This window comes from Paraburkholderia sp. SARCC-3016 (assembly GCF_031119615.1).
Lineage (GTDB): Bacteria > Pseudomonadota > Gammaproteobacteria > Burkholderiales > Burkholderiaceae > Paraburkholderia.
Window position 1 is genome coordinate 115,344 of sequence record NZ_JAVHZD010000009.1, and the last position, 57,401, is coordinate 172,744.

Annotated in this window: 48 protein-coding genes, 1 pseudogene and 1 riboswitch (2 of these 50 cut by a window edge); of the genes and pseudogenes, 25 read left to right on the plus strand and 24 right to left on the minus strand. The window is 64.3% G+C overall.

The window, feature by feature from the left end:
• The 7 genes from QYH69_RS11365 to QYH69_RS11395 form a co-directional block, all read left to right on the plus strand.
• A protein-coding gene (locus QYH69_RS11365) for an aspartate aminotransferase family protein (RefSeq protein ID WP_308831955.1) crosses the window boundary here: on the plus strand, positions 1–1,117 show its 3' portion. Its footprint begins 119 nt before the window's first position; only the last 1,117 of its 1,236 coding nucleotides appear in the window; its start codon lies beyond the left edge, outside the window; it ends in the stop codon at positions 1,115–1,117.
• Positions 1,118–1,134: 17 nt separating this feature from the next.
• Positions 1,135–2,202, plus strand: a complete 1,068-nt coding sequence (gene aruF, locus QYH69_RS11370) for an arginine/ornithine succinyltransferase subunit alpha (protein WP_308831956.1) — start codon at positions 1,135–1,137, stop codon at positions 2,200–2,202.
• Positions 2,199–3,287, plus strand: a complete 1,089-nt coding sequence (gene astA / locus QYH69_RS11375) for an arginine N-succinyltransferase (RefSeq protein ID WP_308831957.1) — start codon at positions 2,199–2,201, stop codon at positions 3,285–3,287. Before aruF ends, astA begins: the two co-directional genes overlap by 4 nt.
• Positions 3,284–4,753: a succinylglutamate-semialdehyde dehydrogenase gene (astD, locus tag QYH69_RS11380; RefSeq protein WP_308831958.1), complete on the plus strand. Its 1,470-nt coding sequence runs from the start codon at positions 3,284–3,286 to the stop codon at positions 4,751–4,753. Before astA ends, astD begins: the two co-directional genes overlap by 4 nt.
• Positions 4,754–4,757: 4 nt before the next feature.
• Positions 4,758–6,098 (plus strand): N-succinylarginine dihydrolase, encoded by a 1,341-nt coding sequence (gene astB / locus QYH69_RS11385; protein ID WP_308831959.1) that lies wholly within the window; start codon positions 4,758–4,760, stop codon positions 6,096–6,098.
• Positions 6,099–6,185: 87 nt separating this feature from the next.
• Positions 6,186–7,277: a succinylglutamate desuccinylase gene (gene astE, locus QYH69_RS11390; RefSeq protein ID WP_308831960.1), complete on the plus strand. Its 1,092-nt coding sequence runs from the start codon at positions 6,186–6,188 to the stop codon at positions 7,275–7,277.
• 336 nt (positions 7,278–7,613) lie between these two features.
• The gene (locus tag QYH69_RS11395) at positions 7,614–9,053 is read left to right on the plus strand and encodes an EAL domain-containing protein (RefSeq protein ID WP_308831961.1); all 1,440 of its coding nucleotides are present in this window, start codon (positions 7,614–7,616) and stop codon (positions 9,051–9,053) included.
• 228 nt (positions 9,054–9,281) lie between these two features.
• On the opposite strand, the gene QYH69_RS11400 is transcribed toward QYH69_RS11395, so the two are convergent.
• Both QYH69_RS11400 and QYH69_RS11405 read right to left on the minus strand, forming a co-directional pair.
• Positions 9,282–10,742 (minus strand): HDOD domain-containing protein, encoded by a 1,461-nt coding sequence (locus tag QYH69_RS11400; RefSeq protein ID WP_308831962.1) that lies wholly within the window; start codon positions 10,740–10,742, stop codon positions 9,282–9,284.
• A gap of 88 nt (positions 10,743–10,830) precedes the next feature.
• Entirely contained in the window at positions 10,831–12,669 is a 1,839-nt protein-coding gene (locus tag QYH69_RS11405) for a putative bifunctional diguanylate cyclase/phosphodiesterase (protein ID WP_374992389.1), read from the minus strand.
• Positions 12,670–13,034: 365 nt separating this feature from the next.
• Between QYH69_RS11405 and QYH69_RS11410 the strand changes: the two genes are divergently transcribed.
• The 3 genes from QYH69_RS11410 to QYH69_RS11420 all read left to right on the plus strand — a co-directional run bounded on the left by QYH69_RS11410 (position 13,035) and on the right by QYH69_RS11420 (position 15,732).
• Positions 13,035–14,381, plus strand: a complete 1,347-nt coding sequence (locus QYH69_RS11410; RefSeq protein WP_308831963.1) for an EAL domain-containing protein — start codon at positions 13,035–13,037, stop codon at positions 14,379–14,381.
• Positions 14,382–14,609: 228 nt separating this feature from the next.
• Complete coding sequence (locus QYH69_RS11415) at positions 14,610–15,164, plus strand: peroxiredoxin (protein ID WP_374992392.1); 555 nt, start codon at positions 14,610–14,612, stop codon at positions 15,162–15,164.
• Between the two features lie 103 nt (positions 15,165–15,267).
• Positions 15,268–15,732, plus strand: a complete 465-nt coding sequence (locus QYH69_RS11420; RefSeq protein ID WP_308831965.1) for a hypothetical protein — start codon at positions 15,268–15,270, stop codon at positions 15,730–15,732.
• A gap of 84 nt (positions 15,733–15,816) precedes the next feature.
• Here the strand turns inward: QYH69_RS11420 and QYH69_RS11425 are convergent, their stop codons facing one another.
• The 6 genes and pseudogenes from QYH69_RS11425 to QYH69_RS11450 form a co-directional block, all read right to left on the minus strand.
• Positions 15,817–16,752, minus strand: a complete 936-nt coding sequence (locus QYH69_RS11425) for a hypothetical protein (RefSeq protein WP_308831966.1) — start codon at positions 16,750–16,752, stop codon at positions 15,817–15,819.
• Positions 16,753–16,880: 128 nt separating this feature from the next.
• On the minus strand, positions 16,881–20,219 hold the full coding sequence (locus QYH69_RS11430) for an efflux RND transporter permease subunit (RefSeq protein ID WP_308831967.1): 3,339 nt from the start codon (positions 20,217–20,219) through the stop codon (positions 16,881–16,883).
• 3 nt (positions 20,220–20,222) lie between these two features.
• A complete protein-coding gene (locus QYH69_RS11435; protein WP_308831968.1) occupies positions 20,223–23,390 on the minus strand; it encodes an MdtB/MuxB family multidrug efflux RND transporter permease subunit in 3,168 nt (1,055 codons plus the stop codon).
• A gap of 80 nt (positions 23,391–23,470) precedes the next feature.
• Positions 23,471–24,874, minus strand: coding sequence for an MdtA/MuxA family multidrug efflux RND transporter periplasmic adaptor subunit (locus QYH69_RS11440; protein ID WP_308831969.1), 1,404 nt, complete (start codon positions 24,872–24,874; stop codon positions 23,471–23,473).
• A 1,128-nt stretch (positions 24,875–26,002) separates the two neighbouring features.
• Positions 26,003–26,287 (minus strand): transposase, encoded by a 285-nt coding sequence (locus QYH69_RS11445; RefSeq protein ID WP_308832037.1) that lies wholly within the window; start codon positions 26,285–26,287, stop codon positions 26,003–26,005.
• Positions 26,288–26,296: 9 nt separating this feature from the next.
• Positions 26,297–26,350, minus strand: a pseudogene (locus tag QYH69_RS11450) (hypothetical protein); the annotation flags it as partial.
• Between QYH69_RS11450 and QYH69_RS11455 the strand changes: the two are divergent.
• The gene (locus tag QYH69_RS11455) at positions 26,328–26,612 is read left to right on the plus strand and encodes a hypothetical protein (RefSeq protein WP_308831970.1); all 285 of its coding nucleotides are present in this window, start codon (positions 26,328–26,330) and stop codon (positions 26,610–26,612) included. The pseudogene QYH69_RS11450 and the gene QYH69_RS11455 sit on opposite strands and share 23 nt — an antisense overlap.
• A 511-nt stretch (positions 26,613–27,123) precedes the next feature.
• On the opposite strand, the gene QYH69_RS11460 is transcribed toward QYH69_RS11455, so the two are convergent.
• From QYH69_RS11460 to QYH69_RS11470, 3 genes are all read right to left on the minus strand, one after another.
• Entirely contained in the window at positions 27,124–28,704 is a 1,581-nt protein-coding gene (locus QYH69_RS11460) for an efflux transporter outer membrane subunit (protein ID WP_308831971.1), read from the minus strand.
• Between the two features lie 13 nt (positions 28,705–28,717).
• Positions 28,718–31,903 carry a multidrug efflux RND transporter permease subunit gene (locus QYH69_RS11465; protein ID WP_308831973.1) on the minus strand — a complete coding sequence of 1,062 codons (3,186 nt, stop codon included), beginning with the start codon at positions 31,901–31,903 and terminating at the stop codon, positions 28,718–28,720.
• 92 nt (positions 31,904–31,995) lie between these two features.
• Positions 31,996–33,180: an efflux RND transporter periplasmic adaptor subunit gene (locus QYH69_RS11470; protein ID WP_308831974.1), complete on the minus strand. Its 1,185-nt coding sequence runs from the start codon at positions 33,178–33,180 to the stop codon at positions 31,996–31,998.
• Positions 33,181–33,394: 214 nt separating this feature from the next.
• On the opposite strand from QYH69_RS11470, the gene QYH69_RS11475 reads away from it, so the two are divergent.
• Entirely contained in the window at positions 33,395–33,640 is a 246-nt protein-coding gene (locus QYH69_RS11475) for a hypothetical protein (protein WP_308831975.1), read from the plus strand.
• Here QYH69_RS11475 and QYH69_RS11480 read toward each other — a convergent pair.
• The gene (locus QYH69_RS11480) at positions 33,633–34,187 is read right to left on the minus strand and encodes an RNA polymerase sigma factor (protein WP_308831976.1); all 555 of its coding nucleotides are present in this window, start codon (positions 34,185–34,187) and stop codon (positions 33,633–33,635) included. The genes QYH69_RS11475 and QYH69_RS11480 overlap by 8 nt on opposite strands.
• Positions 34,188–34,419: 232 nt before the next feature.
• Here QYH69_RS11480 and QYH69_RS11485 point away from each other — a divergent pair, with 232 nt between their 5' ends.
• On the plus strand, positions 34,420–35,649 hold the full coding sequence (locus QYH69_RS11485) for a diguanylate cyclase domain-containing protein (protein WP_308831977.1): 1,230 nt from the start codon (positions 34,420–34,422) through the stop codon (positions 35,647–35,649).
• Between the two features lie 145 nt (positions 35,650–35,794).
• Here the strand turns inward: QYH69_RS11485 and crcB are convergent, their stop codons facing one another.
• On the minus strand, positions 35,795–36,175 hold the full coding sequence (gene crcB / locus QYH69_RS11490) for a fluoride efflux transporter CrcB (protein ID WP_308831978.1): 381 nt from the start codon (positions 36,173–36,175) through the stop codon (positions 35,795–35,797).
• A 154-nt stretch (positions 36,176–36,329) separates the two neighbouring features.
• Positions 36,330–36,391: riboswitch (Fluoride riboswitch) on the minus strand.
• A 59-nt stretch (positions 36,392–36,450) separates the two neighbouring features.
• Positions 36,451–37,653, minus strand: coding sequence for an ammonium transporter (locus tag QYH69_RS11495; RefSeq protein ID WP_308831979.1), 1,203 nt, complete (start codon positions 37,651–37,653; stop codon positions 36,451–36,453).
• Positions 37,654–38,013: 360 nt separating this feature from the next.
• On the opposite strand from QYH69_RS11495, the gene QYH69_RS11500 reads away from it, so the two are divergent.
• Positions 38,014–39,687, plus strand: coding sequence for an ATP-binding protein (locus QYH69_RS11500; RefSeq protein ID WP_308831980.1), 1,674 nt, complete (start codon positions 38,014–38,016; stop codon positions 39,685–39,687).
• Here QYH69_RS11500 and QYH69_RS11505 read toward each other — a convergent pair.
• Both QYH69_RS11505 and QYH69_RS11510 read right to left on the minus strand, forming a co-directional pair.
• Positions 39,674–40,000: a hypothetical protein gene (locus QYH69_RS11505; protein WP_308832033.1), complete on the minus strand. Its 327-nt coding sequence runs from the start codon at positions 39,998–40,000 to the stop codon at positions 39,674–39,676. The genes QYH69_RS11500 and QYH69_RS11505 overlap by 14 nt on opposite strands.
• Before the next feature lie 174 nt (positions 40,001–40,174).
• Positions 40,175–40,756: a DJ-1/PfpI family protein gene (locus tag QYH69_RS11510; protein ID WP_308831981.1), complete on the minus strand. Its 582-nt coding sequence runs from the start codon at positions 40,754–40,756 to the stop codon at positions 40,175–40,177.
• 95 nt (positions 40,757–40,851) lie between these two features.
• Here QYH69_RS11510 and QYH69_RS11515 point away from each other — a divergent pair, with 95 nt between their 5' ends.
• The 3 genes from QYH69_RS11515 (at position 40,852) to QYH69_RS11525 (ending at position 44,735) form a co-directional block, all read left to right on the plus strand.
• Positions 40,852–41,349: a GNAT family N-acetyltransferase gene (locus QYH69_RS11515; protein ID WP_308831982.1), complete on the plus strand. Its 498-nt coding sequence runs from the start codon at positions 40,852–40,854 to the stop codon at positions 41,347–41,349.
• Between the two features lie 47 nt (positions 41,350–41,396).
• On the plus strand, positions 41,397–41,831 hold the full coding sequence (locus tag QYH69_RS11520) for a hypothetical protein (protein ID WP_308831983.1): 435 nt from the start codon (positions 41,397–41,399) through the stop codon (positions 41,829–41,831).
• A gap of 267 nt (positions 41,832–42,098) precedes the next feature.
• The gene (locus tag QYH69_RS11525) at positions 42,099–44,735 is read left to right on the plus strand and encodes a mechanosensitive ion channel family protein (protein ID WP_308831984.1); all 2,637 of its coding nucleotides are present in this window, start codon (positions 42,099–42,101) and stop codon (positions 44,733–44,735) included.
• A gap of 6 nt (positions 44,736–44,741) precedes the next feature.
• Here QYH69_RS11525 and QYH69_RS11530 read toward each other — a convergent pair whose 3' ends face one another.
• Complete coding sequence (locus QYH69_RS11530; protein ID WP_308831985.1) at positions 44,742–45,422, minus strand: cysteine dioxygenase family protein; 681 nt, start codon at positions 45,420–45,422, stop codon at positions 44,742–44,744.
• Positions 45,423–45,575: 153 nt separating this feature from the next.
• On the opposite strand from QYH69_RS11530, the gene QYH69_RS11535 reads away from it, so the two are divergent.
• The 3 genes from QYH69_RS11535 to QYH69_RS11545 are packed head-to-tail and all read left to right on the plus strand — an operon-like array spanning position 45,576 to position 46,433.
• Complete coding sequence (locus tag QYH69_RS11535; protein ID WP_308831986.1) at positions 45,576–46,052, plus strand: Lrp/AsnC family transcriptional regulator; 477 nt, start codon at positions 45,576–45,578, stop codon at positions 46,050–46,052.
• A complete protein-coding gene (locus QYH69_RS11540; RefSeq protein WP_308831987.1) occupies positions 46,045–46,218 on the plus strand; it encodes a hypothetical protein in 174 nt (57 codons plus the stop codon). Before QYH69_RS11535 ends, QYH69_RS11540 begins: the two co-directional genes overlap by 8 nt.
• Positions 46,215–46,433, plus strand: coding sequence for a hypothetical protein (locus QYH69_RS11545; protein WP_308831988.1), 219 nt, complete (start codon positions 46,215–46,217; stop codon positions 46,431–46,433). The genes QYH69_RS11540 and QYH69_RS11545 overlap by 4 nt, the downstream gene beginning before the upstream one ends.
• Positions 46,434–46,477: 44 nt before the next feature.
• On the opposite strand, the gene QYH69_RS11550 is transcribed toward QYH69_RS11545, so the two are convergent.
• Positions 46,478–49,039, minus strand: a complete 2,562-nt coding sequence (locus tag QYH69_RS11550; RefSeq protein WP_308831989.1) for an FUSC family protein — start codon at positions 49,037–49,039, stop codon at positions 46,478–46,480.
• 149 nt (positions 49,040–49,188) lie between these two features.
• On the opposite strand from QYH69_RS11550, the gene arfB reads away from it, so the two are divergent.
• Positions 49,189–49,596, plus strand: a complete 408-nt coding sequence (gene arfB, locus QYH69_RS11555) for an alternative ribosome rescue aminoacyl-tRNA hydrolase ArfB (RefSeq protein WP_308831990.1) — start codon at positions 49,189–49,191, stop codon at positions 49,594–49,596.
• A gap of 117 nt (positions 49,597–49,713) precedes the next feature.
• Here the strand turns inward: arfB and QYH69_RS11560 are convergent, their stop codons facing one another.
• Positions 49,714–50,967 (minus strand): EAL domain-containing protein, encoded by a 1,254-nt coding sequence (locus QYH69_RS11560; protein ID WP_308831991.1) that lies wholly within the window; start codon positions 50,965–50,967, stop codon positions 49,714–49,716.
• A gap of 360 nt (positions 50,968–51,327) precedes the next feature.
• On the opposite strand from QYH69_RS11560, the gene QYH69_RS11565 reads away from it, so the two are divergent.
• A complete protein-coding gene (locus QYH69_RS11565; protein ID WP_308831992.1) occupies positions 51,328–51,618 on the plus strand; it encodes a putative quinol monooxygenase in 291 nt (96 codons plus the stop codon).
• 54 nt (positions 51,619–51,672) lie between these two features.
• On the opposite strand, the gene QYH69_RS11570 is transcribed toward QYH69_RS11565, so the two are convergent.
• The 3 genes from QYH69_RS11570 to QYH69_RS11580 all read right to left on the minus strand — a co-directional run bounded on the left by QYH69_RS11570 (position 51,673) and on the right by QYH69_RS11580 (position 53,659).
• A complete protein-coding gene (locus QYH69_RS11570; RefSeq protein ID WP_308831993.1) occupies positions 51,673–51,930 on the minus strand; it encodes a DNA-binding protein in 258 nt (85 codons plus the stop codon).
• A gap of 318 nt (positions 51,931–52,248) precedes the next feature.
• Entirely contained in the window at positions 52,249–52,482 is a 234-nt protein-coding gene (locus QYH69_RS11575) for a hypothetical protein (RefSeq protein ID WP_075157445.1), read from the minus strand.
• 490 nt (positions 52,483–52,972) lie between these two features.
• On the minus strand, positions 52,973–53,659 hold the full coding sequence (locus QYH69_RS11580; protein WP_308832034.1) for a YdcF family protein: 687 nt from the start codon (positions 53,657–53,659) through the stop codon (positions 52,973–52,975).
• Between the two features lie 314 nt (positions 53,660–53,973).
• Between QYH69_RS11580 and QYH69_RS11585 the strand changes: the two genes are divergently transcribed.
• Complete coding sequence (locus tag QYH69_RS11585) at positions 53,974–54,276, plus strand: hypothetical protein (RefSeq protein ID WP_075157444.1); 303 nt, start codon at positions 53,974–53,976, stop codon at positions 54,274–54,276.
• A 384-nt stretch (positions 54,277–54,660) separates the two neighbouring features.
• On the opposite strand, the gene QYH69_RS11590 is transcribed toward QYH69_RS11585, so the two are convergent.
• Positions 54,661–54,948 carry a hypothetical protein gene (locus QYH69_RS11590; RefSeq protein ID WP_308831994.1) on the minus strand — a complete coding sequence of 96 codons (288 nt, stop codon included), beginning with the start codon at positions 54,946–54,948 and terminating at the stop codon, positions 54,661–54,663.
• 314 nt (positions 54,949–55,262) lie between these two features.
• On the minus strand, positions 55,263–55,664 hold the full coding sequence (locus QYH69_RS11595; protein WP_075157442.1) for an IS5/IS1182 family transposase: 402 nt from the start codon (positions 55,662–55,664) through the stop codon (positions 55,263–55,265).
• A 462-nt stretch (positions 55,665–56,126) separates the two neighbouring features.
• Between QYH69_RS11595 and QYH69_RS11600 the strand changes: the two genes are divergently transcribed.
• Positions 56,127–57,029, plus strand: coding sequence for a LysR substrate-binding domain-containing protein (locus QYH69_RS11600; protein ID WP_308831995.1), 903 nt, complete (start codon positions 56,127–56,129; stop codon positions 57,027–57,029).
• A 277-nt stretch (positions 57,030–57,306) separates the two neighbouring features.
• Positions 57,307–57,401, plus strand: the start of a protein-coding gene (locus QYH69_RS11605) for a pyridoxal phosphate-dependent aminotransferase (RefSeq protein ID WP_308832035.1). Its footprint extends 1,171 nt past the window's final position; only the first 95 of its 1,266 coding nucleotides appear in the window; the start codon lies at positions 57,307–57,309; its stop codon lies beyond the right edge, outside the window.

Consider the following 57,401-nt stretch of genomic DNA (forward strand, 5'->3'; position numbering starts at 1 on the left):
CGAATATATCGACTTCGCCGGCGGCATCGCCGTCACCGCGCTCGGTCACGCGCATCCCGAATTGCTCGAGGTGTTGAACGGGCAGGGCGCGAAGCTCTGGCATATCGGCAACGGCTATACGAACGAGCCCGTGCTGCGCCTCGCAAAACGGCTCGAAGAGCTGACGTTTGCCGACCGCGCGTTTTTCGCGAATTCCGGCGCCGAAGCGAACGAGGCGGCCTTCAAGCTCGCGCGTCGCGTCGCGTTCGAGCGGCATGGCGCGGACAAGATCGAGATTGTTTCCTTCACGCAGTCGTTTCATGGCCGCACGTTCTTTACCGTCAGCGTCGGCGGGCAGCCGAAATACTCGGAGGGCTTCGGGCCCGTGCCGGCCGGCATCGTCCATCTGCCATACAACGATATCGAAGCGGCGCGCAAGGCGATCGGCCCGAAAACATGCGCGGTCGTCGTCGAGCCGATTCAGGGCGAAGGCGGCGTGATTCCCGCCGATCCCGCGTTTCTGCGCGCCCTGCGCGAAGCATGCGACCGGCACGGCGCGCTGCTGATTTTCGATGAAGTGCAAACGGGCGTCGGCCGTACCGGCTTTTTCTACGCCTATCAGGATACCGATGTGACGCCCGACATCCTGACCACGGCGAAGTCGCTCGGCAACGGCTTTCCGATCGGCGCGATGCTGACCACCAAAGAACTGGCCGCGCACTTCAAGGTGGGCGTGCACGGCACCACGTATGGCGGCAATCCGCTCGCATCGGCGATCGCGCTGAAGGTGGTGGAACTGATCAGCGATCCGCAACTGCTTGCCGGCGTCCGCTCGCGCAGCACGGTTCTGCAGGAGACGCTCGCGAAGCTCAACGAGCGTTTCGGCATCTTCAGGCAGGTGCGCGGCAAGGGGTTGCTGATCGGCGCCGAACTCGACGGTGCATTCAAGGGGCGCGCGAAAGACTTTGTCACGGCGGCAGGCCGGCACGGGCTCATCATGCTGATGGCGGGGCCCGACGTGCTGCGCTTCGCGCCGTCGCTGATCATTCCGCTCGACGATCTGCACGAGGGTCTGGCAAGACTCGCGAAGGCGATCGAGGAAGTGGCCGGTGCGACGGCCGCGTCGCACGCAAAGTAGTCTACTGAGGAACGACGATGCTCTTCGTACGCCCCGGCCGCCTCGCCGACCTCGATGCGCTCGAACGCATGGCGCGCGCCGCGCAGCCCGTGCTGCATTCGCTGCCGCATGACCGCCGCGCGCTCGAGGCGCGCGTCGCGCTATCGGAAGACTCGTTTCGCGCAGAAGCCGATTTTCCGGGCGAGGAGTTCTATCTGTTCGTGCTCGAAGACAGCGAAACCGGCAAGCTGCTCGGCACCGCGAGCATCGTCGCGGCAGCCGGTTATGCGGAGCCGTTCTACGCGTTTCGCAACGATGCGCTGATTCATGCGTCGCGCGAGCTGCATGTGAACCGCAAGATCCACGCGCTGACGATGTCGCACGAACTGACCGGCAAGAGCCGGCTCGGCGGCTTCTATATCGAGCCCGAGCTGCGGGGCGCCGCGGCCGCGCATCTGCTGTCGCGCGCGCGCATGATGTATATCGCCGCGAACCGCAAGCGCTTCACGCCCGAGGTGTTTTCGCTGCTGCTCGGCGTGACCGACGACGCGGGCGTGTCGCCGTTCTGGGAGGCGGTGGGCCGCAAGTTTTTCGGCCGCAACTTCGCCGATATCGAAGTGCAGTCGGGCGGCCGCAGCAGCACGTTTATCGCCGAAGTGATGCCGAGCTATCCGATCTATGTGCCGCTGCTGCCGGAAGCGGCGCAGCGCGTGCTCGGCGAGCCCGACGAAAAAGCGCTGCTCGCGTACGAGATTCATCTCGAAGAAGGCTTCGAGACCGACCGCTATGTCGATATCTTCGACGCGGGCCCGGTGCTGACCGCGCAGGTCGATCGCAGCGCGTGCGTGAAGCGCAACGAGATGCGCACGGTGCTCGCCGCAAACGACATGCCGCCCGATCGCGCGCACAGCGCCACTTATATGGCCGCGAGCAACCGCCCCGGCGAATTCCGCTGCGTGCTCGTCGATTTGCCGCGCGAGCGCGACGCGGGTGCGCCGTTGCCGGCCGCGGCGCGTGCCGCGCTCGGCGTCGACGCCGGCGATGCCGTGCGCTGCGTGATCCTGCATCAGGAAGAGAACCACGCATCTTCGGAGGATGCCCCATGATCGTCGTGCGTGTCGTGCAGACGGGCGATCTCGACGCGCTCGTCGCCCTTGCGGGCGAAACCGGCCCCGGCCTCACCACGTTCAAGCCCGATCGCGCCGCGCTCGAGGCGCGCATCGCGCGCTCGCGCCGCACGCTCGACAATCGCGCGGCGCCGCACGAGCAGGGCTATCTGTTCGTGATGGAAGACAGCACGACGGGCGACATCGCGGGCGTATGCGGCATCGAAACGGCGGTCGGCCTCGATCAGCCGTTCTACAACTATCGTGTGAGCACGGTCGTGCACGCGAGCCAGGATCTCGGCATCTGGACGCTGATGCGCGCGCTCAATATTTCGCACGATCTGACCGGCTATGCGGAAGTGTGCTCGCTGTTTCTAAGCCCGCGCTATCGCGCAAGCGGCGTCGGCGGCTTGCTGTCGCGTTCGCGCTTCATGTTCATCGCGCAGTTCCGCGAGCGCTTTCCGCAGCGCATATGCGCGGAACTGCGCGGCCATTTCGATGCGGAGGGCACGTCGCCGTTCTGGCGCGCGGTCGGCTCGCATTTCTATCAGATCGATTTCAATGCGGCCGACTATCTGAGCTCGCACGGCCGCAAGTCGTTTCTCGCCGAACTGATGCCGCGTTTTCCCGTGTATGTCGATCTGCTGCCCGAAGAAGCGCAGGAATGCGTCGGCCTCACGCATAGCGATACGCTGCCCGCGCGCAAGATGCTCGAAGCGGAGGGGCTCCGTTACGAGAACCATGTCGATATCTTCGATGCGGGCCCGGTGCTCGAATGCCATATCGCCGATTTGCGCACCGTGCGCGAGAGCGTGGTCGTGCCGGTCGAGATCGTCGACGCCGCGCCGGAATCGGCCGGGGCCGCGCGCGAACGCGAGGCCGGCAATGAACGCGAAGCGCCGCGCTCGCTCGTCTCGAATACGTCGCTCGACGATTTTCGCGTCGGCGTCGCGCCTGGCGTTGTCGAAGCGGGCGTGTTCCGTCTGTCCGCCGACGAAGCCGCGGCGCTCTGCGTGCATGCCGGCGACCCCGTGCGCGTGCTTGCGGCGACGCACACACCGAAACAGAAACAGGGATCCGCATGAGCGAACTATTCATCGACGGCAGCTGGACTGCCGGCACCGGCGCGGCGTTCGCGTCGCGCAACCCCGGCACGAACGAGCTCGTCTGGGAAGGCAACAGTGCATCGGCCGAGGATGTCGAGCGCGCGGTCAGAAGCGCGCGCCGCGCATTCGCGCATTGGTCGGCCACGGCGTTCGAAGCGCGCTGCGCGATCGCGCGCCGCTTCGCCGTGCTGCTGAGCGAACGCAAGGAAGCGCTTGCCGCGACGATCGGCCGCGAGACCGGCAAGCCGCTATGGGAGGCGCGCACCGAAGTCGCATCGATGGCGGCGAAAGTCGATATCTCGATTCAGGCATATCACGAGCGCACCGGCGAAAAGCGTTCGGTCATCGCCGACGGCACCGCGGTGCTGCGGCATCGCCCGCATGGCGTGGTCGCGGTGTTCGGCCCGTATAACTTCCCAGGGCATCTGCCGAACGGGCATATCGTGCCGGCGCTGATCGCGGGCAACGCCGTGGTGTTCAAGCCGTCCGAACTCGCGCCGGCCGTTGCGCGCGCAACGGTCGAGGTGTGGCACGAAGCCGGGCTGCCCGCGGGCGTGCTCAATCTCGTACAGGGCGAAAAAGACACAGGCGTTGCGCTTGCGAATCATCGGCAGATCGACGGGCTTTTCTTTACCGGCAGCTCCGGCACGGGCACGCTGCTGCACAAGCAGTTCGGCGGACGCCCGGAGATCGTGCTTGCGCTCGAAATGGGCGGCAACAATCCGCTCGTCGTCGCGCAAGTGGCCGATCTCGATGCGGCCGTCCATCACACGATCCAGTCGGCGTTCCTGTCGGCGGGGCAGCGCTGTACGTGCGCGCGCCGCATTCTCGTGCCCGACGATGCGTTCGGCGAGCGCTTTGTCGCGCGACTCGTGGACGTGACATCGCGCATTCGGGTCGGCACGTACGATGCGGACCCGCAGCCGTATATGGGCGCGGTCATCACCGCGCATGCGGCCGCCCGGCTTGTCGAAGCCGAGGCACGCCTCGTGGAACGCGGCGCGCGCCCGCTGCTCGGCATGCGGCAGCGCGATCCCGCGCTTGGCTTCGTGAGCCCGGCGCTTCTCGACGTCACCGCTGTGCCGGATCTGCCCGACGAGGAGCACTTCGGACCGCTCGCGCAGATTATTCGCTACGACACCTTTGAAGCCGCGATCGAGCGTGCGAACGACACCGCGTATGGACTCTCCGCGGGCCTGCTCGCCGACGACGAAACGCAATGGACGCATTTTCAGCGAGCTATTCGTGCCGGCATCGTCAACTGGAACCGGCCGACCAACGGTGCGTCGTCGGCCGCGCCGTTCGGCGGCATCGGGCGCTCGGGCAACCAGCGTCCCAGCGCGTACTACGCGGCCGACTATTGCTCGTACCCGATGGCGTCGGTCGAAAGCGCGCAGTTGCAGATGCCCGCGAACGTGTCGCCGGGACTTCATTTCGAGGGATAGGACCATGCGAGCGATCGAAGCGAATTTCGACGGGCTGGTGGGCCCGACTCATAACTATGCAGGCCTCTCGTTCGGCAATGTCGCGTCGCTGTCGAACGACAAGTCCGTCGCCAATCCGAAGGCCGCGGCGAAGCAGGGACTGCGCAAGATGAAGCAGCTTGCCGACCTCGGTTTCCGGCAGGGCGTGTTGCCGCCGCAGGAGCGGCCGTCGCTGCGTCTGTTGCGCGAACTCGGTTTCTCGGGCGCCGACGCGAACGTGATTGCGAAGGTCGCGAAGGAGGCGCCCGAACTGCTCGCCGCGGCAAGTTCCGCGTCCGCGATGTGGACCGCGAACGCGGCCACCGTGAGCCCCTCGGCCGACACCGCGGACGGCCGTGTGCATTTCACGCCGGCGAATCTGTGCAGCAAATTGCATCGCGCGATCGAACACGAATCGACGCGCCGCACGCTGCGCGCGATCTTCGCCGACGAGAACCGCTTTGCGGTGCACGAAGCGTTGCCGGGCACGCCCGCGCTCGGCGACGAAGGCGCGGCCAACCATACGCGCTTTTGCGCGGCGTATGGCGAGCGCGGCGTCGAATTCTTCGTGTACGGCCGCAGCGAATACCGGCGCGGTCCGGAACCGAAGCGCTACCCGGCGCGGCAGACCTTCGAGGCAAGCCGGGCCGTCGCGCAGCGGCATGGGCTCACCGAAGAAACGACCGTCTACGCGCAGCAGAATCCCGGCGTGATCGACGCGGGCGTGTTTCATAACGACGTGATCGCGGTCGGCAACGGGCACACGCTCTTTTGCCATGAACTCGCGTTTGTCGACTCGAGCGCGGTGTATGACGAACTGCGCGCGAAGCTTGCCGCGCAGCATGCGCCATTCGACGTGATCGAAGTGCCGGATGCGCTCGTGAGCGTCGACGATGCGGTCACGTCGTATCTGTTCAACAGCCAGTTGCTGATGCGCGAGGACGGCAGGCAGATGCTCGTCGTGCCGCAGGAATGCCGTGAAAACGAGCGCGTCGCGCGCTATCTCGACACGCTCGTGGCGGGGTCGGGACCGATCGACGAGGTCAAGGTATTCGATCTTCGCGAAAGCATGAAGAACGGCGGCGGTCCCGCCTGCCTGCGGTTGCGTGTCGTGCTGACCGACGCGGAGCGCGAAGCGGTGCTGCCGGGCGTATGGATCGACGGGCGGCTGTTCGCTTTGCTCGATGCCTGGATCGACCGGCACTATCGCGACCGGCTCGCGCCGGGCGATCTCGCGGACGCGCAACTGCTCGACGAATCACGCACGGCACTCGATGAACTGACGCAGATTCTGCGTGTCGGATCCTTGTACGATTTCCAGCGTTGAATGTTCAGCGCTGAATGTTCAGCGTTGATCGTTGCTGCTGAATCTCCGAGGCAGCGCTTCGCAGGAACCATTACGGGGCAGGGCAAGATGCTCGACGACTTTCTCGCCTACACGCTAGCCGGCAACGCGCCGCATGCCGATGCGCAACGCGAAGGCGTGTGCGCCGATGGCGTGCGCTGGACCTGGCTCGACGATGGCGTGCTGCAGTTCGAGCCCGTAGTGGCTCGGAGCGAGGCACGCGATGCATGCGAGGCGGCCGGCGTGCACAGCGTGCTCGCGTCGGCCGGCATTCATGGCGACGAGACCGCGCCGATCGAGTTGCTGTCGACTCTCGTGCGCGATATTGCGCAGGGTCGGGCACCGCTCGCGTGCCGGCTGCTCGTCGTGCTCGGCAATGTCGCGGCCATGCGCGCAGCGTGCCGTTATATCGACGACGATCTGAACCGCCTTTTCAGCGGCCGTCATGCGCAATTGCCGCAGAGCCAGGAAGCGCCGCGCGCCGCGGCGCTCGAACGCGCGGCCGCGCGATTCTTCGCGAATGCACCGCAACGGCGCAGCGCGCGCTGGCATATCGATATGCACACGGCGATCCGCGCATCGGTGTTCGAGCGCTTTGCGCTGCTGCCGCATACGGGCGAGCCGATGTCGCACGCAATGTTCGAATGGCTGCGCGATGCGCAGATCGCGGCCGTGCTCGTGCATGCGGCGAAGAGCACCACGTATTCGCATTTCACCTCCGAAGCGTGCGGCGCCGATGCATGCACGCTCGAACTCGGCAAGGTGCGTCCGTTTGGACAGAACGAGCTCGCGCGTTTTGCGGGCGCCGATCGCGCGTTGCGTAGCCTGCTTGCGGGTCAGCGTGATGGCGGACATGAGCGTGCCGCTCGCGTCGGTTCCGGCGATGCAACGGCGGGCGACCTGCGGCTCCCGCGCGTCTTCACGGTGATCGACCAGATCACAAAGCACAGCGACGCATTCGAACTGTTCGTCGAAGCCGATGTGCCGAATTTCACCGCCTATCCGCAACACACGCTGCTCGCGCGCGACGGCGGTTATCGCTATACGGTGAGCCATCCGGAAGAGCGCATCGTGTTTCCGAATCCGTCTGTAAAACCCGGGCTGCGCGCGGGCTTGATGGTTGTCGAAACGACGGAGCACGCGCTCGCGTCACTGCAATAAGCGAAGTTTCGTTCCCCGCACACGATTTCGCTGTCCGCGGCATGCGTGCGTGCGCTAAAATCGCCGGGCATCTGAACCCGGTGTATCGCGCATGGGCTCCGTCCGAGTCGCGTCTGATCCACGCATGAGCGCCGTATGGCCTGATATGGGCCCGCATGGGGCTGATATCGGTACCGGCCGCACGGCACGACGGCCCGATAATATCGCGGCCATGCATTCGATCGGGCCGCCGGAGAACATTGCCTCCATGCAATGCGGATCGCGAAGTTCATTGCACCGCCAGGTAAAACGAAGAGAGCGCAAAGCGCCACCCGCGCCTTGCCATAGGGGAGCCGCATGACCACCACCGCAGTCCAGCAGGAAGGCCGGCCAGATGGCCTTTCGGGTTCCACTGACGGCGACCGGCGAAGCGACGCCGGCAGTACCGCCGAAGGCGCGCCGCGCGACGTCTATTTCGCCCGCCAGCCGCTATTGAACCGGGACGGCATGCTGTGCGGTTTCGAGCTGAAAATCCAGCAACCGTTCGTGTCCGCCGAGGCCGCCGCGCCTGCCGATGCCGGCGAGAATACTGAACCGCAAAGCGGCGCCGACGGCGACGGCGAATTTTTCGCGAACGAAGACTCCACCCAGGCGCGCGTCGGCAAGCTGATTCGCGCGCTGGTGCGGCCCGAGGTGCGGCTCGCGCTGACCGGGCATCCCGCCTATATCGATGCGACCCGCGAACTGCTGTTCGACGAGGCGGTCAAGGCGCTGCCGCCCGAGCGGTTCATTTTCGAGTTGCCGCCTGAAATCCTCGTGGATGAAGAACTGATCGCGCGCATCGTCACGCTGCACGGCCGGCGCTTTCGCTTCGTAATCGATCACGTGACGCAGGTCGATGACCGCTTCGCGCGCCTTTTGCCGTATGCGGAGACCGTCAAGATCGATCTGCAGCGCACGCCGGCCGCGCTGCTGCCGAAGCTCGCCCGCGTACTGAAGTCGGCAGGCAAGATGCTGATCGCGCTCAACACGCATACGCACGACGATTTCCAGACCGCCTTCAATCTCGGTTTCGACCGCTTCCAGGGTTATTTCTTCGCGCGTGCGCAAAGCGTTTCGTCGACGCGCCGCGTGAGCGCGCCGCGCCATGCGCTGCTGAATCTCCTGCAGCTTCTGGCCGGCGAACCGACGGTCGCGCAGCTCGAGGCGGAGCTGAAGCTCAATCCGGTGCTCGTCATGCACCTGATGCGTCTCGCGAATGCAAGCGGGCTAGCGTTGGGCTTGCGCGTCACGACGCTGCGCGATGCGATCAACGCAACGGGCACCGACAAGATCGCGCGCTGGACGCAATTGCTGCTGTACGCGGACGGCCGCAAGGTCGCGCTCGAAGACGACCCGCTGCTGCAGCTTGCCGCATCGCGCGCGCGTTTCATGGAACTCGCGGTTGCACGGTTGCCCGAGGCGGGGCGCGACGAAACCGACGCGGCATTCCTGACCGGCGTCTTTTCGTTCGTCGATGCAGTGTTCGGCGGTTCGCTCGAAACCACGCTCAACGTGCTGATGCTGTCGCGGCCGATTCGCGCGGCAATCGAACATCACGAAGGCTCGCTCGGCATGCTGCTGACGCTGACCGAAGCGCTCGAACGCGGCGCGTGGGACGAAGTCGGGATGGCCTGCGAGTCGCTCGCGCCGTTGACCGTGCCGGAAGCGGCCGAACTCGCGCTGACCGCGGCCGCGTGGGCCGGCATTGCCGATCGCAGCGCCGAAGCCGAAGGGCTCGAGCGGATCGAAGATTAAATCTCTGTCAATGTGCGAAGCCTGTACGAATGTGCAGGTCAAGCACACAGCGGCACACAGCGGCACACAGCGGCACACAGCGGCACACAGCGGCACACAGCGGCACACAGCGGCACACAGCGGCGCATAGCGGCGCATACCGCGCACATACGCGAGGGCAGGCCGCGCCGGCAGATTTGTCAGCTCAGTGAGATGCGATTCTGATCAATCCCATTGGCGGGGATCGAGTCACAGCGTCTCCAGCTCACCCACCACCGGCGCTTGGACGAAAAAACGCCGCAGTTCCCGCGATAGCTCGTTCAATGCCGCCATTTCCTGCTGGCTGATGCGGCGCGGCTCGGTATTGTGCGTCCAGTCGCCATACATCAGCGCGACGGTCGACTGATTTTCGAGCATGACCGGCAGCAGCACGAATGACCGCGCGTCGCTGAACGAACGCTTGTACCAGTCCGGCAGCCGCGCGACCATCTTCGGGTCGCGCGCGTTCTCGATGAAGATGCCAACCGAGTTCGCGATGGCGAGGTGGAAGACGTCCGGCTGGAATGCGCTGGCGAACGACAGCTGCGGCATCACTGCGTCGACTTTCGGACCGAAGCCCATGCTCGCCTTGAACGTGCCGCTGCCCTGGCGCACGAACACCACCGTGCGGTCGAAGCCGAGGCCCGCCAGCACGGTTTCGGACGCCAGCGTCAGCGCCGGTGCGAGCGCGTTGTCCGCGGGCAGCGCGCGCAGGTCTTCGACGCCCGCGCGAATGCGATCCTCGGGTTCGAGCGGCTCGCGCGCGATCGCGTCGGCGCTCGCGCGCAGCTCGTTGATTTCGCGCATCACGCCGTCGCCCGCTTCTTCACGCGCGAGCGCGATGCTCATTTCGATGAGCACGTCCGCATCGGTATTGAGCGGCCGGCTGTAGCGCTGCGCGAGTTCCGCGATACGCGCGTCGCGCACGGCGATGGGCATGTCGGGCGCGGTCAGCAGGTTCGCGACTTCGGTCGAGAAGGTCGTGACGGCGCGCATCCATTGCGTCTGACGCGGCTCGTCGTCGCGGGACGGATCGAATGCGGTCATGCCGGTGCGGATGATTTCCGGCAGGCGCCAGCGCGCCGCGGCCTCGATGCCGATCTCCTCGTACGAGACGCCGAGTATGCTTGCGCACGCATCCTTTTCGGAGACGCCTGCATCGAGCTGGCGGCGAATCTGGTCCCATTCGGTGTCGAGATAGAACACAACGAGCAGCTTGCCGACCTGGCGCATCAGCGTGCACACCACCGCTTCTTCGCCCGCGCGCAGGTCGCCGCGTTCGGTCAGCTTGCGCGCGACGCAGCCCGAGAGCATCGTGCGGTTCAGTTCGAGCTTCGCGTCGATGCGGCGCGGCGCGCTATGGTGAAAGTGATCGACGATCTGCAGGCCGACGACGAGATGGCCGACCGCATCCATGCCGAGCACCATCAGCGCGCGCGAGACCGTGGTGATGTTGCCGCCGAACGCCATGTACATCGCCGAATTCGCAAGACGCAGCACCTTGTGCGTCAATGCGAAGTCGGAGAGCACAACCTGAACGAGCGACGTGAAGTCGAGTTCGTCGTTCTTGACGGCGGCCATCGTGGTGCGGAGCGACTGCGACAGCATCGGAAAATCGCCGCGTTCGCTCATCTTGCCCCAGAGCCTGTCGAGCAACGCCGCCTTTAACATGTGAGTCCCGCAAAAGCCATACGTGTTCCAGTGAGTAGCGGACCGCGCCTTGCGCACGGACCGCCGGTGCGTGGTTGCGCCGCGTGAGTCACGCTGCGTCGTCCAGGTAAAGCGCGCGCGATTCGAAGCGCTGCGCCAGTTCTTCCGACGGCAGCGCCTTGCAGACGAGCCACCCCTGAATGTGATCGCATCCCATCTGGGTCAGCAACGCACGCTGCGCTTCCGTTTCGACGCCTTCGGCGACCAGTTCGAGATCGAGTGTCTGCGCAAGCCCGACCACTGCGCTGACAATTGCCTGATCGTTGCGCGAGGTTAGCAGATTCTCGACAAAGCTCCTGTCGATTTTCAGCTTGGCGAGCGGGAAACGTTGCAGATACGCGAGACTCGAATAACCGGTGCCGAAGTCGTCTACTGCAAAACGAATACCGATGGCAGTTAATTCCGCGAGCAGTGCGGTTGCATGCGCGGGATCGTGCATGAGCAGCGTCTCGGTGATTTCGAACACGAGCCGGCGCGGGTCGATGCCGGTCAGCGCGATCGCTTCGCGCACGTTGTCGGTGAAGCGCGGGTCGCGGAACTGCTGCGGCGACACGTTGACCGCGACATATTGCAGCTTGATGCCCTTTGCGTCCCACTGGATGAGCTGCATGCAGGCGGCCTTCAGCACCCAGTTGCCGAGGTAGTTGATGAGGCCGACCGACTCCGCAAGCGGAATGAACATCGACGGCGGCACGAGCCCGTGCAACGGATGGTGCCAGCGGATCAGCGCCTCGACGCCGACCACGCCGCGCGAGTGGCTGCTCGTGATCGGCTGGAAGTGCAGCGAGAACTCGCCGTTGCGCACGCCGTCGTAGAGATCCGATTCGAGCTTCAGGCGCTCGGCGTCGGCGGGGCTGTCGTCGGGCACGTAGAACGCGAGCGTGTTGCCGCCCGCGGCCTTGGCGCGCAGCAGCGCGTGGTCGGCCCAGCGCAGCAGCTGGCTGTCGCGCGACGTCGTGTCGTTCAGGTGCTGCACGTCCGGGTACAGGGCGATGCCGATGCTGGCCGACAGATGCACGGGCTGCCGGTTATACGAGTAGGGCTGCTGGATCGCGGTCAGCAGGCGCCGTGCGAGCGCTTCGGCGGCGATGGCGGCATCGGTGCGCGTCGCGGCCGGCGGCAGAAGGATGGCGAATTCGTCGCTCGCGACGCGCGCAATGATTTCGCCTTGCGTCGTCATGTGCGTGAGGCGTTTCGCGGTGTCGCGCAGCATCTCGTCGCCGGCGTCGTAGCCGAGCGCGCGGTTCACGCGCTGGTAGTCGTCGAGGTCGAGCAGCAGCAGCGCGGCCGGCGTGCCGTTCGCGTCGGCCTGCTGCTGCGCGTCGCGCAGCGCGTCGACGAGCGCCGGCACGTTGGCGATGCCGGTCAGATGATCGGTATGCAGCGCGCGTTTGAGGCTCGCTTCGTTGGCGCGCCACGCGGAGACGTCGAAGCCCGCGATGGCATAGCCTTCGATGCCGTCGTGGTTGTTGCGCACGACCCGCAGTTCGACGGCGATCGGATAAGTCAGCGACTTGACCAGATCGAGCGTGACCTTTTCGACCGCTCCGCTCGCCTCGGCGCGCGTCAGCACGGCTTCGAGGCGCGCGCTGTCGGCAGGGGCGACGATGTCGTGCAACGAGATGGTTTGCAGATACTCGCGGTGGTAGCCGATGAAGCGCAGGCTCGCGTCGGTCACGTAGAGGAAGCGCAAATCCCGGTCGACGTGGGCAAGGAAGTCGACTGCGCCGACGGTCTGCTCGAGACCGAGGGCGGCGGCGCCCGCACCGGCCGCGTGCGCCTCGCCGCCGCGCGGGCTCAGTACCGTGCGCCAACGTTCGATCGCGTTGCGCAGCCAGCCCCGTCGAGGTGCGGTAATCCTGTTCGCTTCCATGTAAGTCGCTGACAATCCTGTTTCGTCGCAGGCGGGCGAGTCCGCCCGCCGGTTACCGCATCCAGCCGGAAGATGGGAAGACGTCCATCAGAGCACCATAACGGCCGGCGCGGCAAAATCTTTAGCGCAATGTCGAAAAAAGCATCGCGAATACCCGTTTCCCGTGCGGCGGGCGAGCCGATTTCGCCGGATCGGGGGTCTGTTTCGCGGTGCTCGCGACGCTGCATCGAGCGCCGCGCTAAAGTACTGCCCCCCTTGTTCCGTTAATGCGATTGTTCGTGATGCGGTTCGGTTTTGGTACGATGCGCGGCGGTCGGTGGGACCGTTTCCATCCCAGGCCTGCACGATTGATGTTTTTTGAATCCACGCCGCCATCCATCATGTCAGAACCGTTCGACGATAGAGACGACCGCAGGGCCGATAAAGGAGCCGGCGGCACGCAGAGCGGCACACCCGGTGTGTCGCTGGACGCCCCGCGTTCCGCTTCGGAGTTCGTTTATCTGGGCCGCCAGCCGATTCTCGACCGCAGCGGCGCGCTCAATGCCTACGAGTTGCTGTTCCGCGACAGCGCGCACAACCACGCGCGCGTGTCCGACGACGCGCAGGCGACCGCCCAGGTCGTGGCGCGCACCATCGGCTCCATCGGTGTGCCCGCCGTGCTCGGCCAGCACCGCGGCTATATCAACATCGGCCGGCGCCTGCTGTTCGACGACACCGTGCATCTGATGTCGCCGCAGCGCTTCGTGCTCGAAATCCTCGAAAACGTGACCGTCGATGCACGGCTGCTCGCGCGTCTGGCCGAATTGCGCCGGGCCGGCTTCCGGATCGCGCTCGACGACGTCTGGGAGCTGTCCGAGAGCCTTTACGCGATGCTGCCGTACGCGGATATCGTCAAGGTCGATTTCCTGCTGGCCGAGCGCAGTACGCTGAAAACGCTCGCGGCGACGCTGCGCGGGCATGGCAAAACGCTGATCGCCGAGAAGGTCGAAACGCGCGAGGATTTTCTGCAGGCGCGCGACCTTGGCTTCGATCTGTTCCAGGGCTACTTCTTTGCGCGGCCGCAAGTGCTGGCCGCGCAACGCAGCCGTTCGTCGAGCGCGGCGCTGTTGCGGTTGCTCGCGCTGCTGTCGCGAGACGCCGGTCTCTTCGAGCTCGAAGCGGAACTGAAACGCCATCCGAACGTCGTCGTGCAACTGCTGCGCCTTGTCAATTCGAGCGCCTTCGGCCTTGGCCGTCATATCGCTTCGCTGCGCGAGGCCATCATCGCGACCGGCACGCGGCAGATCGCGCGCTGGGCGCAACTGCTGCTGTACGCGGGCGGCGGCGAGCTCCCATGGAGCTCCGATCCGCTCGTGCAGCTGGCCGGCACGCGCTCGCGCTTCATGGAGCTGGCCGCGCGCCTGTTGCGGCCCGGCGACGAAGATTTCGCCGACGCGGCATTCATGACCGGCATCTTTTCGCTCGTCCACGTGGTCGTCGATTCGTCGCCCGCGAAGGCGCTCGACAAGCTCGGACTGTCGCCGCTGATCCGCAATGCGATCGTCGAGCGCGACGGCGAGATGGGCGCGCTGCTGCGTGTCGCCGAAGCGGCGGGGCAGGGCGCCGAGACGACGGCGATCGTCCAGGCGGAAACGCTCGAGCGCTTCGCGGTGTTCACGCCCGCGGTGCTGGCGGAGCTGAACCTGTCGGCGGCCGCGTGGTTCGGTGCGCATGCGGGTGGAAACTGAGACGGCTAATGTGGCGGCAAACCGGGACGGCATACCGGGCGACGAACAGGACGGCAAAGGGGACGGCATAAAGCTGAACCGGCAACGCGCTCGTCGGGCTGACGGCAGGATGCACGGGCGCCGCGCAAACTGTGATCCAATAGCGAATCGATGTGCGTGGCGGCGAAGGCGGTTTCGCAGCAGCGCCGTCCGCCCACTGCACGAACCGGAGGCCCGCAGATGAAACGTATGCTGAAGCAAGCCGTCGCGACGGCCGGCCTCGCCGCCGCGCTGTCGTTCTATGCGCTCGGCGCATCGGCCACCTTGAAGCCCGGCGACACCGCGCCCGATTTCACCGCGCAGGCGTCGCTCGGGGGCAAGACCTACACGTACTCGCTCGCCGATGCGCTGAAGAAGGGCCCGGTCGTGCTGTACTTCTATCCGGCCGCCTTCACGAAAGGCTGCACGATCGAGGCGCATGAGTTCGCCGACGCCGTCGACGAATACAGGAAATACGGCGCGACCGTGATCGGCGTGTCGCACGACAATATCGACACGCTGACGAAGTTCTCGGTCAGCGAATGCCGCAGCAAATTCCCCGTTGCCGCCGATTCCGACGCCAAGGTAATCGGCGCCTACGACGCCGGGCTGCCGATGCACGATTCGATGGCGAATCGCGTCTCGTATGTGATCGCGCCGGACGGCAAGATCATCTACGAATACACGAGCATGTCGCCGGACAAGCACGTCGAGAATACGATGCAGGCGGTCAAGCAATGGGCGGCGACGCACAAGTCGCAATAAGTCTCGATGCAGGCGGCCGGTGCTGGGCGCGCGTGAACCTGTCGTGCTGGATTACCATCGGGTAGCCTGACCCACGCTTGCCCCACGTCCATACGGAGGCGCGATGCCGATCTTTGTCGCTCTATTCGTGCTGATTGCGTTGATCTACGGTGCAGTGCGCGCGTACCACGTGCTCGCCGCGCATTTCGGCGCCGGCGTCGCGATTGGCGCCGCGGTCGTGGCGGCCCTGATCGTGATTGCAGCGGTCGCTTACTGGTGGCGGCGTCACCGCGAGATCGCGCCGAACATCGACGACGGCGACTGGACCCATGAGCTCAAGGAACCATGGGGCGGCGTGCGGCTTGCCGCGGGTAAAGGCCTATGTTCGATCCAGCTCGGCGGCGCAAAGGGCGACTATATTTTCGGCGACCTGCAAGGCGCGCAGGCCGAACGCGACGGCAGCGGCTGGCGCGTCGGGCTGCGGGTCAAGGATGCGGCCCGCCCGGTCTGGCAACTGCCGATGAAAACCGAGCGGCAGGCACGCCAGTGGCAGCGCATTCTGACGCGCGCGATGGCGCAGAAGCTTTAGTTGGCCGGTTTTAGTTAGCCTGTTTTAGCTAACCGGTTTCAGGTGACGTCTTTCAGCTCGCATTCGCGCGGCAAGCGGCGCCGGTCAAACGGTGGAGCGATGGACCAGCGAACCGTCCGGCAGCTTCGTCAGCAGGCCGTCGGCGTCGTCGGCCGCAGTGAACAGCGCAAACGTAATGCCTTGCAGCTGCGTGACGCGCCGCAGTTCGAGCGGCACGCCCGGTTCGACCGCGACCATCCCGAGTCCGTTGCCGTACGAGAGATTTTTTTGCCGCACGCTCGCATCGAAAATCAGAATCGCCGGCTTCAGATCCGGCTGGGTGCGCGGCAGATTGCGTAACCAGATTTGCGCGTGAGGCAGCGCGACGGACGCAGTCTGGATGCCGTCGTCGAAAAAGCGCGTACGCGCGCGGTGTAATAGCGCATCGAGCGCCGCGGGCTTCAGCCAGGCCGCACGATACGATTCGCCGCGATAGTCGCGCAATTGCGCGAAGTCGGCAAGAAACCGCTGCAAGGTCTGAGTTCGGTGCCGATGCGTGCGCAATGCACGGTTGATCTGCGGCTCGCCGTCTTCGATGAACGGCTGCAGGCGTGCGAACTGGCCGGCGTTCGACTGCTGCGTGAGCGCGTCGATTGCTTCTGCGTCTTTCGCCGATGTCGCCTGATTCCACGCGGTGACGGTACGGAACATCAAGGCGGCATCGCGAGCGCGCAAGGGCGGCGTCACGTTCCCCGGCGCCGCGCACGCGAGGCGGTCGGATGCGGCGGACACAACCGGCAAGACCGGCAAGACCGGCAAGACCGGCAACGCTGCCGGTTGCCGGCCATGACGGGCCGGCAGCGTGGGCGTCCCGACACCGGGCCGCGCATCGTCCGCAATGGCAGTGGGGGCCGGCAGCCGCGCGCCTCGCGCCATGGCGCGGTCGTGCGCCGTGGTGTCGGGCGGCGCCGGTTCGTGCGCGGGCCGCAATGGGGCGTGCGGCCGCTCCGCGATGCGCGTTGGTCGGAAGACAGGAATCACTTGCACCTCCGCATGATCCGGTTGCCTCGCCACCTGCGATAGTGCGATAGGCGGGCCCGGCACCCCGTCATGCTAGCGATGCAGGCAGGCGCGCGGGCAATGAACGGCTAGTGCGCGCCGCCGCGCACTCACTCGGCCGCCGCAGCCGGCTGGCCGGTACCGCCATGGCGCTTTTCCCATCGGACGCGCAGGCGGTCCATATACAGATAAACGATCGGCGTCGTATAAAGCGTGAGCATCTGGCTCACGATCAGCCCGCCGACGATCGCGAGACCGAGCGGCGCGCGCAGCTCCGCGCCCTCGCCGCGCCCGAACGCAAGCGGCAGCGCGCCGAGCAGCGCGGCGCAGGTCGTCATCATGATCGGGCGGAAGCGCAGCAGGCACGCTTCCTCGATCGCCTCGCGCGACGCGAGCCCGCGCGTGCGCGATGCGTCGATCGCGAAGTCGACCATCATGATCGCGTTCTTCTTCACGATGCCGATCAGCAGAATCACCGCGATCAGCGCGATGATGCTGAACTCGGTATTGAAGAGCAGCAGCGCGAGCAGCGCGCCGACCCCGGCGGACGGCAGCGTCGACAGAATCGTGAGCGGGTGGATATAGCTTTCGTACAGAATGCCGAGCACGATATAGACGGCGGCCAGCGCGGCAAGAATCAGGATCGGCTGGTCGTTCAGCGACTGCTGGAACGCCTGTGCGGTGCCCTGGAAGCTGCCGTGTATCGTCGCGGGCACGCCAAGCCGTGCCATCGTGTCGTCGATGGCGGCCGTCGCGTCGGATAGCGAGCGGCCAGGCGGCAGGTTGAACGAGATCGTCGAGGCGACGAACTGCCCCTGGTGATTGACCGCGAGCGGCGTGTTGCCGGGCCCGAACGTCGCGATTGCCGAGAGCGGAATCATGGTTTCCTGCGACGTCGAGACGGCCGCGCCCGTCGAGGCGCCCGATTTGCCGCTCGCCGCAATCGAATTGTTCGCGAGATTGCGCGCGGCATCGGCGGCGATAGCCGCCGCATTCGACGAACCGGCGGCGCCCGCCGAGGTGCCGCCGCCCGCCGCGCCCGACGTGCTCGCGGCATTGCCCGATGCGTTCGTCGTCGTCACGGTGCCGGCCGTCGCGTTCGTCGATTGCGAGCCGCTCGCGGTGCCGCCCGTCGTGCTGATCCACACCTGCTTGAGCATCTCCGGGCTCTGCCAGTACTTCGGCGCGACTTCCATCACGACGTGGTACTGGTTTAACGGGTTGTAGATCGTCGATACCTGGCGCTGGCCGAACGCGTCGTAGAGCGTGTTGTCGATCTGCGAAGGCGTGATCTTGAGGCGCGCGGCGGTCGCGCGATCGATCGTCACGAACGCCTCGAGCCCGCTTTCCTGCTGGTCGGAATTGACGTCGGCGAGTTCGGGGCGCGCCTGCAGCGCCGTCGTGATCAGCGGCGTCCACTTGTACAGATCGGGCGTCGAATCGGCGAGCAGCGTGTATTGATACTGCGCGTTCGATTGCCGGCCGCCGACGCGGATGTCCTGCACGGCCTGCAGGAACGTGCGGCCGCCCGCGACGTGCGACAGCGGCCCGCGCAGCTGCTGGATCACCTGGTCCGCCGTGGCCTTGCGGCCGGGCTTCGGCTTCAGCGACACGTACATGAAGCCGGCGTTCGTCTGCCGGCCGCCCGTGAAGCCGACCACGTTGTCGACGTTCGGATTCGCCTGCACGATGCTCATCATCTCGGCGAACTTGCCCTTCATCGCCTGGAACGACGTGCTCTGGTCGGCCTGAATGCCGCCGACGAGGCGCCCCGTGTCCTGCTGCGGGAAGAAGCCCTTCGGGATGATGATGTACATCCAGATGTTGAGACCGATCGTTGCGAACAGCACGAGCAGAATGATCGGCGGATGACGCAGCGACCAGCCGAGCGTGCGCCGGTAGCCTTCCTGCATGCGCTCGAAGCCGCTTTCGAGCCAGCGCGAGATCCGGCCTTCCTTCTTTTTCTCACGCGGCTCGTGAAGCAGGCGCGAGCACATCATCGGCGTCAGCGTCAGCGACACGACGAGCGAGACGCCGATCGCCAGCGACAGCGTCAGCGCGAACTCGCGGAACAGGCGCCCGACGATGCCGCCCATCAGCAGGATCGGCAGGAATACCGCGACCAGCGAAATGCTGATCGACATCACCGTGAAGCCGACCTCGCGCGCGCCCATGATCGCCGCTCTCATGCGCGGCACGCCGTTCTCGATATGCCGCTCGATGTTTTCGAGCACGACGATCGCGTCGTCGACGACGAAGCCGGTGGCGATCGTCAATGCCATCAGCGACAGGTTGTCGATCGAAAAGCCCATCAGATACATCGCCGCGAACGTGCCGATGATCGAAATCGGCACCGCGACGCTCGGAATCAGCGTCGCGCGCCAGTTGCGCAGAAACAGGAACACGACCATCACGACGAGCGCGACCGCGATGATCAGCGTGTGCTCGGTGTCGGTCAGCGAGGCGCGAATCGTCGTCGAACGGTCGGCGGCGGGCACCACCTGCACGTCGCGCGGCAGCGACGCGACGAGTTGCGGCAGTTCCTCCTTGATGCGATCGACGGTCTCGATGATGTTCGCGCCCGGCTGCCGGTAGATGATCACGAGCACGGCGCGCGAGCCGTTCGAGAGGCCGAGGTTGCGCAGGTCCTCGACCGAATCGACGACTTCGCCGACGTCGGACAGATGGACGGCCGCGCCGTTGCGGTACGCGATGACGAGATCCTTGTATTGCGACGCTTTGTTCGCCTGGTCGTTCGTGTACAGCTGCACGTGGTTGTCGCCGAACTCGATCGAGCCTTTCGGGCTATTCGCGTTCGCGGAGGCGAGCGCGGCGCGCACGTCTTCGAGGCCGATGCCGTAGTGGAACAGCGCGTGCGGTTCGAGCTCGACGCGCACGGCCGGATTCGCCGAACCGCTGACGTCGACTTCGCCGACGCCGTCGACCTGCGACAGCGATTGCTGCAGCACGGTCGCGGCCGAATCGTAGAGCTGACCGGCCTGCAGCGTTTTCGACGAGACCGACAGGATCAGGATCGGCGCATCGGACGGGTTGACCTTGTGATACGTGGGGTTCTGCCGAAGACTGGCCGGCAGGTCGGCGCGCGCCGCGTTGATGGCGGCCTGCACGTCGCGCGCCGCGCCGTCGATATCGCGGTTCAGTCCGAACTGCATCGTGATGCGCGTCGTGCCGACGGAACTCGTCGACGTCATTTCGGTGACGTCCGCGATCGCGCCCAGGTGCCGCTCGAGCGGGCTCGCGACGCTCGTCGCAACGGTTTCCGGGCTCGCGCCCGGCAGCGAGGCCTGCACCGAGATGGTCGGGTAGTCGACCTGCGGCAGCGGCGCGACCGGCAGCTTCGAAAATGCGAAGAGGCCGGCGAGCGCGATGCCGATCGACAGCAGCGTCGTGGCAACGGGGCGCGCAATGAACGGACGCGACAGGTTCATCGGTCAGCTCCCGGCATCGGTGGCGGGCGGCGTCGCGCGGTTGCCGGGGCCATCGCCACGGTCGCCGCCGGGGTCGCCGCCCGTGTGGCGATGAAAGCGCGCACGCAGACGGCGCGCGAGCGAATCGAAGCCGAGGTAGATGACGGGCGTCGTAAACAGCGTGAGCAGCTGGCTCACGATGAGGCCGCCCGCGATCGCGATACCGAGCGGCCGGCGCAACTCCGAGCCTGCGCCGCTGCCGAGGATCAGCGGCAGCGCGCCGAGCAGGGCCGCCATCGTGGTCATGAGGATCGGCCGGAAGCGCAGCAGGCAGGCCTGATAGATCGCTTCGCGCGGCGGCTTGCCGTGTTCGCGCTCGGCTTCGAGCGCGAAGTCGATCATCATGATCGCGTTCTTTTTCACGATGCCGATCAGCAGCACGATGCCAATGATGCCGATGATGTCGAGATCGTGGCCCGTCAACCACAGCGCGAGCAGCGCGCCGACACCGGCCGACGGCAGCGTCGAGAGAATCGTGACCGGATGCACGAAGCTTTCGTACAGCACGCCGAGCACGATATACATCGTGACGATCGCCGCGAGAATCAGGAACAGCTCGTTCGACAGCGACGCCTGGAAGGCGAGCGCCGCGCCCTGGAAGCGCGTCTGGAACGACGCGGGCAAGCCGATGTCTTTTTCCGCCTGCTGGATGGCCTTCACGGCCGCGCCGAGCGACGCGCCCGGCGCGAGGTTGAACGACACCGTGGTGGCCGGGAACTGGCTCAGATGCGTGACGAGCAGCGGCGCCGGCCGCTCGTGGAACTTCGCGATGGCCGACAGCGGCACCTGGCCGCCGGCCGCGGTGGAAGAGGGCAGGTAAATCGAATTGAGCGAATCCGTGTAGTGCTGCAGCGTGGGCGTCGCTTCGAGAATCACGCGGTACTGGTTCGATTGCGTGAAGATGGTCGAGACGATGCGCTGGCCGTACGCGTCGTAGAGCGCGTTGTCGACGGTCGCGGGCGTGATGCCGTAGCGCGCGGCGGTCGGGCGGTCGATTTCCACGTACACGGACTGGCCGTTGCTCTGCAGATCGGTCGCGACGTCGGCGAGATCGGGCAACTGCTGCAGCCGTTCGACGAGCTTCGGCACCCAGGTCTGGAACTCGGCGATGTTCGGGTCCGTGAGCATGAACTGGTATTGCGTCGGGCTGACGGTCGAATCGATCGTCAGGTCCTGCACGGGCTGCATGTAAAGCGTCGCGCCGGGAATATGCGCGGTCGCGCGCTGCAGCTCGCGGATCACTTCGCTCGCGGTGGCATCGCGGTCGTCGCGCGGCTTCAGGTTGATCAGCATGCGGCCGCTGTTCAGCGTGATGTTGGTGCCGTCGACGCCGATAAACGACGTGAGGCTGTCGACGTTCGGGTTTTTCAGCACTTCGGCCGCGAGCGCCTGCTGGCGTTCGGCCATCGACTGATACGAGACCGACTGCGGCGCCTGCGTGATCGCCTGGATCACGCCGGTATCCTGGACCGGAAAGAATCCTTTCGGGATGAACACGTAAAGCAGCGCGGTCACGACGAGCGTGAGGACCGCGACGACGAGCGTGGCCGGCTGGCGGTCGAGCACCCAGCGCAGCGCGACGGCGTAGCGGTCGATTACGTCATCGATAAACGCATGCGCGCGCGCCTCGAAGCGGTGGCTTTCCTTCGGCGGCGTGTGGCGCAACAGCTTCGCGCACATCATCGGCACGAGCGTGAGCGACACGACCGCCGAGATGACGATGGTCACCGCGAGCGTGATCGCGAACTCGTGGAACAGGCGTCCGACCACGTCGCCCATGAACAGCAGCGGGATCAGCACCGCGATCAGCGACACCGTGAGCGAGATGATCGTAAAGCCGATCTGCTTCGAGCCCTTTAGCGCGGCCTGAAGCGGGGAGTCGCCTTCCTCGACGTAGCGCGCGATATTTTCGATCATCACGATCGCATCGTCGACGACGAAGCCGGTCGCAATGGTCAGCGCCATCAGCGAGAGGTTGTCGAGCGAGAAGCCACACAGGTACATCACCGCGAGCGTGCCGATCAGCGACAGCGGCACCGACAGGCTCGGAATGATCGTGGCGTAGATGTTCGCGAGGAACAGATACATCACGAGCACGACGAGCACGACCGACATCAGCAGCTCGAATTGCACGTCGCGCACCGAGGCCCGGATCGTCGTCGTGCGGTCCGTGACGACCTGCACGTCGAGCGCGGCCGGCAGCGATTGCTGCAGCGACGGCAGCAGTTTCTTGATGCTGTCGACGACCTGGATCACATTTGCGCCCGGCTGGCGCTGCACGTTCAGGATGATCGCGGGCGTGGCGTCGACCCACGCGCCGAGCTTGGTGTTTTCCGCGCCGGGAATGATCTTCGCGACGTCGGTCAGCATGACCGGCCGGCCGTTCTTGTAGGCGACGACCGCGCTCTGATACGCATCGGCGTCGGTCAGCTGATCGTTCGCGTTGATCGTAAACGCATGCGTGGGGCCGTCGAAGCTGCCCTTCGGCGTGTTGACGTTGAGGTTCGAGATCGTGGTGCGCAGGTCGTCGAGGTTCAGGCCGTACGACGCCAGCGCGAGCGGGTTCGCCTGGATGCGCACGGCCGGGCGCTGGCCGCCCGACAGGCTCACGAGACCGACGCCGCCGACCTGCGAAATCTTTTGTGCGAGACGCGTGTCGGCAATGTCCTGCACCTGCGTGAGCGGCAGCGTGGTCGACGTGATGGCGAGCGTGAGGATCGGTGCGTCGGCCGGGTTGACCTTGGCGTAGATCGGCGGCGCGGGCAGATCGGACGGCAGCAGATTGCCGGCCGCGTTAATGGCGGCCTGGACTTCCTGTTCGGCGATATCGAGCGGCAGATCGAGGTTGAACTGCAGCGTGATGACCGATGAACCGGCCGAGCTTTGCGACGACATCTGGTTCAGCGAAGGCATCTGCCCGAACTGCCGTTCGAGCGGCGCGGTGACCGACGATGTCATCACGTCGGGGCTCGCGCCCGGATAGAAGGTCTGCACCTGGATGGTCGGGTAATCGACTTCGGGCAGCGCGGAAAGCGGCAGAAAACGCAACGCGACGAGGCCGACCAGCATGATCGCAGCCATCAGCAACGCAGTGCCGACGGGGCGCAGGATAAAGGCGCGGGATGGATTCATGCGATATCAGTGGTCCTTGAAGCGTGTCCTTGAAGCGTGTCCTTGAAGCGGGCGCCTGAAGCGGTTATCTGAAGCGAGCCTCATTGCGACGACGCTTGCGACGCGTGCCGATGACGGTGCGCATGCGCGCCCGATGCAGCCGACGCGCCGGCGGCCCAGGACGCGCCTGCCGTCGCCGACGCGCCCGACGCGCCTGCCGGATGCTCGGCCGGAATCGTGATCTTTGCGCCTTCCTTCAGGCGGTCCGAGCCGTCGGTCACGACGCGTTCGCCAACCTGCAGGCCCGACGCGATGCTCGTGCGCTCGCCGTCGACCGGGCCCACCGTGACCTTGCGTACCGTGACCGTGTTATCGGGCTTCACGACGTAGACGAACTGACCGATCGAGCCGTTCAGCACCGCCGACGTCGGCACGATCGTCGCGTTGTGGATGACGTCGACAAGCAGACGGGCGTTCACGAACTGGTTTGGGAACAGCATGTTGCCGGTGTTCGCGAAGTTCGCGCGCAGCTTGACGGTGCCGGTGGTCGTATCGATCTGGTTGTCGATCGTTTCGAGGTAGCCCGCTTCGAGCGACGTCGAATTCGTGCGGTCGTATGCGGTGACGGACATCTTCGTCCTGCCGTTCAGTTGCTTGAGAATGGCCGGCAGATTGTCTTCGGACGTCGTGAAAATCACGCTGATCGGCTGCAGCTGCGTAATCACGACGATGCCGTTCGCGTCGCCGGGCGTCACGTAGTTGCCGGGGTCGACCTGGCGCAGGCCGACACGGCCCGCGACCGGCGCGGTGATACGCGCGTAGGTCAGATCGAGCTTGAAGGTGTCGATATTCGCCTTGTCCGATTGCACCTGCCCTTCATATTGCTTGACGAGCGAGGCCTGCGTATCGACCTGCTGGCTCGCGATCGAATCCTGCGCAAGAAGTGTCTGATAGCGCTTCAGATCGAGACGGGCCGTCTGCAGCAGCGCCATGTCTTTCGCGAGCGTGCCTTGCGCGTTCGCAAGCGAGATCTGATAGGGGCGCGGGTCGATCTGCGCGAGCAGTTCGTCCTTCTTCACCATCTGGCCTTCCTGGAACGCGACGGTCTGCAGCGTGCCCGAGAGCTGCGTGCGCACGGTGACGTTCGCAAGCGGCGTCACGGTGCCGAGCGCGGTGATGACGATCGGCATGTCGCCTTGCGTGACCGAGGCAACCTTGACCGGCTGCGGCTGGTTCGCGAATGCGCCGCGCCGGCCGCCGCCCGTGCGGCCGGCGTGCGCGCCGCTTGCACCGGCCGCGGCGCCGGCGTGCGCGCCTGCGTCGGCCTTGCGCCACGGATGCCAGCGCACGAGCACGATCGCCGCGACGACGGCGATGGCCAGCGCCAGCCATATCGCCCGGCGGCTGCGCCGCGGTCCGCCGCCCGGTGCGGGAGGCCGGTTTGCAGGGGCAGGTGCGGGAGGCGGGTTGCGGTTGGTGTCCGACTGCTTTTGTATTTCGTCCATCGGTTCGATCAGCTGGCTAGCGAGGTATGGGCAACACTACGGAGTATCGCGAGGCTGCACGACGGTCCACATATCGATACGGCGCGTGGTGCGTGCGGCGCGCCGATCGGCTGGCGCGGCCGAAAAGCGAACGCGATGCGGCGTTTTAAAAAAGCAAGAGGCAAGGCACTGACTCAAGCGGGACAAAGAGCGAGGCAAAGAGCGTAATTCCAGCAGGCGCAAAGCGCGCGGAGCCTGCGGACGCCGGCCGCGCGCATCGGTCGGTGACACCATGGACCGTCCGTGCGCAGCCGCAGCCATACGATAAAGCTTGAGCGTGTAGGCGACGTGTAACACGCGACACACCGGTAACGCCGCGGGTATCGCTGCGGCGCTTCGCATGTCCACCCGGCAGATGTCAATGCAACGATGCGCCGGCGGCGCCTTGCCGCGGGCATGTCCGCGCTTGCAGCAAGCTTGCGCGGACCGGCATGAGCCGCAAGAAGCATGATGCTACGTCCCACCCTGGTAACAGTCCAGCCTGTGTATTTTTCGCAAGGTTACGTAGGTTACAGATTGAAAACGTCAGGCTGGCAGCGAGGGATGGCGGTTCCCGATTGCCCGCGGGCGCGGGCAGCCGCGTGTCTGAAACGCTGTTCCGGATTTTCAACCGGCTGCGGGGTCCGCGCTGCGCTCCGTCAGTTATAGCGTCGGTTAGACGCCGTTTAAGCGTCCGTTTCATTATATCCGGATGACTTTTCCGGGCCCATATTCAGGAGATTTTGCTTGACTTGGTCAGCATAACCATAAAAAATTGGGACTTTATTCCGAAAGCATGATCTCCGGTCATTCCAGCGGCAGCGGGTCTTTCTTGATTTTGTGGCTGTGCCAGCATATGGATGACTTACGGCACGACTAACATTCGGGGCGTGGTCGGCAACATTAATGGACACAGCCAGGGCGTTTCGGATTCCGTCTCTCAGGTTCTAGCACGGCCCTCGGAATGGCTAGAACTTTTTAAGGCGCCACGGTTACGTGGCGCCTTTTTTTTGGCGCATATTGCAACGTCCTTGTTCAGACTCGCGCCTAAAGATGAATTGATCGCAATAAATATTTGCTTGCGTAAATCATATCCGGGAGTTAAAAATTTCAACGTCGTGATTTCGACAACCGGTGGCCCAATCCGAGATCGGTCGCAATCTGCCAGGTATAGACGCGCGAATAGTGCACGCCGAAACGCGAGCCGATCAGTTCGCGCAATCTTCCATTGGTCCACGCATCGCTTGGAAAGCCGTGCTCTCTCGCGGAGCCGCGCAATGCGTTGGCAATCCATTCGCGCGCCATATCGTCGAGTACTGACGTACGGCCGCCGATACTGATCCGGCGCAATGCGTCGAGACCACCATCGTTGAGAATCGTTTTATAGCGACGCACAGTATAAGTCGATATATGCAGTGCGTCGGCGACGGCATCGATGGTCGCGCCGTCCGTCAACATTTTGCCCGCCAGCATCCTGCGGGCGACGCTCGGAAGATTATCTGTGGTGGAGCGCATTTTTGTCTCGTCCATAGGAAATCCGTTGGGCAGCGCGCGCCGCGCCGCTTACCGGAAACAGCGTCAAGGGGAATTTCCGCTTATCGCGGCACTTCGTGGAAAACGCGACCGGATTAGTCGCGATGCCAGTTTCAATGCGGTAACAAAGAAGCTGTTTCTCAATACTAATAGCGCTTTTTTACATTTCCTGATAGCTACCGTATGAAAAATCATCGTCGGAAAGCCGCAATTTATTTTTCCTTTGAAATGAGGAATTCATTTTGCATAGTGTTTGGAGCGTGGTTATTTTTTCCCGGTGGCTTCATAAGTGACCGCATATAAGGCTGTCCACGTTCGTTAGCCTTTAAGCAATATACAAAAAGACAATCACTCGCAATTGCCGCCTGATCGTTCGAATGCGCCCGGCCCTCGCAGTCGATAAATCTCGTGGATGCAGGTTCAGGATCGAAGTCAATCACCCTGCTAAATAATCGGCGGGCCGATAGGGGAGTTCACGTCTCGCGATAAATTTACTTGTCGGTTTGATTTTTATAGGCTATGGGAATTAATAGCCATGGATGCGGAAACAGGTAAATGGCGAGGCATTAAGGGAGGTGCGAACGCCGGCCGCTCAGCTCGGGTCTGTGCGGCGGCGGCGGCGGCGGCGACATCGAGGCGTCGAGGCATCGGGGTGGCGGTTGCGACGCCGTCGCGACCGCCACCTCCTAACGGGCGTCTCACTGCTTCGCGAGACTCGGTTCTTCCGGTGGCTTCGGAATGGTGTCGCCCCAGCCGCCACCCAACGCGCGAATCAAGGCGACGGTCGATTCCGCCTGGACGCCGCGTAGCTGCACGTCGACGCGGCGTGCGTCGAGCACCGTGCGCTCCGCGTCGATCACATCGAGATAATTGACCGCGCCTTCGTTGTACTGCACGCGCGACAGGTGGGCAGCGCGCGAAGAGGCCGCGACCGCGCGACCCTGTGTCTGCGTCTGGTCTTCGAGGATGCGCAGGTCCGACAGGTTGTCTTCCACCTGCTGGAACGCGACGAGCACCTGCTCGCGATAGTTCGCAACCTGCTCTTCGAACTGCGCGTGGGCGTTCTTCAGGTTGCCCTTGCGCCGTCCGCCGTCGAAGATCGTTTGCGTGAGCGCGGTGCCGGCGGCCGGGCCGGCGAGGAACGCCCAGCTGCTCGCGCGGAACAGGTTGCCGATGGTGGCCGCCTCGAAGCCCGCATTGCCGGTTAGCTCGAGCGACGGGAAGTACGCGGCGCGTGCGATGCCGATGCGCGCGTTCGCTGCCGCCATCGCACGCTCGGCCGCGGCGACATCGGGCCGCCGCTCGAGCAGCGCTGACGGCAGGCCCGGCGGAATGCGGATTTCGACCGGGGACAGCGGGTTGGCCGCCATCGTGAATTCCGAAGGCGTCTTGCCGAGCAGCACGGCGAGGCTGTGCTCGGACGAGGCGCGCAAACGCTGCACGGTCAGCAGGTCGGAGCGCGTGCTTTCGAGTTCGGCCTTCGCGCGCGCGACATCGAGTTCGCTGATTTCGCCGTCGTCGAAGCGGTGTTGAACGAGGCCGAGTGCCTGCACGCGCAGATCGACCGCATTCGCGAGCACCGCCGCTTCGCCGTCGAGTTCGCGCAGCGAGAAGTAGTTTTGCGCCACGTCGGCCTGCAACGCGAGCAGGACCGAGTGCAGCAATGCTTCTGTTTGCTGCGCGTCGGCCTTGGTCGCGTTGTAGTTCGAATCGACGCGTCCGAACAGATCGACCTCGTACGAAGCGCTCGCCTGCGCGCGCCAGATTGTCTGCTCCGGTATATGCGTGCCGTCCGGTTCGAGAAACGATACCGCGGAGATCTGCTGGCGTGTCGGTCCGAAGCCCGCGTTGATGGTCGGGAAAAATCCCGCGCGTGCGACCTCGTTCAAAGCGCGCGCTTCCTTCACGCGCGCGACGGCGGCCTTCAGGTCCTGGTTTGCGTCGTGGGCCTGCTGTTCGAGCGAATCGAGCGTCGGATCGTCGAAGACGGTCCACCACTGTCCTCGCGCGATGGCTTCGGACGGCTGCGCGGTTTTCCAGGTGCCGTCGGTCGGCACCCTGATTGCCGTCTGCGTGAAGTCGGCCGCGGTTTCCTTGTACGCGGGCGCGACCTGCGCATCGGGCACCTGATATTTCGGCGCGAGCGAACAGGCCGTTGCCGCGAACGCGGCGGCGACGAGCGCTGCGAGCAGCGCCGGGCGTTTCAGAGGCGCGCTTTGCCGCGTCGCGCTTTTCGAAGCGGCGCTTTTCAGCGCCCGATTTTCCGGGAGTGTTTTCATTGTCGTACGCCCCTTATTCTTCGTAGACCGATGCGCCGACCTGCACATGCGGATGGTTGCCATGCTTGTCGACGAGATGCTCGTCGCCGGTCAGCTTGCGCAGCACGACGTAGAACACGGGCGTGAGCATGAGCCCGAAGAGGGTCACGCCGAGCATGCCGAAGAACACCGCGATACCCATCGCGCGGCGCATTTCCGCGCCGGCGCCGACCGAAATGACAAGCGGCACCACACCCATGATGAAGGCGATCGACGTCATCAGAATCGGTCGCAGGCGCAGCCGGCAGGCTTCGATCGCCGCGTCGATGATCGAACGTCCGCCCATTTCGAGTTCGCGCGCGAATTCCACGATCAGGATCGCGTTCTTCGCCGAGAGCCCGACCAGCACCATCAGGCCGATCTGCGTGAAGATGTTGTTGTCGCTGCGCATGAGCCACACGCCGAGGAGCGCGGACAGCAGGCTCATCGGCACGATCAGAATCACCGCGAGCGGCAGCGTCAGGCTTTCGTACAGCGCGGCAAGCACGAGGAACACGAGCAGCACGCTGATCGGGAAGATCCATAGCGCCGAGTCGCCGGCGAGAATCTGCTGATAGGTGAGGTCGGTCCATTCGAACTTGATGCCGCGCGGCAGCACTTGCGCGGCGATCCGTTCGGCGGCGGCCTGCGCCTGGTTCGACGAGTAGCCGGGCGCGGGTCCGCCGTTGATGTCCGCGGCGGTGTACGCGTTGTACCGCACGACCATCTCCGGCCCGTAGGTCGGCGTCACCTTCACGACCGACGACAGCGGCACCATCTCGCCCGCGGCGTTACGCGTCTTCAGAAGACCGATGTCGGCGGCCGTCGAGCGGAACGGCGCATCGGCCTGCGCGCGCACCTGGTAGACGCGGCCGAAGCGGTTGAAGTCGTTGATGTACAGCGAGCCGAGATAGATCTGCATCGTGTCGAATACGTCGGTGATCGACACGCCGAGCTGTTTGGCCCGTACACGGTCGAGATCGACGTTCAGCTGCGGCACGTTGATCTGATAGCTCGAGAAGGTCGGTCCCAGTTCCGGCGTTTGCGCGGCCTTCTTCACGAACGCCTGCACTGCATTGTTGAGCGCATCGTAGCCAAGCGCGCCGCGGTCTTCGAGCTGCATCTTGAAGCCGCCGAGCGTACCGAGACCGAGCACCGGCGGCGGCGGGAACACGGCGATAAACGCGCCCTTGATGCCCGCGTATTTCTGGTTCAATGCCGCGGCGATTTCGTTACCCGATTCGCCCTTGCCGCGCGATGCGGACGGATAAAGCTTCGCGAACATGATGCCGGCGCTCGACGAGTTCGTGAAACCGTTCACCGACAGGCCCGGGAACGCGACTGCGTGCTGCACGCCCGGCTGCTTCAGCGCGATCGCGCTCATCTGGCGGATCACGTCTTCCGTGCGGTCGATCGACGCGCCGTTGGGCAATTGTGCGAAGCAGATCACGTAGTCCTTGTCCTGCGCAGGCACGAAGCCGCCGGGGACGATCTTCGCCATCAGCCCTGCGCATACGAGCAGCACCGCGTAGACGCACAGCATCAGCCCGCGGTGGCGGATCACGCCTTTCACGCCTTTGCCGTAGTTCTCGGAACCGCGGTTGAAGACGCGGTTGAAGTGATGGAAAAAGCGCCCGAGCACCTTGTCCATGGCGCGCGTGAGCCAGTCCTTCGGCGCGTGATGGTCTTTCAGCAGCAGAGCCGAAAGGGCGGGCGACAGCGTCAGCGAGTTGAAGGCCGAGATCACGGTCGAGATCGCGATGGTCATCGCGAACTGCTTGTAGAACTGGCCGGTCAGGCCCGACATGAACGCGAGCGGCACGAACACGGCGACGAGCGTACAGGCGATCGCGATAATCGGTCCGCTTACCTCGCGCATCGCCTCGTAAGTGGCCTCGCGCGCGCTGAGCCCGTTACCGATATTGCGCTCGACGTTCTCGACGACGACGATCGCATCGTCGACCACGATACCGATGGCGAGCACCATGCCGAACAGAGAAAGCGCGTTGATCGTGAAGCCGAACGCGAGCATCAGCGAAAACGTGCCGATAATCGACACCGGCACCGCCAGCAGCGGAATGATCGAGGCGCGCCAGGTCTGCAGGAACACGATCACGACAATCACCACCAGCACGATCGCCTCGATCAGCGTGTGGATCACCGCCTTGATACTGTCGCGCACGAATTCGGTCGGGTCGTACGCGATCTTGTAGTCGACGCCTTCCGGCATGTCGGCTTTGAGCTCCTTCATCGTCTTGTAGACGTTCTCGGCGATCGCGAGCGAGTTCGCACCAGGCTGCTGGTTGATGATCATCATCACAGCCTGCTTGTTGTCGAGCATCGCGCGCAGCCCGTACTCCTGCGCATCGAGATCGACACGCGCGACATCGCCGAGGCGCGTGACCGCGCCGTTGGTCCCCGCCTTCAGCACGATCTCGCGGAATTCGTCGGCCGTCGTCAGGCGCCCGCGCGCGTTCACGTTCAGCTGCAGCGGCGCGGTCGACGGCGCGCCGCCGACAATACCGGCTGCGACCTGAATGTTCTGCTCGCGGATCGCGTTGATCACGTCGGTCGCGGTCATGTCGTGCTCGGCGATTTTCTGCGGATCGAGCCAGATACGCATCGCGTAGTCGCCCGAGCCCCACAGCTGCACTTCGCCGACACCGGGAATCCGGCTCAGGCGGTCTTTCACGTTGATCAGCGCGTAATTGCGCAGATAGGTCATGTCATAGCGGCCGTCCGGCGAGATCAGGTTCACACCCATCGTCAGCGTCGGCGAGCTTTTGATGGTCGTGACGCCGAGCCGCTGCACTTCGTCGGGCAGGCGCGGCAGCGCCTGATTGACGCGGTTCTGCACGAGCTGCGTCGCGAGGTCCGGGTCCATGCCGAGCTTGAACGTGACGGTGGTCGTCATGTTGCCGTCGCTATTGGCCTGCGACTGCATGTACAGCATGTTCTCGACGCCGTTGATCTGCTCCTCGATCGGCGACGCGACGGTCTCCGCAATCACCTTCGGGTTCGCGCCCGGGTATTGCGCCTTCACGACCACCGACGGCGGGATCACTTCGGGGTATTCGGCAGTCGGCAGATTCACGAGTGAGATGATGCCGCCGAGCAGAATCAGCATCGAAAGCACGCCCGCGAAGATCGGCCGGTCGATGAAGAATCGGGATATGTTCATGATGGACTTCCGTCGTATTGCTTCGAATGGCTGCGAATCGTTGCTTCAAATCGCCGCTTCAAATCGTTGCTTCAATCGCTGCTTCATGTCGTTCAGGCGGCAGAGCCGCTCGCGCGCGCGGCCGTCGCCATATCGACGTCGTGGACTTTGATGAGGTCGCCGGGACGCGCACGCTGGATGCCGCTCACGACGATCCGGTCGCCTGCTTTCAAGCCGCTCGTCACGACGCGCAGACCTTCGTGCAGTTCGCCCTGGACGATTTCCCGGTACTGCACGTGATTCGTGCTGTCGACGACGAGCACGAATTTCTTCGCCTGGTCGGTGCCGATCGCCGCATCGTCGATCAGGATCGCCGGGTGCCGCTGGCCGCCGCCGACCTGCACGCGCGCATAGAGGCCGGGCACGAGCGAGCCGTCGGCGTTGTCGAGGCGCGCGCGCACGCGGATCGTGCCGGAACTCGTGTCGAGATGGTTGTCGACGAAGTAGATCGAGCCCTGGCGCGAATACGTCGTTTCGTTCGCCAGTTCGATCGATACGGGCACCGGGTGGCCGGCGTCGCGATTCAGATACGCGAGATACGTGTGTTCGTCGACGTCGAACGCCGCATAGATCGGCGAGACCGACACGAGCGTCGACAGCACCGGCGCGTTCGCGCCCGGCGCGACAACGTTGCCGACCGTCAGCAGCGCGCGCGACATGCGGCCCGCGACCGGTGCTTTGATCTGCGTGTAGTCGAGATTGACCTTCGCGGCTTCGAGCGCGGCCTGCGCGGCTTTCACGTTGGCGATCGCTTCGCGCGCGCGGCTTTGCGTTTCGTCGTAATCGCGCTTTGCGATCGCGTTGTCGGGCAGCAGCCGATCGGCGCGCGCGGCGTCCGCGTCGGTATATTTCTCCCGCGCCAACGCCATGGCAAGCTGCGCGGCCGCGCGATCGACTTCGGCCTGATACGGGCGCGGGTCGATCGTGAAGAGCGGGTCGCCTTTCTTGACGAGCGCGCCGTCCCTGAAGTGCACCGCCACGATCGTGCCTGGCACGAGCGGCTTGATTTCGACGGCGTCGATCGCTTCGAGCCGGCCGGAATAATCCTGATAGTCGACGATCGGACGCGAAATCACAGTCGCGACATCGACTTCGACCGCGGGCGGTGCCGCCTGGTCGGCCGCCGCGGCCTGACTTACGGGACTTGCGTCGTTGCGCCACGCGGCGAGTGCGCCCGCCCCGCCGATCACAATGAGTGCGCCAAACACCCAGACCACGCGTTTTGAGTTTTTCAGCATATTGGTATCCCGACCGAATCAAGTTGATGCTTTAAAGCGAAGGCGGATTCGATGGGCGAATGAGCGCGGCGCGGCCATGCAAGCATGGCTGCCTGACTGATTCGCACGACCGGGGTTGTCCGCCGCGACAAGAAGACTGTGTAGAGGCCGCGCACACGCAGTCCACACGAAGCACATAACACCCGAGCGGCCGATTAATGCCGAACTGGATCAGGTGAATTTCTTAAAAAACGATGAGTTGCAACCGCGCAGAGAATTGACTTCGGCCATGCGCGCAGCGATTGAAAGGGCGGCGACATGGCTTTACGAAGTCGCCGTGATTGTCGCTGCAAGCATGCTGTCGGATAAACGCTGGAGCCTGGAGGAAACTATTGTGCTAAACGGCTTCATGTTTAATCTTTTGCACGGAATAAGCGGGCGTCTTCAGGTGTCGCGCCGCGCCGTGCGCGTGGCTACATGACTTCGTCTTCCGGTTGCTGCGCGTTCGATGGAGGAGGCGAGCGCAAACCATGTTCGTCCGCCAGCGCGCCGATCGAGCGGCGGGCACGCGCAAGCCGGCTCATCACCGTGCCGATCGGCACATCGAGGGCCACGGCCGCTTCCTGATAGGTCAATCCTTCGACTGCGACGAGCAGTAGCGTGTTGCGCTGTGCTTCGGGCAAGCGCGCCACCACCTCGATGATCTGCCGGTTCATTACATCGGTTTCGGGCGTTCGTGCATCCGGGTCGGCGACCACTTCGAGCAGCGCGTCGTCCCATGCGACATTCGTGCGGCCCCGGATGCTGCGCGCGCGTACCTCGTTGAGCCAGATCGAATGCGCGATCGCAAAGACCCAGCTAAGCGGCGACGTCTCGACTCGCAACTGATGCTGCCGTTCGAGCGCGCGCACACAGGTGTGCTGAACGAGGTCTTCGGCGTCGTGACGGTTACCCGCGATCCGTAATGCAAATGCCCACAGTCGCGGCAGCAGGTCGGGGAGCAAGGAGGCTAAGTCGGGGCCGGTCATCGGCGGTGATTCCTGATCGATGCTCACGGCGCATGTGCCGTCGAGCGAACCGCGCACCGAATACGGTTCGGGCGAGTTATTTTGACATTCGTGTCAACATTGTCAACGATGTCGACTATCGCGTAACGCGAACGGTCTTTTGCATGGCGCAGCGGTAATCTTCCCTTCACATTGGCCCGCGGCTCGTGGTTTCGCTATCATGTGGCCGTGCCGTCGTCGCCCGGGAGCCGTTTTGCAGCCACCGCGTCTTGCACTTTCCGCCCATTCCGATCGAAATCTCTTTCTCACTCTTTACGCGGTGATGGCCGTGGGCCTGATCGTCGCTGCCGCGCTGTTTATCTACGAGGCGCGCAAGATCGTCGACGACGGTTTGCGCGACGAGGAGGCGTTTGCGGTGCTCGGCACGGCGAACCGGGTGCTGCACGACCTCGAAAACGCCGAGACGGGCCAGCGCGGGTATCTGCTGACCGGCGACGAGCGTTACCTCGCGACGTACCGCAGCGGCATCGAGGATCTCGACGATACGGTCCTGCGCCTTCAACGCGTTGTAACGAACGACGAAAAATCCGTCGAAACCGTGCGCCGTATCGAGCATGCGAAGACGCTGAAAGTGAGCGAGCTGGCCCGCACGGTCGAACTTGCGCATTCGGGCAATCGCGACGCGGCGATCGCGCTCGTGCAGACGAACGAAGGCGAGCGCTACATGGCCACGCTGCGTAACGAACTCGGCGATCTGTTCGGCGATTGGCGCGCGCGGCGTGCCGCCGCGGTGCGCGATGCGCACGACCGGCTGTGGTACGGCGCGCTCGCGCTCGCGGTGCTGGCCGTGCTGATCTGCGGTCTGCTGGTCTATACGCTGTTCGTGCAGAGACGGGCGTTCGGCAAGATGAGCGAGCATTCGGCGGCGCTCGATCGTGCCGCCGCGCACGATCCGCTGACCGGCCTGCCAAACCGCCGCAGGCTGCTCGCGGCGCTCGACGAACTGGCGCAAAGCCGTGCGGAGGCGCCGGATGCGGAGCGGCTCGCGCTGCTGTACCTCGATATCGACGGTTTCAAAGGTGTCAACGATGCGCTTGGCCACAGCGCCGGCGACTCGCTGCTGCGCCGGCTCGGCGAAGCGCTGCGCACGGCGACGCGCGCGCAGGACATGCTTGCGCGCGTCGGCGGCGACGAATTCGTGATGGTCGTGCCCGCGTATGGCGACGACGCGCAGCTACGCGACCTGGCGGGACGGCTTATCGAGCGCGTGCGGGAGATCGGCCGGCGCGACTACGGCGGGCGCTTTCCGCTTGGCGTGAGCGTCGGCATCGCAACGTGGCCCGATCGTGTCGATACCGTCGAGCAACTGCTCGACGTGGCCGATGCTGCGATGTATACGGCAAAGCAGGCCGGCCGATCGACCTATCGTTTCGGCGCGCGGCCAGGCCGTCAGCGGGGCAATGTGGTGACGTTGCCGCGTTGAGGCGGCGCTGCGGGCGCGGATTTTGAGCCTATCGTCCGCGTGTTCGCCGCTTGTTTCCCGCTTGTTTCCCGCTTGTTTCCCGCTTGTTTCCCGCTTGTCCCGTTCCAACGCGTTCTATCCCGTTCGTCGTCGGTCGCGGGTCCGCTCACTTTGACGCGAACCCGATCGTCGCGAGCCCGGCAATCGTCGCGATCACCGACGCGCCCACGTGAATCGCGATTTCCGCCGCTGCCCAGCCGAATCGGCCTTCCTGCAGCCGCTGCGTGACTTCGGCCGAGAACGTCGAAAACGTCGACAGGCCGCCCATCAGTCCGGTGATGATAAAGAGGCGCCATTCGGGGGCGAGACTCGGGTTGCGCACGAAAAACGCGACGGCGACGCCGATGATGTAACCGGCGATCAGGTTGGCCGCCAATGTGCCCATCGGCAGCGGGGGAAACACGCCATTGAGGCGGATCGCGAGAAACCAGCGGAACAGCGAACCCAGCGCGCCGCCGATGCCGACGGCAAGAATCGATAGATACATGGAAAGGCCTGGAAAGTCGGAAACGTCGACGAACCCGGCTGACTGGCGGTGCACTGCGATCAACCGCGGCCCGATTTCAACCCGGTTGCAGCTTGCTTGCAGTTGAGCCGCCGATAAACCGCGGGCGTGATGACACCGCGTCCGCGGTCAGCCGGACGAAGCAGGCATCATCAGCCACAAGGGCGGTTAAGGGAGAATGCCATCTCCGGTGCGCAAGTCTATCACTGTCGTTCGCGAAACGGGGCGCGATGGGCAGGTCTGCGGCGCCGCCACGATCAGACGACGGTCTCGCGTTCGGGCGTCGACGAAATGCGATGAATCGTGAGGTCCGCGCCGTCGAACTCTTCTTCCTGTTCGAGACGCAGGCCGACCGTCGCACGAATCGCGCCGTACACGATCGCGCCGCCCGCGGACGCAATCGCGATTCCGCCGAGCGTGCCGATCAGCTGCGCGGCGAACGACACGCCGCCTAGGCCGCCCAATGCGCGCAGCCCGAAGATCCCCGCCGCAATGCCGCCCCATGCGCCACACAAGCCGTGCAGCGGCCACACGCCGAGCACGTCGTCGATGCGCCAGCGGTTCTGCACGCAGGTGAACATATAGACGAAGAGCGCTCCGGCGAGCGCGCCGGTCACGAGCGCGCCGAGCGGATGCATGATGTCGGAGCCCGCGCAGACGGCGACGAGTCCCGCCAGCGGTCCGTTGTAGGTGAAGCCCGGATCGTTGCGGCCCGCGATCCACGCGGTCAGCGTGCCGCCGACCATCGCCATCAGCGAGTTGACCGCGACGAGGCCGCTGATCCTGTCGATGGTTTGCGCGCTCATGACGTTAAAGCCGAACCAGCCGACCGCTAGCACCCAGGCGCCGAGTGCGAGAAACGGAATGTTCGACGGCGGATGCGCGGCAATGCGGCCGTCGCGATGGTAGCGGCCGTGCCGAGCGCCAAGCAGCATGACGGCGGGCAATGCGATCCAGCCGCCGAACGCGTGCACGACGACCGAGCCGGCGAAGTCGTGAAACGGCGCGCCGAACACGGCGGCGAGCCAGTCCTGGATGCCGAAGCGTCCATTCCAGGCGATGCCTTCGAAAAACGGATAGACGAAGCCGACGAGCACGAAAGTCGCGAACAGCTGCGGATTGAATTTCGACCGCTCGGCGATGCCGCCCGACACGATCGCGGGAATCGCAGCCGCGAACGTCAGCAGGAAAAAGAACCGCACGAGCGCATAGCCGTTATGCGCGGCGAGCACCTGGGCGCCATCGAAGAACTGAACGCCATACGCGATCGTATAGCCAATGAAGAAATACGCGATCGTCGAGACTGCGAAGTCGACGAGAATCTTCACGAGCGCGTTGACCTGGTTTTTCTTCCGGACGGTGCCGAGTTCGAGAAACGCGAAACCCGCATGCATCGCGAGCACCATCGCGGCACCCAGCAGCAGAAAGAGCGTGTCGGTGCCGGTTTTGAGGTTTTCCATTTGGCGTTGAAATCGTCGTTGCGCAAAAAGCGCGCATTGAACGCAAAAAATGGGCCAATCTGGTTCCTAGATGCGTATTATCGGTGCAAGTACGCACTGAAACAGAGAGGGTCCGCGCGATCACGGCGAGGGCACTGCGCGTCGTGCGCCGCGATAGATCGCCTGAAGGCACTATAACGGTGCTATTGCCCAAACATCGGGCGTCGCGATGCGCTATTCGAGGGCGCATTCTTCCGGTTCGATTACTGCGCATATCCGATGACGATATCGCGCGATTTTTGTCAGGCCACTCAAACAACGACATAATGTCCGTCCCGTGTGCGCCGCCCGGCGACGCCTTCGAATCTTGCCTGCGCTTCAATGAGACTGACCACCAAAGGGCTGTTGCTGATCGCGATTCCGGCCGTCATCGAGCTGGCGTTGCTGTCCGGCATCGTCAAGGCGCAGGCGGACACACGCGAAGCGGAGCGCTGGAGTCTGCACAGCGAAGACGTGTTGCACCAGACCACCGCGATTCTCGAACCGGTGCTGCTCGATTCGCTGCGCTTGCGCGGCGCGGTGGTTGCCGGCGCGCGCGAGGCCGGCACGCCGGACGCGCTGTGGGTCGAGATCGACCGGCGCATCGACCGGCTCGCCGAGACCGTCTCGAACGACCCGGTGCAGGTCGAGCGCGCGGTGCAGATGCGCCAGTCGGTGCAGGCATACCGTCAATGGTCGAGCCGTGTGCAGGACCTGATGCGCGCCGGCCGGCGGCGCGATGTGATAGAGCGCTTTCGCGATCTGGCGAACGCCGACGCCGTCGATAATTTCCGCCTGCAGGTCACCGCCTTTCAAACCGAAGAACGGCGGCTCGATGCGTTGCGCACGAGCGTGGCCGCCGCGGCGCGCGCCCGTCAGCAGGTGCTGATCGTCGCGGCCGTGCTCGGCTCGCTCGCGTTCGTGGCGACCGCTTGCTGGCTGTTTACGCGCGGCGTAGGCGGCCGGCTCGATCTGCTGTCCGATAACGCGATCCGGCTTGCGAGCAACGAGCCGCTTGCGCCGCTCGATACCGGCAGCGACGAGATCGCGCGCCTCGATCGCACGCTCCATGAAACGAGCCGGCGTCTGCTCGAAGCGGAACGGTTGCAGGCGCGCTTCCAGTTCGATCTCGCGCGGCGCGCGGGCGAGCTTGCGCGCACGAATGAAACGCTGCGCCAGCAGACCCAGGAAAACGAGACGTTCATCTATAGCGTGTCGCACGATCTGCGCGCGCCGCTCGTGAATTTGCAAGGCTTTTCGAAGGAATTGCTGCATGCCTGCGACGACCTGCGCAAGGCGGTGCGTCAGTCGTCGTTGCCGGACGCGCAGCGCGAGCATATCGAGCAGCTCATCGATGGCGATATCAGCGAAGCGCTGCATTTTCTGCAAACCGCGGTGCTGCGCGCGTCGCACATCATCGATGCGTTGCTCCGGCTGTCGCGCGTCGGGCGCGTCGAGTACCGGCGGCAGCAGGTCGATGTGCGCGACATCGTGCAGCGGGTCATCGACGCGATGCAGGTATCGATTCGCGCGCGGCGCGCACGCGTCGTCGTGCATACGCTGCCGCGCGTCTGGGGCGATGCGACCGCGCTCGAACAGGTGTTCGCGAATCTGATCGGCAATGCGGTCAACTATCTGCATCCGGAGCGCGACGGCATCGTCGAGATCGGCACCGCGCCGGCTCCCCCGGGCGTCCAGTCGTTACGCATTTTCTATGTGAAGGACAACGGGCTCGGTATTCCGGAGGTCGCGCTGCCGCGTCTTTTCAATGCGTTTCAGCGCTTGCACGGCGATATCGCCACCGGCGAAGGCATCGGCCTCGCGATGGTGCGCCGCGTCGTCGAGCGGCACGGCGGGCGTGTATGGGCCGAATCGATGGAGGGGGTGGGCACGACGTTCTATCTGTCGCTGCCCGATTCCGCTTCGCGTTTGCCGCAGGAAGACGAAGTAACCACCGAGGAGGCGGGTGCGACGCAAGACCTCGGCTTTGCGATCTGGCCGCTCAGCACGAGGTAAAGAGGCGGCGTGTCCTGAGAAGCTTGAGACCGCGGATCAGCCAGTAGGAGCCGCACGCGCACAGTGCCGCGGCAAAGATCAGCCATGCAAGCGGCGCCGCACTGCTGGCGCGGTGCGCGCACGCTAGCGCAAGACCGTGGACGACGATCAGCGCCGCGCTCCACGCCGCCAGCACCGCTTGCGCAATGAGGCGCGTCCCGGCACGGCGCCGCGCGCGATTCTCAATCGACCAGTCCGCGCGGGGCCGCAGGCAAACACACGCAACCGCAGTCCATGCGACGGCGAGAATGACGATCCAGTTGGTCAGGTCCATCACGAGGCTCTCAAAAGTCAGCCGCCGACTGTAGAGATGCCTTTGCCTTCAGACCATCGGATTAGTCTCAATCGCGCGCGGTTGCGCGCAATTGCCGCACACTGGCGTGCGCTTGATTCCGCGCTTGATTCCGCGCTCGCACCGCACGCTTCTGCGGTGCGTTCCGCATGGCGCTCAGAGTTCGATGCGTGTCCCGAGCACGACGAGAAACTGGCGCAGCCATTCCGGATGTGCGGGCCATGCGGGCGCGGTAACGAACTGACCATCGGTATGCGCGGCGTCGATCGCGATGTCGGCATATTCGCCGCCGGCCAGTGCGACCTCGGGCGCGCAGGCGGGATACGCGGAAATACGCTTGCCGCGAATCACGTCGGCGGCGGCAAGCAGCTGTGCCGCATGACAGATCGCCGCGATCGGCTTGCCATTCGACGCGAAATGGCGCACGACGTCGAGCACCTTCCGATTGAGTCGCAAGTATTCGGGTGCACGCCCGCCGGCGATTGCCAGTGCGTCATAGTTCGCGAGTTCGATTTCGTCGAACGTGGCATTCAGCGTGAACTGATGGCCCGGCTTCTCGCTGTAAGTCTGATCGCCTTCGAAGTCGTGAATCGCGGTCTTCACGCGTTCGCCCGCGCGTTTGCCGGGACACACCGCATCGACGCGATGGCCGACTGCCCGAAGTGCCTGAAAGGGCACCATCGTTTCATAATCTTCGGCGAAATCGCCGGTCAGAAAGAGAATGTTTTTTGCCGCCATCGAATGCCTCCGTTGAGGATGGAACACGTTGGTCGCTGACGAGTCTACTCCATCGAACTCGACGCAGGCGCGACAGAAACGCGAATGGTGAAGCAATGGCAATCAATCATATTGAATGGCGTACTTTGCGAGCCGGTGACACGCCCGTGCTTGCCGACCTGTTTCGCGACGCGGTGATGCAGCTTGCCGCGTCGCATTACGATGAAGCGGGCCGCGCCGCGTGGGCGGCATCGGCCGACGATCTCGATGTGTTCGGTGCACGTCTTGCGCAGGGCCTGACGCTCGTCGCCGTATCGAGCGATACGATCGCGGCGTTCGGACAATTGCATCCGGCAAACCATGTATCGATGCTTTACACGGCGCCTGCGTTCGCAGGGCAGGGCATCGCATGGACGCTGCTCGCGCGTTTCGAGGCGGTGGCGCGCGCGGCGGGCACGCCCGTGCTGACCGCCCATGCAAGCGCGAGCGCGAAGCGCAGCTTCGAACGCGCGGGGTTTCACGTGCTCGCGGAGGAAGACCTCGATCGCAACGGCGTATCATTGAAGCGTTTTCGCATGCAGAAGCCGCTTGTCGCGGCTCACATTCCTCAATGATCCCGTTCTCACGACATCCGCTCGCTCGCTGTACCGTATTCGCCGCCATGCTGCTCGCAGGTCTTGCCGCATGCCAGAAAAACGACGCGTCGGCTGGCCAGACGGGCAACAGCACGCTGAACAACGTCGCGCAGCAGGCGGGGCAGAAACTCGATCAGGCGGCGAGCTATGTCGGCCAGCAAACCGACGCGGCGCGTGCGGCGCTGCAGGGAAACGTCGCCACGGCGGCCTCCGATGCATCGAATCCGGCTGCAACCATCAAAATCGACCCGAGCCAGCTTGCGTCGACTGCGCAAGCCAATCTGCATGATGCGGCAAGCGCAACCAATGCGGCACTCGCGAAAGCAGCGAGCACCGCGGGCGTGGGGCTGGAAACCGCGGGGCGCAAACTGCAGCAATGGTCGAACGAGAATGCGGGCAGCAACGCGGCTGCGGCATCGTCGGGCGATACGAGCGATGCGCAAAAGCAGATGGATAAATAGCGTTGCGTGAAATGCCGAAGCGCCAGGACATCTTTGGTGCCGACGCCACGTGCAGTGCCAAAGCATTAGAACAGAAATGCCGCATTGTTCACGGTTCGTACTGGCGGCGCTTTTCGATTTGTCTGTAGATGCTGCAGTGCAGAACGCGTATCGCGCATCTGCGCAAGCGTTCTAACATTCCGTTACGCATCCTTGTGCCCGTTGGCGGCTTGTCGGGCGCAACTGCGGCTAAACTTGGCCGTCTGCCGTTTAGCTCATCCGACCGTCATGAAGTCATGTCCGCCGCGACGCGAATGTCGAGCGGCGCCGAATGCCGGCGGGCATCCGGCGCAGCCTGCATTGTCTGGCGCCGTTTCCGCGCTTGCGATCTTTTCGTTCTGCTGTGCGCTCGCCTGTCTGCTGCTGATGCCGCGTGCCGCGCATGCAGCAGGCGGTCCTGTGCTGCCCGCGCTGCAAAGCCTCATCAATAGCGCAACTGCGGCGCCCGCGTCCGCGGCGTCGGCTGCCACGGCCGCATCCGCGCCGTCGCCCGCGAGCCAGGCCGAACTCAATCATTCGCTCGACAGCGTCATCACCACGCTCGACAACGATCGTCAGCGCACCGCACTCGTCGCACAACTGAAGAAACTGCGCGATGCGACGCAAACCGTTGGGCCGGTCGCGCCTGCGCAGCCCGGCCCGGGTCTGCTCGGCGCCATCGCTTCGGGTATCGCGTCGGTCGAGGCGGACGTCAATCGCGGGCGTACGCCGATCAGCTACTGGTCGGGACGTTTGAATGCGGCGGGCAACGAGCTCTACACCATCGTGTCGAGCCAGGGCCGCGAAAAATTCGGCCGCATTCTGCTCGATATGTTTGCGATGCTCGCGGGTTGGGGCGCATGCGCGGCCGCGCTGATCTACGTGCAGCGCAAGCTGCATGCGCGCTATGGCATCGTCGTCAGGCTCAACGCGAATCCGACGACGCGCGAACTGCTGATCTTCGCATTGCGCCGTGTCGGTCCGTGGATCGTGGCGTTCGTCGCCGCCTTGATGTTCGCGCGCTCGATGCCCGATGCGCTGGGCCGCACGCTGGCGATGGTGATCGCCTACGCGATCGTCGCGGGCGCCGTGTTTTCCGCGATCTGCCTGATCATGTTTTCGCTGTTCGGCTCGGGACATCGGCGCGCGGCCGTGCAGTTGCTGATCGAACATGCACGCCGGATGCTGTTTGCGATCGGTATCTGCAGCGCGCTCGGCGACGCGGCCACGAACTACGAGGTTGCGCATCAGCTTGGCACCAATCTCGCCGCATTGATCTCAACCGTGTCGAACATGACGGCCGCCGCGTTGACCGCGTACTTCGCGCTCGCGTTTCGCCGGCCGGTCGCGCATCTGATCTGCAACCGCTCGTACGAGCAACGCCATGGCCACAAGGTTGCGACCGATGCATTCGACGTGCTCGGTTCGCTATGGCATCTGCCGATGCTCGTGCTCGCGATCGCCTCGGTGGTCGCGACGATCGGCGGTATGGGCAGCGGCGAAAACGTGCTGCAGATTTCGGTGATCACGGCGCTGCTGCTCGTGCTCGCGTTTTTCCTGTCGGCCATCGTCATCCGTATCACGCGGCCGCAAAGCGCGCGCCGTCGCCGGCGTTCGCCGTATGTGACGCGGCTCACGCGTTTCGCGGGCACGCTGCTGATGCTGGTGATCTGGCTTGCGTACTTCGAGCTCGCGGCGCGGCTGTGGGATATCTCGCTCGCGCGCGTCATCGAGGAAAGCGTGACCGCGCGCGGCATCGCCCATGCAATGACGGCGATCGTCGCCACGCTGTTCCTGTCGTGGCTCGTGTGGATTCTCGTCGACACCGCGATTCTCGAGGCCCTCAATCCGGCCAATCCGCGCAACAAGTCGCACAACCCGAGTATGCGCGCACGCACGATGTTGCCACTGTTGCGTAACGTGCTGTTCGTGCTGATCCTGACGGTTGCCGGCATCGTCACCGCGGCCAATCTCGGCATCAACGTGACGCCGCTGCTTGCCGGTGCGGGCGTGATCGGTCTCGCGATCGGCTTCGGCGCGCAGTCGCTGGTCGCGGATCTGATCACGGGGCTTTTCATCATCCTCGAAGACACGATTTCGGTCGGCGACTGGATCGACGTCGACGGCGGGCATGCGGGCACGGTCGAGTACCTGTCGATCCGCACCGTGCGGCTGCGTGACGGGCAGGGCGCGATCCACGCGATTCCGTTCTCGCAGATCAAGATCGTGAAAAACCTCTCGCGCGACTTTGCGTATGCGGTGTTCGAAGTGCGCGTGCCGTTTTCGGCCGACGTCGATGAGGTGACGCAGTTGATCCGCGCGGTCGGCGCCGACCTGATGGCCGACTTCCGCTATCGGCGCGAGATGCTCGGGCCGGTCGAAGTGTGGGGACTCGACCGGTTCGATCCGAACTGGATGGTCGTCAAAGGACAGATCAAGACGCGGCCGCTGCAGCAATGGAGCGTCGCGCGCGCGTTCAATCTGCGGCTCAAGCGCATGATGGATCAGGCGGGTATCGAGATTCCGGTGCCGCAGATGCGCATTTTCACCGGTGCCCAGGATCAGCAGGGCGAACCGTTCTTCGATAACGCTGCGACGTCGCCGCGCGACGCCGCCGTCGTCGACGAGGCCGATCATGAAGCGCTGCGTGCGGCGCACGAGACCGATGGCGGCCCAGCGCCGCGCGCATCGCGTGCGAATGCGCCAGGCGTTGCCGACATGACGCCGGCATTCGCTGCAACGGGCGCGGGCCAGGCCAGTGCGGCGTTGGCCACTGCGCCGGCGCGCGACGTATCGCACGAGCCGCGTCCGGCGCCGCCCTCGACGGGACAGACTGCATCGGTGCCGCCGCAGATTCCGACGGCGGGCGAAGCGGGGAAGAGTTAGAAAAGCTCAGGCACGCATTGCAGGCTGCACGCGTTCTGGCGTGTGCGCCACGGAGCGAACCACGTCATTCACCCGAGTCGCGAACTCGGCTTCGGGCACGCCATATACATGCACGGAGATCGCGGGCGCGTCGCTCGCGTTGCCGAGCCGATGGATAGCGCTGCGGCCCGCGCGCGCGTACGAGACCGCGCCGCGGTCGCGCGCCTGCGTGCGAACCGGTATGGCGTAATCTTCTTCTTCGTTCCAGTCATAGAGTGCTTCGCTGAGCGTGCCTTCGAGCACGACGTAGCCGCACCACGTGTGGTGCGCATGCACGGGGCTCATCTGACCCGGCATCCACACCAGAGAGGCGATCGCGTAGCGGCCGAGCGGATCTGCGGCGAGCAGATGGCGTTGATACTTTTCCGCCGCGCCTTCGCGTTGCGCGGACGTCAGCAGATGCGGCTCAGCGGCGGCTTCGACGAGCGCTGTGCGCACCGCGCGTGCGAAGCGGGCATCGCGCGCCAGGTCGACTGTGTCGCGACACAGATCGAGTGCGGCATCAAGCACCGCGCGCAGCCTTTCGATGGCGTTCGCGGGGCGCGCAACGGTGTCGCCGGGCAGCGCCAATCGGGTCGCCGCGGCGGTGTGACGCGCGGCCTGCTTGCCATGACGATCGACGTTGAGCGGCTGGTTTGAGTGGCTCATGGGAGGCTCCGGTGACTGCTGGTTCTGATGTGATCGGACAGCCACATTTATACCGGTTTGCGCGGAGAAAGAGTTTTCATATAATTTCCCCGGATCGTCGTCGGGTAGAAGATTTTTCTATCTGTAAGCCAAAATTAAAACCAGCGCTAACCCATGGATATCATTGATAGAAAACTGCTCGAGTTGCTGCAGGAGGACGCGACCATGCCGATCGCCGAACTGGCGCAGCGCGTGAACCTGTCGCAGACGCCGTGCTGGAAGCGCGTGCAACGGCTCAAGGAAGCGGGCGTGATTCGCGCGCAGGTCGCGCTGTGCGATCCGCGCAAGCTTGGTGTCGGGACGACGGTATTCGTCGCGGTGCGCACGAATCAGCACACCGAGGAATGGGCGCAGACGTTCACGCGTACGGTGCGGGAGATTCCCGAAGTAGTCGAGGTGTACCGCATGAGCGGCGAAACCGACTATCTGCTGCGTGTGGTCGTCTCCGATATCGACGACTACGACCGCGTGTACAAGCAACTGATCCGATCGGTGCCGCTATATGACGTGAGTTCGAGTTTTGCGATGGAGCAGATCAAGTATTCGACGGCATTGCCGGTGAGACCGCAGGTTACGGCGTCGAATGGTTGATGCCGCGTTCAACGAGTGCTTTAAGGCGGTGTCGATGTCGGCGCTGGCGCATCCAGCTGGCTGCATCCGGTTGGCTGAATTCGCGCCCGCGCTGCAAGGCACCCGCAAGGCGCGGCGGCGTAGAATGCCCGCTTTGTCGATCAACCGCACGCAGGGCATTAGATGAACGAACCGCGCAAGAAGAACCCGACCACCCGTGTTGCCGTGCTGATCGTCGTCGTGGTGGGACTGGTGATAGCGACCGTGCTGTACAACGCGATCACCGAGAAGCGTGAGTTCGAGCGCGAGAACCCACCCGATGCGACATCGAATGCTGCCTCGAGTGCGGCCGAAGCGGGCGCTTCCGCCGCGACGGCGGCTTCGGGTAGTGCGGCACAGTGACGCAGCAGCACTCCCGATCGAGTTGCGCGTAAGCAGGTTTCGAATCAATTCTCCGGCAGGCGGATCACGCTCGCATCCTTGCGGATCAGAAACGATGCCGCGAGCATCTGCTTGCACTGGTGCGCGAGCAGTTTCAGTTCACTGACCGCTTCGGCCTTGCCCGCACTGTCGGGCGCCTTTTCCGCTTCGATCACCATCGAGTCGAGTTCGCGCGTCAACTGCCTGACGACGTCGGTCTGATCGGTGGGCGGCGCGTTGCCTGCTTCCGCCTGTTCGAGATTTTCCCGCACGACGCTCAACGCGCGCTGCAGCGGCTGCTGAGACTTCCGGTCGACCTGGATGATGGTGCGCAACAGCGGCGCCGCGGCCGAGATTTCCGACGCCAGCACATGGCTGCGTACGAGCAGGTTGTTCAACTCGGGCACGAACTTCTGCGCGGACTTCGGCTCGAGCATCATGCGCTGGAATGCCTGGCCGAGGTTGGCGAAGGCGACATGCACGTTCTTGCGCGCAAGACGGTAGCGATAGTCGCGATCGAGCGCGCTGGCCGCGGCGGAGGCGCCCGATGCAGGCGCTGCGCCGCGCGCGTTCGAAGCGGACGCCGAGGCTGAACCCGGGGCAGACGTGGGAGCGGGCGGCGGCGCATCGTCCGCGGGAATGGCATTGGCGGTCGCGGCCGCGAGTGTCGCGGTCAGTTCGTCCTTCCGGTCGATCTGGTTCTGCGGTTCGACACGGTTCGCGTCCAGTGCGGCGTGCGGCTCGCTGCCGCTGGCCGTCCGCGCCGCGGCGCCGACGGCGACCTCGACGCGAGCGTCCTGACGCGCGACAGCGGCGCCCGGTGCGCGCGCACCGGCTTCGGTTACCACGGCCGGCGCGACTGCGAGCGCGGGTTTGCCGCTCCACCACCAACTTGCCTCGAGATACTGGCGCGTCGCCGCGATCATGCTGTTGACGAGCTTGCCCATCAGCCGGTATTCCCAGTACGGGAACAGGTGGCTCGCAGCGATGGCGATCGCGCAGCCGACGACGGTGTCGATCGCCCGCTCGCCGATGATTCGCATGCTGCCCGGTGCGAGCAGATGGAACATCAGCAGCACGTACGAAGACGTAAACACGACACTCGCTGCATAGTTGAAGAGCAGCAGGCTGTAGCTCATCACCATCGATGCGAACATCACGATGAGCAAGATATGCGGCTCCTTCACGAACATCATCAGCGCGATACTCGCCGCGCAGCCGATCGCTGTTCCGACGATACGCTGCCCGTTGCGCTGCTTGGTTAGCGAATAGCCGGGCTTGAGGATGATGATGACCGTCATCACGATCCAGTATGCGTTGGTGAGCGGCAGTAGCCGCCCGAGCCAGAAGCCGACCGCGACGGCGATCGTCACGCGCAGCGCGTGGCGAAAGCTCGGCGATGCCATCGTGAGGTTCGAGAATATCTGCCGAAAGGGCACGCGCCGGCTCGAGACGAATCGGGCGAGCGCCTGGTCGATTCTGAGTTCGGTTTCGGTCGATGACGTTTCGTTCGCGAGACTGCGACGCATCCTGTCGATGAGCCGCGTCGCGCTCCACAGGCGTCTGAACGAGGCGGACACTGCCGCATAGGCTTCCGGGTTTTTGGCCGGCAGGCCATGTTTGCGCAATTGATCGAGCTCGAATTCGATCGCACGCAGTTCCGCTTTCATATTGATGCGCCCGCGCGGCGGGCGGTCCTGCAGTACGGCGAGGCCGATATCCTCGAGATCGGCCGCCGCCTTGCGAATCAGATCGCGGTAGAAAACGAGCACGTCCGAGCCGCCGAAGGTCGTGCGCACAAGCGGATAGTCGGTATGCGCGCCGACAAAGAGTTCATGCAGATCGACAGTGTTGATGAACAGGTTGAAGAGCGTGACGCGCGCCGGTTCGAGATGGCCGCTTTTTAATTTCGACAGGTTGCGCAGCACGATGTCGCGCGCGGCATCCTGGCGCTCGACCGCCGCGATCTGCTTCGCGACGAGATTGCGGTAGCACTCGTCGACGTCGTTGTCGAGATCGTAGAAGTCGGCGCGCGCGAGCAGATAGTCCGCGCATGCGAACACGCTTTCGGCCAGCGCCTGCTGTTCGATCCGATGCACCATCCAGCGGCTCACGAGCGTCGACCAGTAGGTGTACCAGAGGCCGCCGAGCAGGATCCACGATGCATTGATGAGCGCCTGCAGCGGCGTGAAATGCTCTTCGAGCGTCATCGTCATCATGAACAGCGTGGCGAAGCTGATCTGCGGCCAGCGGTTGCCGTACACGACGATCAGCGACAGCACGAACGTGAGCGGCACGACGGTGCACCATAGCGCGAGTGCGTTGACGGTGGCGAGGCCCGTTGCGAGCGCCGACAGAAAGCCGATGACGCTGCACGCGAGCATTTCGTTGTGCTTGTACTTGAGCGGGCCCGGCATATCGACCGCACATGCGCCGAGCGCGCCGGTCGCGATCGTGAATCCGAGCTCGCGATCGTGAAATACCGTCAAACACAACACGGCCGGCAAAGACACACCGACCGCGATGCGCAGGCCGCCGTAAAAATACTGGCTGTATAGAAATTTCTTGATCTCGACCGAATAGCGCATCGAATTGACCGGGCCGCTTGCGTAGTAAACGTTGGGATGAAGCGTGGCAAAAACTGCAGGCGAGTCTAACTGATTTTGTCTGCGTTCTGACCTCGTCCGTTCGGCCAGGTTTCAGCGGTCGCGATGTGTTTGCTATGCTGTGGCCGATCATGACCTATCGTTACGACATTCCGCCCGGTGAGATCGAGTTGACGGCGGTGCGCGCGCAAGGCGCGGGTGGCCAGAACGTCAACAAGGTGTCGAGCGCGATTCATCTGCGCTTCGACGTGCGCGCTTCGTCTTTGCCCGAGGTGCTGAAGATGCGCCTGCTCGCGCTGTCCGATAACCGGATTACGCGCGACGGCGTGGTCGTCATCAAGGCGCAGGAATACCGCACGCAGGAAATGAACCGCGCCGCGGCGCTCGCGCGGCTCGACGAATTGATTGCGAGCGTCAGCGCGAACCGTAAGGCGCGTGTCGCCACGCGACCGACACGCGCGTCGCAGCAGCGCCGGCTCGAGAGCAAGTCACGCCGTGGCGATGTCAAATCGGCACGGCGCAGAATCAGCGATGAATGATCGACGCGGGAACGGCGCAGCGATCCGCCGCATGAGCGGCGTACAAGGGGCGTATAAGCGGCGTATAAGCGGCGTAACCAGCTGCCAACACTCGAACGACAGAACGGGCCTCGTGCGTCAGTGCGGCAGAAAATCGACGCAGAACACATGGAGTTCGCCGTCGCGCGGTACGGCTACAGCGGCGGTATAGCAGTCTTCGCCATCGGCGAGCGAACAGTGCGGCCCCATCATCGCAACGCGTCCGGGCGCGGCCAGCGCATGTTTGAAATACGCGCGCCGCGACCAGTTGTTGCGCGTGTCGGGAAACAGCGGTGCAAGTCGCGGCGAGAGCGGCGGTGCACCGGCCGCGGTGATCGAGGGCTGTATCTGTTCGCCGTGCTCGTTGAGCACGAACACGCGGCGCGCATCGGCAATCCTGAACACCGGCTGTGCGGCGAGGCACAGGTCGCCGGTTGCCGCAAAGATCTGTGCGCCGTTCAGCACGGCCTCGGTGAAGCCTTCGAATTCCGGGCGCTGATAACGCGTGTGTGTGCGCTCGTACTCGTTAAACCGTTGCCACATCTGATCGACCAGTTCGGGTATGCGAGCGTTGGCGGCCTCGATCAGCGGCTTCGGTTGGCCGAACCAGAAGCCCTGCACGAAATCGACGTCCGCCTGCATCAGCGTCATCAGTTCGTCTTCGGTTTCGACGCCTTCGGCGAGCACCATCGTGCCCGATTGATGCAGCATCGTGATCAGATGATTGATGAGCGCGTTGTCGCTTTCGCGCCGCCCGGCACGCGCGACGAGCGAGCGATCGAGCTTCACGATGTCGGGGCGGAAGCGCCACACGCGATCGAAGTTCGAAAAGCCCGTGCCGAAATCGTCGATGGCGATCAGGAAGTCGCGCGGTTGCGACGCGGCCAGCATGCTGGCGACGGCGGACTCATCGTCGGCCGGTTGCTCGAGCACTTCGATCACGATGCGTTCCTGCGGCAGTCCGAAATGCTGCGACAGTTCGTCGATGAACGGACGTTGCGGCCAGCCCGTTTCAAACACTTGGGGGCGCGTGTTCAGAAAGAGCCAGCCATTGGCGATGTGCTGTTCCATGAAGTTCGCGACATGCAGGCATCGTGCAAGCCGGTCGAGCGCACGCGCATCCGATGTGGAGCGGGTGCCGGAGAAAAGCACGGCGGGCGAGATCGGATGGCCGATCGGATCGAACGCACGCAGTAACGCTTCATACCCGACCACGCGCTGATGGGTGATCGATACGACGGGCTGGAACACGCTGCGCAAGGTGATCGTGCGCCATGGCGCGGCCCAGCCGGTCTCTTCCAGCACCATGTGCTGCAACAGGCCAGTGAGCGTCGTATCGTCGACGTTTGGCATGGCGTCAGAATGTCCTATGCAGCGTGCGGCGCGTGGTGAAATCTGGATGCCGGAAATCTTTCGGCACGGGACTCGAGCTTCGGCGGCGGCGGCAGATGCATCGCGCCGGTCGGCGTGCGGGCGCACCAGCCTTGTGTGGCCCCATGTACAGCCACGTGTACGGCCAGGTGAGGCTTCCCGCAAGCTTGCCCGAAGCAGTCTAGCAGTTCGAAAGCTACGCGAATGTTCGGGTTATCACAGACTCCGGGAACAATCGACGTCCGTTCGGACGAAGCTCGCGTTCGCAGGTCGAGCGTGGCCGGCGAGATTTCGGCTTCACGAGTATGCTCTTCGATTTTGCACGAAACAGGGAGGTCGGCAATGAATGAAATCGCAGTGGTGGCAATCTCGGTTGCGAAAGCGGGCTTTGCAGAGCAGTTGCGCGAGGCGCTCGAAGGCATCGTCGCGCCGTCGCGTGCCGAGGCGGGGGCGTTGCAGTACGACCTGCATCGCGATCTGCGCGAGCCGCGTCGCTTTGTTTTCTACGAGCGTTGGGAAAGCGAGGAAGCGCTCGCCGCGCACGCGCAGTCCGCGCATATCGCGGCTTACCGGAAGGCGATCGCCGACTGGGTCGAACACTCGGAAATCCGCGTGCTCAAGAAGATCAGGTGAGGGATGCGGCGATCGCGGTCGGATCGCAGCCGCATCGCATTTGCTGCCTGGCGATCAGTGCGCCGCCTGCGGCACGTCGAGAATCAGAATGATCGTCCAGTCCGCGTCGCCCTCGTGGTGATACTGACGCTCGGCGACGATGAACGGTTGCTGCTTGCCTTCCGGTCCGAGGAACAGCACGTCGCCTTCCATCGGCAGGCATTCGACTGGCGGCAAGGCAAGATACGCTTCCTGACTGCCGCGCGGCATCAGTTTTTCGATCTTGCGTGATGCGGCTTCAGTCCATTCGATGTCCAGCTGGATGTTGCTCATGCTTTCCTCCGCACCTCGGTGCGCGTGGTTGAATCGTCTATCCGTTGTATCGGATTCGGTGCGCGACTTTAGCATACGGCTGCATCGCCGCTACGCCGCAAGGCATGGGCAAATGAGCGTGGTATTCGACGACAGTGCGTCACGGATTCTGACGATCAAAACGAAAAGGCCGAAGCGGCGGTCCACGGCTTCGGCCTTTTTCTTCATTACGCAAACGCGTGATTTGAGGACGCGCGACTTATAGCGCCCACGGCTCGCAGACGAGCGGCAAAGCCGCCATGCCGGTCGGCGCGCCTTATGCCGCGATGCGCGCTCCGCTTATTGCGAATCCATTTTCGGCTTCTTGTGATGCGTCTTCCCCTTCTGATGGTGCTGCGCCGGCATGCTTTCCATCTGCTGCTGACGGGCCTGCACGTCCTGTGCATGTTGCTCGATTTCAGCGGCTTTTTGCGGATCGGTGCTCATCGTGATGCCGCTGCCGTCCTGCTGAGCGTACGCGGCACCCGTCAATGCCGAAAGGGAAACCAGGACTGCGAGGGACACTTTCTTCATCGCTACCTCCGGAGAGTGGTTATTGACCCAAGTATGGCCTGTCCAAGGGGAAAGACAATGCATTCTATCCAGCAATGTCCGGTCCAGCGCTGCCGAAGTAACAGTTTTCACAGACCGTTACATTTGGTAACGTGCGTGCCGCATGACGGCGAACGCCCCACCCATACGGCCTGCCGGCTCGCATGTTTCGTGCCGCGCCGTGCATGAGTGCGGCAGCACAGGTAAAAACGAGCGATTCGCTTGTGCACCGCGTCCCCTCGCAACGCTGCGAAACGAGCGCCTTTCTGCGATTGACGATGCTTTTGGCAATGCGGGGCAGCTTCATGGAAGCTGCGATTCGCTGGATATATCGGATCGCTAAATAACGCGTTGTCGCTAGCGCGCCGTGTGCCGTGTGCCGTGCGGCGTGTGCCGTGCCGATGCGCGAGGCTATCGGAGAGTGAGGCAATGGCTCAGCGCACGATAACTCGATACGCGCATTCGACGCGCATCAAAACCAGCCGATCGCGCGATAAACATAGAACTGTGCGAGCCCGATCAACTCATGCAGCGCAATCTCGGCGCCGATCAGGTTTTCGTAACGCGGTAACAGGCCGCGCCGCGCGTGCCGCGTGTCCGACACCACCGGCAGCGGCGTCATGCCGAAGCGGTGGAAATCGAGCAACGCGCGGGGCATCTGGTACGCAGACGTCACGAGGATCAAAGAATCGTAATATCCGTGCGGCAAAATAGCAGCGACGTTGCGCGCGTTCTGATACGTGGTGAGGCTGCGGTTTTCGAGAATGATGTCCTCGCGCGGAACATGCTCGCGCAGTAACCACGGCAGATAGGTGTCGGCTTCGGCTGCATCGTGATGTTGCGGATTGCCGCCGCTTACGATCACGTCGCATACGGTAGCCGTACGCTTGCAGCGCGCGTAGAGGTCGGCGCTGACGACGATGCGGACAGTCGCATCGCGCTTCGGAATCAGCGTACCGTTCTTCGCATATTCGGTGCCGCCGCCGAGCACGACGATCGCGGTGCGGGCGCCAAATGCAGAGGGCGGCAGATCTTCGCCGCTGGCGACCACGGTTTGTGCACTGGCCAGCAGCGGCGCGGTGAGCCACCCCGCGGCGATGAGCCAGAACACGGCGAGTGCCGTCAACGCGACAGCGAGGCGTGCGCGCCGTATCAGCAGAAAAGCTGCGAAAAAAAGCACCAATAAAACGAATAGAATCAATTTGATTGGGGTAACGTATCGTTCTGGAACATCTGTTCTCGAGATTTGCGCGTTCGGTATCGCAGCGGAACAAACGCTGCATCGCCGCATTCTTTCATCGCGCAGCGAACGTTACCATGCCGGTCAACGGGGGCCGGAATGAAATAAATCGCGGCCGGTGTCACGGCCGCAGGGCGCGCGGCACGGCAGGCTTCGTGGGCGTCGCTGTAAGCCGTCTGGCAGGCCACTGTCGCGCGACATATACGATGGCTGCACTTTAAGAAAGAAGTGAGATGACCACTTATTCCAATGAAGCGGTACTCGAAGCATTACGGCGTGTGCAATATCGCCAGGTGCCATGGGCGAAGCGCCCGGGCGTATTCGAATATCTGCGCTCGCTGGGCATGATGGATACGGTGCGCCAGCGTACTGTGGCGCCGGCGCCGGGCTTTCATGCGCCGGTCGATATCGCGGTGCTGACGGAGCGAGGTCGTGCGGAATTCGCGCGGCTTGCGCGCGACGAGCGAGCGCTCGACTGGGACGCGCGGCGTACCTCCAGCTACGTGGCCACCGAGCCCCGGGCGGCGGCGCTGTAAACGAAGCTGGCCGGCCGGATCACTCCGGTCCCGGGTGGCCCTTCAGGCGTTTTTTCAGCTGGTACTTCCGATGTTGGGGTTGCGCGAACGGCGAGGTTCGTTCGTAAGCGCATGGCGCGTGAGCGGCGACATGCGTCGACGGTGCTGCATCGGGCACCGCGAGGGAAGGCGCGCCGACCCTTTCGAGGCGGTGGATACGCGCGGTTCGACGCGCGCAAAAAAAAGCCCGTATCGCGCGGATACGGGCATACCGGATACTTCTGCCACGCTGTGCTTATGGCAAAAGATGAGACTAGCCGCCCTGCACGTGGTTCCCGAACTGATCGATTGCACGCCCGAAATGCCGGAAACCGGGCACAAGCCGGTACAGCCGCCCATGACCGGTTACGGCCGCGTGCGCGGCGGCGCATGGCGGCGTGATGCATCGTCGTCGCGTGGCTGCACCGGACGCGGCGCGCGCACGTTGCTGGCGATGTCGCCGCGCAGGTCGCCACGCGGAGTCGGCGGCGTGAAATCGTGATTGCGTGTTTCCGCCTGTTGCCAAGCTTCGAGCGTGGCCGGCTGGTCCGGCTTCCAGTTCCAGCCTTGCTGTTGCGGCCGTTGCTGGGCCAGCGCGGTGGCAGCATATGTTGAGACGACAATGCCGCACAGAAGCAGGGACATTGGTCGCATGGAAAGCTCCCGTCAGGACGGTCGGTTCCGCCTGGTTTGCACACTGCAACGGTATGCCTGACGAAGAAAGCGCGCTGTAAATAATGGTAAATGGTTGTTTCATCCGGGGCCGGGAGGCCGTCGGCTATGGGTGTGAGGCAAGGGCGCAAGCAAGCGCGGGATCGGGGCGACGCGGGCCGTATGGGCAGTGCGACCGTTGCGGCGTTCGGACGGCACGCCTGAAACGCATCGGGCGCCCGAGGGCGCCCGATGGCAAGCGAAGCAATATGCCCGGAGGGGGATAGACGGACAGCGTTTGGGGCGTCGGTTGGCGCTCAGGCCATTTTGACCGGGGCGCGCCACGATTCCGGATTCGTCCAGAATGCGCCGCGCAGGCGGTCGCGGCTCGGCGGTGCAGGCGGCTTGGCTGCCGTTGCGCCGATGCGTCCGCGCAACGAAATCTGACGGCCGCTCGTCGCGAGCCGCTTGACTATTTCGGCGAGCGTGCCGTCAGCCTGCCACTCGTCGAAACGGCGACGGCAGGTCGGCGGTGACGGATAGCGCCCGGGCAGCTTGGACCAGCCTTCGCCCGTCGACAGAACCCACAGCACCGCGTTGACCACGGCCCGCGCTTCCACGCGTGGCCGTCCGCGACGTTCGCTCCGCGCCGGCTCCGCACAGAACAACGCCTCGACCAGGGACCACTCGTTGTCTTTCAAATCGTCGAACAGCATCATGTTTCACCTCAGCGAAGCTAACTCCGGTGCGCTGCCCCGCGCCGCGCACTCTCAATGCACCCGGTTGAGCGTGAAGCCGTATGAGTCGAGTACGGGATTCTCGCGAGCCGGATGCCAGGCCGGGTCGGGCTTGCCGCGGCGGGTGTTTGTGAACCTCATTCGGCGCCGACCCTTGCGCGATTTCAACGCATGAAGTGTGCCAATCGGTAGCCGAACCGCCCGAAAGTCCCGTCGCATCAAGCTAAGACGGGCGGTAGCCAGGCCCGTATGAGAATCCAAAAAACCCGACACGCAAATCGGGACAATCACCAATCTTGTGCAGCAAGGCTCACCGCCCGTGCGTTTGCGCCTTATTGCTGCGCTGCAGCGAAATGAGGGCGGCAACAACGCGCGCCAGTACCGGGTCGATGAGGATTCCCGCATACAATTCGCATCAAACGAGGACATTAATGAGGTCATCAAATGAACGTGACGCTGCGGCAACTGCGCGTCTTCACCGAGGTCGCGCGGCGGCGGAGCTTTAGCCGCGCCGGCGACGAAATCGGTCTGACGCAATCCGCGGTCAGCCGCTGCGTGCGCGAACTCGAAGCGGAGCTGGGCCTCAAGCTGATCGACCGGACGACCCGCGAAGTGCAGTTGACGGACGCCGGCAGCAATCTGGTCGCAAGCGTGTCGCGCCTTCTGACCGATCTCGACGACGCACTGCGCGAGATTCGCGAGATCGGCGAGCAGCGGCGCGGGCGCGTGGTGGTGGCGGCGAGCCCGACGATCGCGTGCCGGCTCATGCCGCAGGTGATCGCCGCGTGCAGCCGGCAGTTTCCGTATATCGCGCTCGGTTTGCGCGACGACGTGCAAACCGATGTCGTGCGCAAGGTGAAGTCGGGCGAGGTCGATTTCGGCGTCGTCGTTGGGCCGATCGCGGCCGACGACCTGTTGACGGAGACCCTGATGATCGACTCGTTCTGCGTCGTATCGCGCGCCGATCATCGGCTCGCGCAGCATCAGCAGGTCGAATGGAAGGCGCTCGACGGAGAGCGTCTCGTGATGCTCGATTACGCGTCGGGCAGTCGACCGATCATCGACGCGGCGATGACCGAGCAGGGCGTGCACGCGTCGGTCGTTCAGGAACTCGGCCATCCGGCCACGGTTTATGGGCTTGTCGAGGCGGGTATCGGCATCAGCGTGCTGCCATGGCTCGCGCTGCCGCTGCCGGCCGATGCGAAGCTCGTCGCGCGGCCGCTCATGCCGCGCGCCGAGCGTACCGTCGAGCTCGTACGGCGCCGCGACCGGTCGCTGTCGCCGGCCGCCGAGGCAGTGTGGGGATTGATCACGCAGGTCCCGCCGCGCACCGAGGATTTGCGTTGAACGCGCGGCGTCGGGCATCCGATGCCGGTTGCCATGACAGCCACCCGGGCGGCCCGGTCGACGCATCTGCCGTGGCCGCATGCCTGGGAACGTGGCGTGACCTGATCGTTAAGCGGTGGGCGCGCCGCGTTCGCGATGCTGCGAAGCATTGCTAGACAGAAATGAACGTGAAGATAAACTGTCGGCTTTCCAGGTATTTTCCCCGGATGTATCGATGAGCGAATCCGACGCAAAAGCGGACGCAAAAGCCGAAATAAAGGCGGGCATAAAAGCGGACATGGGCGCGGACGCGTCCCCGGCCCTCTTCCCCAATGCGCGCGATGCGGTGCGCGCGCTGCGGCCATCGCAGATTCGCGAGGTCGCGAATGCGGG

What these genes read in the sequence shown, in the direction of transcription:
- astA (WP_308831957.1), top strand. Translation starts at nt 2,199, where the DNA reads ATGATCGTCGTGCGTGTCGTGCAGACGGGCGATCTCGACGCGCTCGTC.
- QYH69_RS11505 (WP_308832033.1), bottom strand. Translation starts at nt 40,000, where the DNA reads ATGGACCTGACCAACTGGATCGTCATTCTCGCCGTCGCATGGACTGCG.
- QYH69_RS11495 (WP_308831979.1), bottom strand. Translation starts at nt 37,653, where the DNA reads ATGGAAAACCTCAAAACCGGCACCGACACGCTCTTTCTGCTGCTGGGT.
- QYH69_RS11410 (WP_308831963.1), top strand. Translation starts at nt 13,035, where the DNA reads ATGTCAGAACCGTTCGACGATAGAGACGACCGCAGGGCCGATAAAGGA.
- QYH69_RS11585 (WP_075157444.1), top strand. Translation starts at nt 53,974, where the DNA reads ATGACCACTTATTCCAATGAAGCGGTACTCGAAGCATTACGGCGTGTG.
- QYH69_RS11560 (WP_308831991.1), bottom strand. Translation starts at nt 50,967, where the DNA reads ATGCCAAACGTCGACGATACGACGCTCACTGGCCTGTTGCAGCACATG.
- astD (WP_308831958.1), top strand. Translation starts at nt 3,284, where the DNA reads ATGAGCGAACTATTCATCGACGGCAGCTGGACTGCCGGCACCGGCGCG.
- QYH69_RS11480 (WP_308831976.1), bottom strand. Translation starts at nt 34,187, where the DNA reads ATGACCGGCCCCGACTTAGCCTCCTTGCTCCCCGACCTGCTGCCGCGA.
- QYH69_RS11455 (WP_308831970.1), top strand. Translation starts at nt 26,328, where the DNA reads ATGGTCGCGCCGTCCGTCAACATTTTGCCCGCCAGCATCCTGCGGGCG.
- crcB (WP_308831978.1), bottom strand. Translation starts at nt 36,175, where the DNA reads ATGTATCTATCGATTCTTGCCGTCGGCATCGGCGGCGCGCTGGGTTCG.
- QYH69_RS11525 (WP_308831984.1), top strand. Translation starts at nt 42,099, where the DNA reads ATGAAGTCATGTCCGCCGCGACGCGAATGTCGAGCGGCGCCGAATGCC.
- QYH69_RS11595 (WP_075157442.1), bottom strand. Translation starts at nt 55,664, where the DNA reads ATGATGCTGTTCGACGATTTGAAAGACAACGAGTGGTCCCTGGTCGAG.
- aruF (WP_308831956.1), top strand. Translation starts at nt 1,135, where the DNA reads ATGCTCTTCGTACGCCCCGGCCGCCTCGCCGACCTCGATGCGCTCGAA.
- QYH69_RS11530 (WP_308831985.1), bottom strand. Translation starts at nt 45,422, where the DNA reads ATGAGCCACTCAAACCAGCCGCTCAACGTCGATCGTCATGGCAAGCAG.
- astE (WP_308831960.1), top strand. Translation starts at nt 6,186, where the DNA reads ATGCTCGACGACTTTCTCGCCTACACGCTAGCCGGCAACGCGCCGCAT.
- QYH69_RS11535 (WP_308831986.1), top strand. Translation starts at nt 45,576, where the DNA reads ATGGATATCATTGATAGAAAACTGCTCGAGTTGCTGCAGGAGGACGCG.
- arfB (WP_308831990.1), top strand. Translation starts at nt 49,189, where the DNA reads ATGACCTATCGTTACGACATTCCGCCCGGTGAGATCGAGTTGACGGCG.
- QYH69_RS11470 (WP_308831974.1), bottom strand. Translation starts at nt 33,180, where the DNA reads ATGCTGAAAAACTCAAAACGCGTGGTCTGGGTGTTTGGCGCACTCATT.
- QYH69_RS11430 (WP_308831967.1), bottom strand. Translation starts at nt 20,219, where the DNA reads ATGAACCTGTCGCGTCCGTTCATTGCGCGCCCCGTTGCCACGACGCTG.
- QYH69_RS11415 (WP_374992392.1), top strand. Translation starts at nt 14,610, where the DNA reads ATGCTGAAGCAAGCCGTCGCGACGGCCGGCCTCGCCGCCGCGCTGTCG.
- QYH69_RS11435 (WP_308831968.1), bottom strand. Translation starts at nt 23,390, where the DNA reads ATGAATCCATCCCGCGCCTTTATCCTGCGCCCCGTCGGCACTGCGTTG.
- QYH69_RS11420 (WP_308831965.1), top strand. Translation starts at nt 15,268, where the DNA reads ATGCCGATCTTTGTCGCTCTATTCGTGCTGATTGCGTTGATCTACGGT.
- QYH69_RS11515 (WP_308831982.1), top strand. Translation starts at nt 40,852, where the DNA reads ATGGCAATCAATCATATTGAATGGCGTACTTTGCGAGCCGGTGACACG.
- QYH69_RS11570 (WP_308831993.1), bottom strand. Translation starts at nt 51,930, where the DNA reads ATGAGCAACATCCAGCTGGACATCGAATGGACTGAAGCCGCATCACGC.
- QYH69_RS11575 (WP_075157445.1), bottom strand. Translation starts at nt 52,482, where the DNA reads ATGAAGAAAGTGTCCCTCGCAGTCCTGGTTTCCCTTTCGGCATTGACG.
- QYH69_RS11600 (WP_308831995.1), top strand. Translation starts at nt 56,127, where the DNA reads ATGAACGTGACGCTGCGGCAACTGCGCGTCTTCACCGAGGTCGCGCGG.
- QYH69_RS11520 (WP_308831983.1), top strand. Translation starts at nt 41,397, where the DNA reads ATGCTGCTCGCAGGTCTTGCCGCATGCCAGAAAAACGACGCGTCGGCT.
- QYH69_RS11545 (WP_308831988.1), top strand. Translation starts at nt 46,215, where the DNA reads ATGAACGAACCGCGCAAGAAGAACCCGACCACCCGTGTTGCCGTGCTG.
- QYH69_RS11460 (WP_308831971.1), bottom strand. Translation starts at nt 28,704, where the DNA reads ATGAAAACACTCCCGGAAAATCGGGCGCTGAAAAGCGCCGCTTCGAAA.
- QYH69_RS11400 (WP_308831962.1), bottom strand. Translation starts at nt 10,742, where the DNA reads ATGTTAAAGGCGGCGTTGCTCGACAGGCTCTGGGGCAAGATGAGCGAA.
- QYH69_RS11395 (WP_308831961.1), top strand. Translation starts at nt 7,614, where the DNA reads ATGACCACCACCGCAGTCCAGCAGGAAGGCCGGCCAGATGGCCTTTCG.
- QYH69_RS11565 (WP_308831992.1), top strand. Translation starts at nt 51,328, where the DNA reads ATGAATGAAATCGCAGTGGTGGCAATCTCGGTTGCGAAAGCGGGCTTT.
- QYH69_RS11550 (WP_308831989.1), bottom strand. Translation starts at nt 49,039, where the DNA reads ATGCGCTATTCGGTCGAGATCAAGAAATTTCTATACAGCCAGTATTTT.
- QYH69_RS11440 (WP_308831969.1), bottom strand. Translation starts at nt 24,874, where the DNA reads ATGGACGAAATACAAAAGCAGTCGGACACCAACCGCAACCCGCCTCCC.
- QYH69_RS11500 (WP_308831980.1), top strand. Translation starts at nt 38,014, where the DNA reads ATGAGACTGACCACCAAAGGGCTGTTGCTGATCGCGATTCCGGCCGTC.
- QYH69_RS11540 (WP_308831987.1), top strand. Translation starts at nt 46,045, where the DNA reads ATGGTTGATGCCGCGTTCAACGAGTGCTTTAAGGCGGTGTCGATGTCG.
- QYH69_RS11590 (WP_308831994.1), bottom strand. Translation starts at nt 54,948, where the DNA reads ATGCGACCAATGTCCCTGCTTCTGTGCGGCATTGTCGTCTCAACATAT.
- QYH69_RS11510 (WP_308831981.1), bottom strand. Translation starts at nt 40,756, where the DNA reads ATGGCGGCAAAAAACATTCTCTTTCTGACCGGCGATTTCGCCGAAGAT.
- astB (WP_308831959.1), top strand. Translation starts at nt 4,758, where the DNA reads ATGCGAGCGATCGAAGCGAATTTCGACGGGCTGGTGGGCCCGACTCAT.
- QYH69_RS11465 (WP_308831973.1), bottom strand. Translation starts at nt 31,903, where the DNA reads ATGAACATATCCCGATTCTTCATCGACCGGCCGATCTTCGCGGGCGTG.